42 protein-coding genes, 3 pseudogenes and 1 CRISPR repeat array (2 of these 46 running past the window's edge) are annotated in these 57,671 nt (G+C 72.7%); of the genes and pseudogenes, 13 read left to right on the plus strand and 32 right to left on the minus strand.

Annotated elements, in window-relative coordinates; genetic code table 11:
• From EF879_RS16130 to EF879_RS16175, 10 genes are all read right to left on the minus strand, one after another.
• Positions 1-902, minus strand: partial view of a hypothetical protein gene (locus EF879_RS16130; protein ID WP_148086460.1) — the 5' portion only. It extends 589 nt beyond the left edge of the window; only the first 902 of its 1,491 coding nucleotides appear in the window; the start codon lies at positions 900-902; the stop codon falls past the left edge of the window.
• Positions 903-1,067: 165 nt separating this feature from the next.
• A CRISPR array of direct repeats spans positions 1,068-1,646; the repeat unit is 29 nt; unit sequence GGGATCATCCCCGCGTGCGCGGGGAGCAC.
• Positions 1,647-1,690: 44 nt separating this feature from the next.
• Positions 1,691-2,086, minus strand: a complete 396-nt coding sequence (gene cas2e / locus EF879_RS16135; protein ID WP_123559447.1) for a type I-E CRISPR-associated endoribonuclease Cas2e — start codon at positions 2,084-2,086, stop codon at positions 1,691-1,693.
• 102 nt (positions 2,087-2,188) lie between these two features.
• Positions 2,189-3,052, minus strand: coding sequence for a type I-E CRISPR-associated endonuclease Cas1e (cas1e, locus tag EF879_RS16140; protein WP_233604513.1), 864 nt, complete (start codon positions 3,050-3,052; stop codon positions 2,189-2,191).
• Entirely contained in the window at positions 3,049-3,726 is a 678-nt protein-coding gene (gene cas6e, locus EF879_RS16145) for a type I-E CRISPR-associated protein Cas6/Cse3/CasE (RefSeq protein WP_123559449.1), read from the minus strand. The genes cas1e and cas6e overlap by 4 nt, the downstream gene beginning before the upstream one ends.
• 2 nt (positions 3,727-3,728) lie before the next feature.
• Positions 3,729-4,430, minus strand: coding sequence for a type I-E CRISPR-associated protein Cas5/CasD (gene cas5e, locus EF879_RS16150; RefSeq protein WP_123559451.1), 702 nt, complete (start codon positions 4,428-4,430; stop codon positions 3,729-3,731).
• On the minus strand, positions 4,427-5,551 hold the full coding sequence (gene cas7e, locus EF879_RS16155; RefSeq protein WP_123559453.1) for a type I-E CRISPR-associated protein Cas7/Cse4/CasC: 1,125 nt from the start codon (positions 5,549-5,551) through the stop codon (positions 4,427-4,429). The genes cas5e and cas7e overlap by 4 nt, the downstream gene beginning before the upstream one ends.
• Entirely contained in the window at positions 5,548-6,228 is a 681-nt protein-coding gene (casB, locus tag EF879_RS16160; protein WP_123559455.1) for a type I-E CRISPR-associated protein Cse2/CasB, read from the minus strand. The genes cas7e and casB overlap by 4 nt, the downstream gene beginning before the upstream one ends.
• Positions 6,225-7,844 carry a type I-E CRISPR-associated protein Cse1/CasA gene (gene casA, locus EF879_RS16165; RefSeq protein ID WP_233604514.1) on the minus strand — a complete coding sequence of 540 codons (1,620 nt, stop codon included), beginning with the start codon at positions 7,842-7,844 and terminating at the stop codon, positions 6,225-6,227. The genes casB and casA overlap by 4 nt, the downstream gene beginning before the upstream one ends.
• A 70-nt stretch (positions 7,845-7,914) precedes the next feature.
• On the minus strand, positions 7,915-10,758 hold the full coding sequence (gene cas3 / locus EF879_RS16170; RefSeq protein ID WP_123559457.1) for a CRISPR-associated helicase Cas3': 2,844 nt from the start codon (positions 10,756-10,758) through the stop codon (positions 7,915-7,917).
• The gene (locus tag EF879_RS16175) at positions 10,755-12,860 is read right to left on the minus strand and encodes a UvrD-helicase domain-containing protein (protein ID WP_123559459.1); all 2,106 of its coding nucleotides are present in this window, start codon (positions 12,858-12,860) and stop codon (positions 10,755-10,757) included. The genes cas3 and EF879_RS16175 overlap by 4 nt, the downstream gene beginning before the upstream one ends.
• A gap of 241 nt (positions 12,861-13,101) precedes the next feature.
• Here EF879_RS16175 and EF879_RS16180 point away from each other — a divergent pair, with 241 nt between their 5' ends.
• Positions 13,102-14,397 (plus strand): serine/threonine-protein kinase, encoded by a 1,296-nt coding sequence (locus EF879_RS16180; protein WP_233604515.1) that lies wholly within the window; start codon positions 13,102-13,104, stop codon positions 14,395-14,397.
• Here EF879_RS16180 and EF879_RS16185 read toward each other — a convergent pair.
• Positions 14,339-14,902, minus strand: a complete 564-nt coding sequence (locus tag EF879_RS16185) for a hypothetical protein (protein ID WP_233604516.1) — start codon at positions 14,900-14,902, stop codon at positions 14,339-14,341. The genes EF879_RS16180 and EF879_RS16185 overlap by 59 nt on opposite strands.
• Before the next feature lie 188 nt (positions 14,903-15,090).
• A complete protein-coding gene (locus tag EF879_RS27265) occupies positions 15,091-15,264 on the minus strand; it encodes a hypothetical protein (protein WP_158624188.1) in 174 nt (57 codons plus the stop codon).
• Between the two features lie 94 nt (positions 15,265-15,358).
• Here EF879_RS27265 and EF879_RS16195 point away from each other — a divergent pair, with 94 nt between their 5' ends.
• The gene (locus EF879_RS16195) at positions 15,359-17,455 is read left to right on the plus strand and encodes an N-6 DNA methylase (RefSeq protein ID WP_123559465.1); all 2,097 of its coding nucleotides are present in this window, start codon (positions 15,359-15,361) and stop codon (positions 17,453-17,455) included.
• A 481-nt stretch (positions 17,456-17,936) separates the two neighbouring features.
• Here the strand turns inward: EF879_RS16195 and EF879_RS27270 are convergent, their stop codons facing one another.
• The 3 genes from EF879_RS27270 to EF879_RS16215 form a co-directional block, all read right to left on the minus strand.
• Positions 17,937-18,839: a hypothetical protein gene (locus EF879_RS27270; protein WP_158624189.1), complete on the minus strand. Its 903-nt coding sequence runs from the start codon at positions 18,837-18,839 to the stop codon at positions 17,937-17,939.
• 1 nt (position 18,840) lies between these two features.
• Positions 18,841-21,378 (minus strand): FtsK/SpoIIIE domain-containing protein, encoded by a 2,538-nt coding sequence (locus EF879_RS16210; RefSeq protein WP_123559471.1) that lies wholly within the window; start codon positions 21,376-21,378, stop codon positions 18,841-18,843.
• A gap of 315 nt (positions 21,379-21,693) precedes the next feature.
• Entirely contained in the window at positions 21,694-22,107 is a 414-nt protein-coding gene (locus tag EF879_RS16215) for a hypothetical protein (protein ID WP_148086462.1), read from the minus strand.
• A 64-nt stretch (positions 22,108-22,171) separates the two neighbouring features.
• Here EF879_RS16215 and EF879_RS16220 point away from each other — a divergent pair, with 64 nt between their 5' ends.
• Both EF879_RS16220 and EF879_RS27685 read left to right on the plus strand, forming a co-directional pair.
• Positions 22,172-22,672 (plus strand): MarR family winged helix-turn-helix transcriptional regulator, encoded by a 501-nt coding sequence (locus EF879_RS16220; RefSeq protein WP_123559475.1) that lies wholly within the window; start codon positions 22,172-22,174, stop codon positions 22,670-22,672.
• 219 nt (positions 22,673-22,891) lie between these two features.
• On the plus strand, positions 22,892-24,427 hold the full coding sequence (locus EF879_RS27685) for a DUF418 domain-containing protein (RefSeq protein WP_199736464.1): 1,536 nt from the start codon (positions 22,892-22,894) through the stop codon (positions 24,425-24,427).
• Here the strand turns inward: EF879_RS27685 and EF879_RS16230 are convergent.
• Together EF879_RS16230 and gltB are read right to left on the minus strand one after the other, a co-directional pair.
• On the minus strand, positions 24,349-25,866 hold the full coding sequence (locus EF879_RS16230; RefSeq protein WP_123559477.1) for a glutamate synthase subunit beta: 1,518 nt from the start codon (positions 25,864-25,866) through the stop codon (positions 24,349-24,351). The two genes, EF879_RS27685 and EF879_RS16230, sit on opposite strands and share 79 nt — an antisense overlap.
• The gene (gene gltB, locus EF879_RS16235; protein WP_233604541.1) at positions 25,859-30,631 is read right to left on the minus strand and encodes a glutamate synthase large subunit; all 4,773 of its coding nucleotides are present in this window, start codon (positions 30,629-30,631) and stop codon (positions 25,859-25,861) included. The genes EF879_RS16230 and gltB overlap by 8 nt, the downstream gene beginning before the upstream one ends.
• A gap of 263 nt (positions 30,632-30,894) precedes the next feature.
• Here gltB and EF879_RS16240 point away from each other — a divergent pair, with 263 nt between their 5' ends.
• From EF879_RS16240 to EF879_RS16250, 3 genes are all read left to right on the plus strand, one after another.
• Positions 30,895-31,731, plus strand: coding sequence for a GNAT family N-acetyltransferase (locus EF879_RS16240; RefSeq protein ID WP_199736483.1), 837 nt, complete (start codon positions 30,895-30,897; stop codon positions 31,729-31,731).
• A 199-nt stretch (positions 31,732-31,930) separates the two neighbouring features.
• Positions 31,931-34,057 carry a M14 family zinc carboxypeptidase gene (locus tag EF879_RS16245; protein ID WP_123559483.1) on the plus strand — a complete coding sequence of 709 codons (2,127 nt, stop codon included), beginning with the start codon at positions 31,931-31,933 and terminating at the stop codon, positions 34,055-34,057.
• A gap of 89 nt (positions 34,058-34,146) precedes the next feature.
• Positions 34,147-34,893 carry a fasciclin domain-containing protein gene (locus tag EF879_RS16250; protein WP_148086463.1) on the plus strand — a complete coding sequence of 249 codons (747 nt, stop codon included), beginning with the start codon at positions 34,147-34,149 and terminating at the stop codon, positions 34,891-34,893.
• Positions 34,894-35,117: 224 nt separating this feature from the next.
• On the opposite strand, the gene EF879_RS16255 is transcribed toward EF879_RS16250, so the two are convergent.
• The 6 genes from EF879_RS16255 to trpC form a co-directional block, all read right to left on the minus strand.
• Positions 35,118-37,847 carry an XRE family transcriptional regulator gene (locus EF879_RS16255; RefSeq protein WP_123559487.1) on the minus strand — a complete coding sequence of 910 codons (2,730 nt, stop codon included), beginning with the start codon at positions 37,845-37,847 and terminating at the stop codon, positions 35,118-35,120.
• Positions 37,848-38,017: 170 nt separating this feature from the next.
• Positions 38,018-39,217 (minus strand): NAD(P)/FAD-dependent oxidoreductase, encoded by a 1,200-nt coding sequence (locus tag EF879_RS16260; RefSeq protein ID WP_123559489.1) that lies wholly within the window; start codon positions 39,215-39,217, stop codon positions 38,018-38,020.
• A 12-nt stretch (positions 39,218-39,229) separates the two neighbouring features.
• Positions 39,230-40,450: a prolipoprotein diacylglyceryl transferase gene (gene lgt / locus EF879_RS16265; protein WP_123559491.1), complete on the minus strand. Its 1,221-nt coding sequence runs from the start codon at positions 40,448-40,450 to the stop codon at positions 39,230-39,232.
• Between the two features lie 174 nt (positions 40,451-40,624).
• Positions 40,625-41,434, minus strand: a complete 810-nt coding sequence (gene trpA, locus EF879_RS16270) for a tryptophan synthase subunit alpha (protein WP_199736465.1) — start codon at positions 41,432-41,434, stop codon at positions 40,625-40,627.
• A gap of 5 nt (positions 41,435-41,439) precedes the next feature.
• The gene (gene trpB / locus EF879_RS16275) at positions 41,440-42,681 is read right to left on the minus strand and encodes a tryptophan synthase subunit beta (protein ID WP_123559493.1); all 1,242 of its coding nucleotides are present in this window, start codon (positions 42,679-42,681) and stop codon (positions 41,440-41,442) included.
• A 16-nt stretch (positions 42,682-42,697) separates the two neighbouring features.
• Positions 42,698-43,561: an indole-3-glycerol phosphate synthase TrpC gene (trpC, locus tag EF879_RS16280; protein WP_233604517.1), complete on the minus strand. Its 864-nt coding sequence runs from the start codon at positions 43,559-43,561 to the stop codon at positions 42,698-42,700.
• Positions 43,562-43,970: 409 nt separating this feature from the next.
• Between trpC and EF879_RS16285 the strand changes: the two are divergent.
• Positions 43,971-44,204, plus strand: a pseudogene (locus EF879_RS16285) (hypothetical protein); the annotation flags it as partial.
• A gap of 321 nt (positions 44,205-44,525) precedes the next feature.
• Here the strand turns inward: EF879_RS16285 and EF879_RS16290 are convergent.
• From EF879_RS16290 to EF879_RS16315, 6 genes and pseudogenes are all read right to left on the minus strand, one after another.
• Positions 44,526-45,059 (minus strand): Trp biosynthesis-associated membrane protein, encoded by a 534-nt coding sequence (locus tag EF879_RS16290; RefSeq protein WP_233604542.1) that lies wholly within the window; start codon positions 45,057-45,059, stop codon positions 44,526-44,528.
• Positions 45,060-45,202: 143 nt separating this feature from the next.
• Entirely contained in the window at positions 45,203-46,786 is a 1,584-nt protein-coding gene (locus tag EF879_RS16295; RefSeq protein ID WP_123559976.1) for an anthranilate synthase component I, read from the minus strand.
• 20 nt (positions 46,787-46,806) lie between these two features.
• The gene (hisI, locus tag EF879_RS16300; RefSeq protein ID WP_123559978.1) at positions 46,807-47,247 is read right to left on the minus strand and encodes a phosphoribosyl-AMP cyclohydrolase; all 441 of its coding nucleotides are present in this window, start codon (positions 47,245-47,247) and stop codon (positions 46,807-46,809) included.
• 393 nt (positions 47,248-47,640) lie between these two features.
• Positions 47,641-48,327, minus strand: a pseudogene (locus tag EF879_RS16305) (nucleotidyltransferase domain-containing protein); the annotation flags it as partial.
• A gap of 69 nt (positions 48,328-48,396) precedes the next feature.
• Positions 48,397-49,398: an aldo/keto reductase gene (locus EF879_RS16310; RefSeq protein ID WP_123559499.1), complete on the minus strand. Its 1,002-nt coding sequence runs from the start codon at positions 49,396-49,398 to the stop codon at positions 48,397-48,399.
• On the minus strand, positions 49,395-49,814 hold the full coding sequence (locus EF879_RS16315) for a MerR family transcriptional regulator (protein ID WP_123559980.1): 420 nt from the start codon (positions 49,812-49,814) through the stop codon (positions 49,395-49,397). Before EF879_RS16315 ends, EF879_RS16310 begins: the two co-directional genes overlap by 4 nt.
• Positions 49,815-49,939: 125 nt before the next feature.
• On the opposite strand from EF879_RS16315, the gene EF879_RS16320 reads away from it, so the two are divergent.
• The 3 genes and pseudogenes from EF879_RS16320 to EF879_RS16330 all read left to right on the plus strand — a co-directional run.
• Positions 49,940-50,683, plus strand: coding sequence for an ABC transporter ATP-binding protein (locus EF879_RS16320; RefSeq protein WP_123559501.1), 744 nt, complete (start codon positions 49,940-49,942; stop codon positions 50,681-50,683).
• Positions 50,680-51,435, plus strand: a complete 756-nt coding sequence (locus tag EF879_RS16325) for an ABC transporter permease (RefSeq protein WP_123559503.1) — start codon at positions 50,680-50,682, stop codon at positions 51,433-51,435. The genes EF879_RS16320 and EF879_RS16325 overlap by 4 nt, the downstream gene beginning before the upstream one ends.
• A gap of 38 nt (positions 51,436-51,473) precedes the next feature.
• Positions 51,474-52,061 (plus strand): annotated as a pseudogene (locus EF879_RS16330) (TetR family transcriptional regulator); the annotation flags it as partial.
• Between the two features lie 296 nt (positions 52,062-52,357).
• Here the strand turns inward: EF879_RS16330 and EF879_RS16335 are convergent.
• Positions 52,358-52,831: a MarR family winged helix-turn-helix transcriptional regulator gene (locus tag EF879_RS16335; protein ID WP_123559505.1), complete on the minus strand. Its 474-nt coding sequence runs from the start codon at positions 52,829-52,831 to the stop codon at positions 52,358-52,360.
• 155 nt (positions 52,832-52,986) lie between these two features.
• On the opposite strand from EF879_RS16335, the gene EF879_RS16340 reads away from it, so the two are divergent.
• Complete coding sequence (locus EF879_RS16340; RefSeq protein WP_199736467.1) at positions 52,987-53,523, plus strand: nuclear transport factor 2 family protein; 537 nt, start codon at positions 52,987-52,989, stop codon at positions 53,521-53,523.
• A 606-nt stretch (positions 53,524-54,129) separates the two neighbouring features.
• Here EF879_RS16340 and EF879_RS27275 read toward each other — a convergent pair.
• On the minus strand, positions 54,130-54,837 hold the full coding sequence (locus EF879_RS27275; protein WP_158624190.1) for a type 1 glutamine amidotransferase domain-containing protein: 708 nt from the start codon (positions 54,835-54,837) through the stop codon (positions 54,130-54,132).
• Between the two features lie 549 nt (positions 54,838-55,386).
• Here EF879_RS27275 and EF879_RS16355 point away from each other — a divergent pair.
• Complete coding sequence (locus EF879_RS16355; RefSeq protein WP_123559509.1) at positions 55,387-57,297, plus strand: heavy metal translocating P-type ATPase; 1,911 nt, start codon at positions 55,387-55,389, stop codon at positions 57,295-57,297.
• An 84-nt stretch (positions 57,298-57,381) separates the two neighbouring features.
• Here EF879_RS16355 and EF879_RS16360 read toward each other — a convergent pair whose 3' ends face one another.
• A protein-coding gene (locus EF879_RS16360) for a DUF2470 domain-containing protein (RefSeq protein ID WP_123559511.1) crosses the window boundary here: on the minus strand, positions 57,382-57,671 show its 3' end. 514 nt of this gene lie beyond the right edge of the window; 290 of the gene's 804 nt are visible here — the last part of the coding sequence; the start codon falls outside the window, past its right edge; it ends in the stop codon at positions 57,382-57,384.

Raw genomic sequence — 57,671 nt, forward strand, 5'->3', positions numbered from 1 at the left:
CGGGTCAGGACGGACGCCAGGACCCTCGGCTGACACGTCGGCGAGGCCAGCGCCCCCTCCAGCAGCGCCTCCGCCAGGCTGTCCATCGGACGGGCCTGGCTGCCCGACGTGAACGTGGTCCGCATGTTCAGCCGCGCGACGTAGTACGCCGTAAACGCCGCCGTCGCCGGGCAGGCCATGAACTCCTCTTCGGTCACCAGATGTGCCAGTCGCGTCTTGCCGAACGCCACGGCCGCCTCGCGGTCCCGCTCCGCCGCCAACACCCCGGTGCGCTGCTGGAGATGCAGCACCGCCCGCACGGCCCGCCGGTACGCCCGCACCGACACCCCCGGCAACCGCTCCCGACGAGTCGCCGCGTCCATCCGCTTACGTGCGTCGACGTGGCCGCCCCGGTCACCACGAGCCCCGGAGGGCTTCGGCAACCGATGATACGTACCGCCGTACCAGGTCACCGGAACCGGCCGACGCCGCACCGTCGGCCGCGCCGGTCGCGGTTCCTCGTCCGGAAGACCCAGCAGTCTCAATGCCCAGCCCAGCCAGGCCCGCAGCGAGGCCGGATCCGCCGGATCCGCCGCCGGGACCGACTCCCCGACCGCTGCCGCCACCACCGCCATCGCCGTCGTCGCGGCCGCGTACGCCCGTGCCAGCCCCGGATGCCGACGCCACGCCTGCGGCATCGACGACCCGATCGTGCCGTCAACGATCTCGCCCGCGTCCTGCGCCGTCCGCCAAGCCCGCGCCCGGTGCATCAGGCCGTACAGGTCCCGTACGCCGGCGGCGCTCAACCACCGGTCGGCCCGCAACTCCACCAGGTCCACCGCGACGTCCTGCGGCAACCGGCGCTCCCGCAGACCTCGATACAGACGCCGGAGAACCTCGTCCTCGGTGCGCTCGGACTCCACCGACCGATACCCCTTCCGCATGGCCCCACAGGTCGGCGCACATCGCCTTTCGCGCGCAGCTGCTCAGGCCATTCACTCAGTATCAGCCCCACCGACTCGCCGTCCACACGATTTGGGGCTGCCGTCCATCACCGGGGCCGTCACGGTCATCGACGGCGGGTACCCAGGATCATCCTCGCGTGCGCGGGGAGCGCAACGCCGACCCCGACCTGAAGTCGGCATACAAGGGATCATCCCCGCGTGCGCGGGGAGCACGGCCGCCTGCGGGACTATCTCAACGGGTTGGCGGGATCATCCCCGCGTGCGCGGGGAGCACGTCACACCATCACACGACGGCACCTATGTTCGGGGATCATCCCCGCGTGCGCGGGGAGCACCTGACCCGCCGGACCATGCTCTACGCGCTGGGGGGATCATCCCCGCGTGCGCGGGGAGCACGCGGTCTGCATCGCCGCCTCAGTGAACAGCTTGGGATCATCCCCGCGTGCGCGGGGAGCACCGACGGGGCGGCAACTTCGCGCCGGTCGCCGGGGGATCATCCCCGCGTGCGCGGGGAGCACCGCAGGATCGGCGTGGTCAGCAAGGCTATGTAGGGATCATCCCCGCGTGCGCGGGGAGCACTCGCGGGGGATCGTAGAGGAGTGGAATACACCAGGGATCATCCCCGCGTGCGCGGGGAGCACCGGAGGACAACTGCGACACAGAAATGAGAGCGAGGATCATCCCCGCGTGCGCGGGGAGCACACTTCCTGACCTGGGGCGTTAGAGATCAAGTACTCCGATTTCCTTCACTTTGCCTTGGCGCCTTCCCCATCACCGGCGGTCGGTGGATAGGTCCCCCGCCGGCCGAACCGGCGTCGTTTGGACGCCTTGCTCCAACCCCCCGACAGCGCCGGGTTCGGGATGAACCTCTCCGTCGGTCGGCGCATCAGCGTGACCCCGTCGAAGTCGACCGGTTCCCAGTGATGCTCGTGTACGAGGAACGACAGTCTCTGCTCCCCGGGCTGCTGATGGACGAGGATTGCCCGTCCGGGACCAGCCATCTCGATGACCTTGGCCCAGAGCCGTTGCCGGATCCGCGCGTTGATGTGACCGACGTACACCCCGGCGGAGATCTCGAGCAGCCACTGGGTGAGGTGCCCGCGTAGACCTTCCGGGCAGGCGGTGAGGATGATGACCGTCATCAGAAGTCCACGTCGCCGCCGTAGTTGTGGCCGCTGGCGAGTTCGTAGCCGCTCTCGTCCCAGAGCCGTACGACGTCACTCGCCGCCTCCTCGTCCAGCCAGTCATCGTCGATCGGACCGGATCCCTCCGGCGTGAGCAGCAGGGTCCGGATGTCGCGTACGCACCGGTCGAGGAGTGCACCGTCGTGGACCCGGTCTCGGATCGCCCGTCGGGTGGGCGCCGATGTCGGAGGACCCGCTGGCCGCGATGTCGAACGCGACCGGAATGCTGATCTCGGCCTTGTACAGGTCGGCGATGTCGTACACGAACGAACGCTCGTGGCCGGTGTGGATGAACCCGAGCCCCGGAGAAGCACCGACCGCGACAATGACGGCGTGCACGATCCCGTACAGGCAGGCGTGGGCGGCCGAAAGCGCCTGGTTGATGGGATCGCCGCCGGCAAAGTCGTCCGGGTTGTACTCGCGGTTGCTCCATGACACACCCGTCCGCCGGGCGTGCTCCCGGTAGCAGCGGCGTACCCGGGCTCCCTCCTTGCCCCGGAGCTGCTGCATCGTCAGGCCGCCGGTGTCCTCACCCGGAAAACGCATCCGATACATGGCGCGGGCGACGGCGATGCGGCGGTCCCGGTGTGAGACCGCCGCCGCCTGGGCCACGAGGAGGCGACTCGACCGGGCCAGGGATCGCCCGTGGGCGTAGTAGCGGACACCCTGCTCGCCGACCCAGACCGCTGTGGCGCCATTGTCCGCGAGCAGCATCATGGCCTGCTGGGTGATGGAGGTGCCCGGTCCGAGCATGAGGACGCCGAGCGTGGCGGCCGGAATGTGGACGACACCCTTGTCGCTGGTGGCGGTGATCGCGTTGCTGTCCCGGTGGATGACGCAGCGTTCGAGGTAGAGGAAGCTGAGCCGGTCCTGGGCGCGGGTGAAATCGGGCAACTCGGCCGGCGGGACGCCAGGGATGTTCACGGTCCGGCCTTCGGGGACGCGAGCGTCAGCAGCCCGCAGCCGTACGCCTTGGCGTGTCCGATGCCCCCGACCAACGCCCGGCGGAAGGCGTCCGCGTCGGTGATCTGAAGGATCCCGTCGTACGTCGCCGTGGTGAGGGTGACGGTACCCATGCCCCGTCTGAAGGACTGTGTCTGTCGTCGGTGCAGGCGCAGGTTGGGCCGGCCGTCGTCTTGGGTCGCCAGGGCGAAACCGTGCCGGGCAGCTCGACGCTCCAGCCACCCGACCTGCTCTTCTTCGCGCAGATAGCCGAAACGCTGGGTTTCCTTCGCGTCGGCGGTCTTGCGCCCGCTGTGGGTCGGGTTGGCGGTGAGCCGGAACGCCCACCTCTGCCCGGCGTGCAGCGAGTCGAGCAACCCGTCGTAGTCACGGGTCACCCAGGTCTCGTCGCTGGTCGGCCAGCCGGCCTGCTCGATCATGTGGGTGAGGTCGGGCCGCCCGGGGCTGACGATGTAGAGATGCACGGTCCCGGGGGCCGGGGTGTCGACGCGCCACAGGGTCCGGGCGTCGGCGCGCTCGTAGTCGGTGGCGAGCGGGAAGGCAGCGCGGACCGCCGCGTGCATGGCGTGCGGCGAGGAGAGCAGTCTCCGGGCGTGTCGACGGGCTGGGTTGATCCGGAATCGGGTGAGGAACATGCTCAGCCTCCCAGCAGGCTCAACGGGTCGTGCTCGTCGACACCGGCCCGCTCCGCCAGGTCGTTGGGGACATCGACGTACCGGCGGAGTACCGACCGCCAGGTGTGCTGCCGATGTGCGGGGTCGAAGCTGACCGGCTCGTCCGGCATGGTCTCGGTGACCTGATCACCCGGACGCGCGTCTCGGATGATTTCCAGCCGAACCGTGCGGGCCGCCTTTCTGCGGTGCCACTCGGCCGCCAGCCACGGCCATTCGGTCAGCGCATCGTCGAGGGTGCCGTCGTGTACGCCGAGGTTGATCGGACCGACCGGTGGGCAGGACCGGCGCCCGAGATAGAGGGGGAACCGTGGCCGGTCAAGCGCCTCCGCGAGACCATGCAGCAGGTCCCGTTCACCGCCGACGGCGGCGAGGAAGACCGCGTCGGAGAGGTAGAAGCGGTAGGTCAACGGCGCGCTTTCCCGGCCGTCGAGGGATCGGGCGGTTTGGAAGTCGCGTAGGATCTGCCCGGGCTGGTCGATCCGTACCCCGAACTCCAGGCCGAGCAGTTCGGTGAGCGGCTCCGTCCTTCGGATGCCCTTGGCGGCGGCGAGCAGACCGATCACTCCGCTCTTGGTCGGCGCGATCTCGGTGCCTCGGCGGGCGAAGCGGCTGGACGAGCCCCAGGACTGGAGCGGACCCGCCAGCCGGAGCAGCAGGACGCTCATGCCGGCTGCCCGAGCGCGACGGCAACCTGCTCCCCCACCCCGGTGACCAGCTCGGTGAAGCTGACCGCCTTGCCGAGGTCGGCCAGGACCGCGGTCTTCTCCCCGACCTGGGTGACCCAGCTGGCGACCGGGCGCTCGCCGTAGGCGCTCTCGACCGCGACGGTGTGGGTGGCCAGGGCTGCCGCTGCCTGCTCCACCCGCCCTGCGGCGTGCGTGGCGCGGACGGGTGTCTCGAACGCCCCGACCAGGTTGATCGGCTGGGTGTCCCGGAGCCGCACCAGCACGGCGTCGGGCAGCGTCCGGTGGGCAAAGGTGTTCTGCTTGCCGGTGGGCATGCTGCGGGCGAACGCGGTCAGGAACGCCTCCACGGCGGCCCGGGTCGCCGCCGCGTCACCGAGGGTACGGTGCAGCGCGTCGACGTCGACGGTCGCGTACCGGTAGAGCGTGGACGAGTTGAACTCGATGGTGCCGATCATCCCGGCGCCCGTCTCGTCGGCGTCCTCCTTGCGGTCGTCAACCGCGGTGAAGTAGTCGAACTCGTTGTCGACGGCGTGCACGCTGATGGCGTGGGCTACCTGGCACGCGGCGTCGACGTTGATGTCGGCCATGTCGGCCACCATCCGGCCGAACAGCGCGATGTCGACCGAGTGCTCGGTGTTGGCCAGCGCCTTGAACGTCGCCTTGTCGAGCGCCTCGCCGCTACGCGCGGCCTTCAGTGCGGCGGCGGCGAGGTTGTCCAGCTGCCGGTGGCTCAGGAACAGCAGGTAGCCGGACTCGACGTCCTTGATCTCGCCCTTCTTCTTGTCGGCCTTGGCCAGGCCGGCGGCGACGAAGACGTCGGTCGCCAGCCGGGAGGCGTCCTCCTCGGCGATGCCGGGGGCGAGGGCCCGGATCCGCGCCGCCAGCGACTCGCCCACCCGCTTGGTCCGCTCGCCGAGCTGGGAGTGGTCGAGCAGTTCCCGGAAGGCCAGCCGGATGGCCCGCTTCCAGGCCTGGCTGGAGACCCGCGCCCGCCGGACGCCACCGTAGACGGCGGTCTTCGGCGAGCCGGTGTCGTCGCGGTTGAGGTTGCTCGGCGGCACGGTCTGCAGCGCGTAGACGTCGATGATGGTGCGGCTCATGACAGGTCCTCCTCGGGGACGTCGGGGGTGGCGTCGTCGATGTCGGTACTGGGCTGGCTGCGGAAGAACTCACGACCCCAGATGGTCTGCACCCTGGACCGACCGTCTGGCCCACGCAGGGTCACCAGGTCGTCGGCGAGCAGGCCATAGTCGAGCGGGATCTGGTGCTCGCGCAGCATGGTGATGAGGCTGCGCAGGTGGTAAACGCTCTCCTGGTAGGTGCTGGCGGTGCCGAGGGCGGCGAACCGACGCCGTACGCCCTCCGGGCCGGCGGCCCGGAGGACGAGGTCGGCCATCGCCTGGCCCAGTCCGCGGCCGTCGACGTGCATCTGCTCGCGGCGCGACTGCTGGTGCAGCGCGTACAGCGTCACCGCGTCGTGCACGGCGTACTCGGCGTCCGTCGCCTCGGCGTCGTCGGGCGGGCGATAGCCGAGCAGGTGCTCCGGTACCCGCAGATACCGTTCCAGGGTGTAGTCGAATCCGGGGGTGCGACCGATACCACGCCGTAGCCGGGCCAGCGCGCTGACGGCCTCGGGCTGCGGCGGGGTGCCCAGCACCCGCGCCTGCAGCGCGGCGACCGTCCGGGCGACGTGGTCGCCGAGGTCCCGGCGTCGCCGGGAGCGGGGCTTCCGCGCCGGCCCGGCCGGCTGCTGGTCGACGTCGACCGTGGTGCTCATGCTGCTTCCTCCTGCCTGTGCTGCGGAGCGGGGGCCGCCATCGGCAGCGCCTTGGCCAGGCCGGCGCGGAACCACGCCTCGGCCTGGGAGCTGGAGTAGTGGACTTCGCGTCCGGTGCGGTCGCTGCCCGTTCGGCCCACCCAGGCCGTCGGGCCGGCCGCCTCGACCAGGTCGAAGCCGAGCCGTCCGACGGCTCGGAAGACCAGCCGCTGCCACCTCGCGCGTTCGGCCACCGGGTCGCTGGCCGGCCCGAGCCGGGCCAGCCAGTCGCGAAAGGCACGGTCCAACAGGGCGTACGCCCGTTCGGCCGCCCGGTCGGCCTCGGCGCTGTCGGTGTCCCGGCTACCGGCGGCGCGGGCAAGGTTCTCGGCGAGCCGACGCAGCACCGTCACCGCGGCCTCGGCGTCACCGGCGGCGTCGACGGCGGTCGCGCGCAACGCGGAGTTCTCGACCAGCAGCATCACGTTCATGGTCAGCGCGTCGCTGAAGATCTCGTCGACGACCGACTGCTTGGAGCCGTAGGTGACGCTGACGGCACGGGTCCTGGTCTGGAAGCTCGCGTCGACGACGCCCGTGACGGTCAACCGGGCCAGCCACTGCACCACCATGGGGGAGAGTCGCTGCGGTGGTTCTCCGCCGGGCGGCGACGGCAGCAGCGTCTGCAGTCCTCGCCACAGCGCTCGGGTATGGTCATGCGGCCGGGGTAGGTAGATCGGGACCCGCTTCTGCTCGCGCTCACGCGATCCGCTGCGCCCCCAGAGGCTCATCGGTTCGAGCAGGTGCCGGTCCTGCCAGTCGAGCCGGTCTCCGTTGGAGATCATCGCGCCGGTGATGCCGCCGGCATCACCGAAGAGCCGGATCCGACGGGACTGCCAGGTGTAGAGGCTGAGCAGTCCGTACGGGCCACGAGTGGCGGCGGGCTCCTCGGCGGCGGTCTGCGGCGCACGCTCCCACACCGGCAGGTCCCGCTCGTCGGCGACCTGCCAGCCCGGCGCGATCGGCACCAGATTGAGCAGCAGGGTCTCCCGCAGGTTCGCGCCCTCCAGGTAGACGCCGCCCAGCCAGCCGAGTGAACCGGCGCCGATCGGATAGCCCTTGCCGTTCTTGACCTGCGGGTCTCCAACCGCCCCGGTCTTGATGCCGGAGGTGTCATACGCCTGGCAGTGCACCAGCCAGCGTGCCGCCTCGGCCGGGGTGATCGACTCCATGCCGGGTCCGGCCCGGGTCGTCAGGAACGGCAGGCCGTTGGGCACGTCAGCGATGAGCCGCTGCAGCCCGTACGTGTTGTCCTTCGCCGCCCGCAGGTCGGCGACCTGGTAGAAGGGGTGCTTCGGGTGCAGCAGGTCGAACCGGTCGCGGAACTCGCCGAGATAGTCGGCGATGTCCGCGGTCGGCAGCGTCCGGTCCCGCCACAGCGTCCGCCAGGCCGCCTCTCCGCGCGGGCCGCCGGTGGTACGGTGCAGGATCGCCAGCGCCAGCCTCAGGATCGCGAAGGTCTGGGTGGGCAGTTCGCAGGCGATCATCCGTACGTCGCCGGCTTGCTCGAAGAGCCCGAGCAGCGATACGTCGCGGCGTTCGCCCGTGGCGTCCAGTACCGGGATCCAGGCTTCGTCCACGAGCGAGAACCCGGCTGAATGCGGTGGACTCGGCACCGGCATCACCTCCGTTCAGGGTGTGGGGATGGCCTCAGGCGGCGGCGCGGGTGACGCGCAGCCCCTCGGCGGGGTCGTAGTGCAGGTCGAATCCGGCCACCGTGGCGTTTCCGTCCTCGTCGATGTCGAGCACGAGCTCACCGGCGAGCCAGGGACTCTCCTGCCACGCGCTGAGGTCGACACGCTGCTCCAGCTCGGCGATCACGTCGTCGATCACCTCGGCGGCGGTCATCGCACGCGGCAGCGGCAGGGCACACCGCGCGATCAGGCGAGGTAGCGGACGGCGCGGAACGCTACCGGTCGGCACCAGGACCCCACCACCGTCGATCCACGGCGGGAGGATCAGTCCCTCCGAGGTCCGCACCAGCAGCAGGACCTCGAGCGACTCGGCGTCGGTGTCGCGGACGTGCCCCTGTGCCACGCGTTCGTCGGCGTCACCGACGCCACCGGTCAGCCAGTTGATCAGCGGTGTTCCGGGCTCGCCGACCTCCGCCAGGCGGAAACCGTCGGCCTTCTGCTCCTTCGCCGCGATGTCGTCGCGCTGCCTCGCCTCCGCCTCGGCCAGCGCGGTCTGCCAGGATGGCGGGCCGACCGGTGTGTCGCCGTAGGCGGCCTGGGTGAGCGGGGCGATGTCGGACGGCAGCCGTAGCGGTATGCCGCGTTCCAGGTATGGCTGCAGCACGGCGGCGCTGCGCAGCAGGCTGGCCGTCTGGTATACGCGGCGGGAGCCGGTGACCGGTTGGGGCGGCTCGGTCGTCCAGTCCGCACCGGTGATCCAGCACACCGGCGCCGCGAGCCGGGCGGGGCGGTCGCCGCGCGGATGGCGGTGCAGCCGGCCGATGCGTTGGAGCACGAGGTCGACCGGGGCCAGGTCGGTGACGAGCACATCGAAGTCGATGTCGAGGGACTGCTCGGCGACCTGGCTGGCGACCACCACGTACCGCTGGGGACGGCTGCCGGTGCCGGGCGGCCCAAACGTGTCGCGCAACCAGCGGTCCTTCGCGGCGCGGTCGATGGCCATGAACCGGGAGTGCGCGACCGCCACGGGGGTTTCCGGCCCGAGCGCCGCCCGCAGCGCCTCAGCGGTCTCCTGCACCCGGGCCACGGTGTTGCGGACCACCAACGCACAACCGCCGTCGGCCACCTGCTCGCGTAGCAACTCCGCCAGCGTGGGCAGGTCGTCGGCGAGCCGCCGCAGCGTGACCTCGAGGTGCCGTCCGGAGTCGGCGCAGCCGGTCGCGGCGGCGCCCCGCTGCGCAGCGGAGACCGTGACCAGGGGGTATCGCAGGTCGGTGCGGAGCGATGCGTACGGGTCGACCGTCGGCTTGCCGCGATCGCGCCAGGTGGGCTTGGGCGGTGGGCCCAGCCGGCCGTTGTCGTACGCCGCCATCAGCTCGGCCCGCCGACGTGCCGGCAACGTCGCGGAGAGCACGATCACCGGTACGCCGTACGCCCCAAGCCATTCCAGCGTCCGGTCGAGGAACCGACCCATGTAGACGTCGTAGGCGTGCGCCTCGTCGATGACGACGACCTTGCCGGCGAGGCCGAGGTGGCGCAGCACCAGATGCTTGCCACGCAGTGCCGCGAACAGCAGTTGATCGATGGTGCCCACGACGAAACTGGACAGGAGGGTCCGCTTGGGCCCGGCAAGCCAGCGGTGCACACCGATGTCTGTGCCGCCGGCGTCCTCGGCGATGCCGCTCGGCAGCGAGGTCACCCGCAGGTCGTCGTACTCGGAGTTGAGCGCGGCCTTGCCGTGGGCCAGTCGTACGTCGCGATCGCCCCGGCCCACCCGTGCGTCGGGGAGCCGACGCAGCCAGGACAGCATGCGGCCGAACATGGCGTCGCTGGTGGCACGGGTGGGCAGGGCCAGGTAGCAACCGGAGGCACCGGTACGGCGGGCCATGATCTCCACCGCCGCGAGCGCGGCCTCGGTCTTGCCCTCGCCCATCGCCGCCTCGACGATCATGATGCCGGGCAGCGGCATGGTCTCGGCGAGTTCGGCGACGGTGCGCTGCACCGGACGGGTCACCGCACCGTCGGGCAGCGTGAAGCGTGCCCCGAACAGCTCGTCCACGCTCGCCGGTGGCGCGACGGGCTGCCACGGGACGGGCAGGTCCAGCGACTCCCAGCCAGACCGCAGCCGGTCGGAGTCCGTGCCGGCCAGGACGTACGGAAAGTACTCCTCGTTGCTGGCGATCCAGTCGGCGACGATGACGAGGCCGGTGAGGATGGCCTGCGCGGGTTGCGACAGCGACACGGTGCTCCAGTCGATCAGCCGTTCGCCGGCGCCCGACCGCTCGGTCATCCAGGTCAGCAGCTCCTGCTGCACCTGCCGCCAGGCGCTGTCGCCGAGCAGATACGGACGCATCTGTACGTTACGGAGCCCCTCGTCGGTGGGCGGCACACCGTGGTGGCCACCGACGACGACCGCGAACGGATGCGGGTCGGCCCAGTCCTGCTCGTACAGCCAGTCCGCCAGGACGAGGTGCCCCGCGGTGGCGTGCGGGGCGTACCTGCGGTCGGCGCGGATCAGGTCTCGGTCGTAGCCGAGCCCGTGGTCACGCATCCGTTGCGCGAGGGCATGGGCCTGGTGGGCGAAGGCGGGCGTGGCCTTGCCGATGTCGTGCACCCCGGCGAGCCAGACAGCCAGGGTACGGCCGTCCGCGTCGCCGCCGGGCAGTTCGTCGGCGACACGGTGCCGGACCGCCCGACCGAGCCAGTGATCCCAGAGTTGCCCGGCCACGTCGGCGGTGTCGGCCAGATGCCGCCACAGCGGTAGCCAGCCCACGGGCGAGGTGCCGGTGCGATCGGTCTTCCCCCAGACAGAGCGTGCCGCGTCACCCAGCTTCGGGCCGCCGGCGCCGGACGCGTTCATCGGCTCACCGGCAGCAGCGGGCTGGGCACCCCGCTGTGTGACAGGTAGAGGACGTCACGGGCGCGGGTCATGGCGACGAAGAGCAGGCAGCGTTCACGCTGCAGGTCCTGCCGGTGGGCGTGCGGGTCCTCGGCCGCCGAGGTGAGGGCGTACGGCGCCGGCAGCACTCCCGCATCCAGTCCGACGACCGCGAGGCACTGGAACTCCAGGCCCTTCATGCGGTGCATCGTGGCCACGCGCACCCCGTCGACGGCCCGTTTGTCGTCGGCGACCGGGATGTGGGCCTCGCTCAGGACCCGGCTGATCGACGTGACGAGCTGTCCGGTGCGTACGGCCACCCCGATGGCGTGCGGTTCGACGCCCTGGTCCAGCCAGGTCCCGACCCGTTCGATCAGGGCCTCGTACTCGCCGTCACGGCTGTCGTGGCCGACAAGTTCGGGTACGCCGCCACGGGTGACCGAGCGATATCCCCGCAACGTGTCCTCCTGCCCGTCGAGGCCGATGGTGGGGTCGCCGCCGAGGACCTTGACCGACAGGTCCAGGATCTCATGCGTGGTCCGGTAGTTGAGCGTGAGCCTGCGGGTCCGGCCGCGGACCTCGATGCCGAGCTGGGCCAGGGACACGTGGCTGTCGTAGATGCGCTGGTAGGGATCGGCGAGCACGAACATGTCGTTGGGCCCGGGCTCGACGAGGGCGCGTAACAGTCGCCACTGCGCCGGGTGCAGGTCCTGCCCCTCGTCCACGACGACGTGCCGGTACGGGGCTGGTCCGCGGCGGACGATCTCGGCAGCGTCGTCGGCGAGCTGGGTGTGGGTACGCAGCCGCCGCCTCGCCAGTTCGCGTACCACGCCGTCGATCGCGGCCCACACCTGTGCACGCTGGGCCGCACGCAGGCCGGCACCGCGGCCGCGCCGGGACGCCTGCTGGTACGCCTCCAGAGTGGTCAGTTGCTGGGCCAGCACCACCTGCTCCCACTCGTGCCGCAGGAACGCGGCGCTGAAGGTGGTGACCTGGCCGGCACGGTTCAGGAACGTGGGGGCCTGCCTCGCGGCCGACTCCCAGAGCTGGTCGAGGACGTCGCTCTCCGCCACCGTGACCCGCCCGCGGTGGCGGACCACGATGTCGTAGGCGAGCTTGTCGATGCCGATCACGTCGATTCGGGCCCGCACCGCCGGGTCCGTGGCGAGCCGGTACAGCTGCGCGGTCAGGGCGTCGGCGAGGGCGCGGGTGAAGGTGGTCAGCAGGACCTTCTCCCCGTCCGCCAACCGCTCGGCGAGAAAGACCGCCCGGTGTAGGCCGGTCACCGTCTTGCCGGTGCCGGCGCTGCCGGTCACCAGCGCGGGGCCGCTGTAGGTGTCGCGGTAGGCGATGTCGCGCTGGGTCGGGTGCAGGAACGTGCGCCACACGTCGAACGGGTGGGCCAGGATGGCGGCGAGCTCGACCGGGCCGGAGACGAAGGCGATTCGCTCGGGCGTCCGACGCGCGGCGGTCAACAGGTCTTCGGTGTCCACCTTGCCCGACACGATCCGGTCGGCCAGCTCCGCCCACACCTCCTCCACGGAGAGCCCGCTGGCCAAGCCGTTCAGGACGTCGAACTGCACCTCGGGCAGGCGTCCGGCCAGGCTTTCCAGCTGCTCGTCGGTGGCGATGACCCGGAGCAGTGGCACCAGGTCCTCGTCCACGCCGAGCCGCACGAGGTCGGCGGTGCTGACGTGGTCGAAGAGCCCACCGTGGGTCGGCGCCGGCGGTGCCGTACGGGCGAACTCGTCGATGCCCGCCTGGTCGCGCATCTCCAGTACGCCGAGCGTCTGGTTGACGGTGAACCGGCGGCTGACCGCGAAGGCGATGGCGTCGTCGTGCGGCAGGACGTTGATCAGGGCGTACCGCTCCTGCCCGAGGGCGAGCACCACCCCGCGATAGAACTGGTCGATCCGGATGGTACGGATGTTCGGGTCACGCGCCCCGGCCAGCTTCTCCAGGTGCAGACCCGCGTGGGTGTGTTCGGCGAACTTCCTGATGGCGGCGTCGACGGCGCGCTGCACCCGGCGTTGCAGCCGGGCGTAGGCGGGAAGAAACTCCCGGCCAATCGCCAACTCAGCCATACCGTCCCCCCGGGGTGCCTGGGAGTAGCCAGGTCGTGTCGTCGGAAGTGTCGTGCGCCGGACAGGCGCCGACCGCCTCGGTCGCGCACCATGGACCAACATCGCGCAGCCGGCCGGACACATACTGGCAGAGTGTGAACGCGATTTGCAAGCTCTATTTCGTGGTCATTATTCACGATCTGACATGGTCGAGGTGAGCGGCAGGCCCGAGGTGTCCTCGACCGGGCACTATGCTGGGTGCGTGGTACCCGGCCTGAGCCTCAAGGACCGGTACACGCTGGGCCGATTCCCGTTGGCCCACAAGGGGATGGGTACGGTGTGGCGCGCCCGGGACGCCCTGCTCGACCGTCCCGTCATCGTGAAGTTCGTCAGCGCCACCACAATGGACACCGACCTGGTACGTCGGTTCCGCCGCGAGGCCCTGCTGACCGCCCGCCTCGACCACCCCGGCGTACCGGCCGTCTACGACCTGGGCGAGTACGCCGGGCAGCCCTACGTCGTCTTTCAGGAGGTCAACGGGATCACCCTGTCAGACCTGGTCGCGGAGCATGGCCCGCTCCCGATCGGATGGGTGGCCGCCATCGGGGCACAGATCAGCAGCGTTCTGCTCGCCGCGCGGCAGCTCGGTCTGGTCCACCGGGACATCAAGCCGAGCAACGCGATGCTGGAGCCCAGCGGCGCGGTGAAGGTACTCGACTTCGGACTGGCCGCCGTCCCGGACGACGACCGATACTCGCGGATCACCCAGACCGGACAGGTTCTCGGCACGGTAGGCTACATGGCCCCCGAACAGATCCGTGGCGAGCACGTTGACCACCGCACCGACCTGTATGGCCTCGGGGCCACCCTCTTCGACCTGCTCACCGGAGGCCCACCCTTCGACGGCATGACCACCATCAGCACGGTGCACCACCAGATCACGGCTCCCCCACCACGCCCCGCCGAACGGCGGCCGGGGATTCCGGCCGCGCTCGACGACCTGGTGCACGCGCTGTTGGCGCCGCGCCCGGAGGATCGGCCGGACACCGCCGCCGACATCTACGCCGTGCTGGCCCCGCTCGCGCAGGATCTGCCGCCGATTCCCGGCGTGCTCGACGCCACCGCCGGCGCGGTGCAGGCGTACGCCGCGATCGTCGGCCGGGTGCCGCAGCAGGTCCGCTCCGGGGCTACGCCCGTCGCCGGGCAGACTGAGCTCGACCCGGAGCGGACCGTGCGACAAGCGGAACAGTTGCAGGCCGCCGGGCAGTTCCGAGCCGCCGCCCGTCAGTGGCGGCGGCTGGCCGAGGACCGGATCCGGCAGCACGGCGACGACGATTCCCTGGCGTTCGAGTTCCGGAGGCGCGCCGCGCGCGCCCATCTGGCGCTCGGCGAGCACACCCGGGCCCTGCGGCAGCTCAAGGCCCTGCTCGACAACCGGATCCGGGCCGAGGGGCCGGATGCTCCCGCGGTGCGGGACCTCCGCGAGGAGATCGCGCGGATCAGCGGGGAGCAGGCGTCACCTCCGTCTGGACGAGGGACACCCGGCGCGGATCGCTGAACGATCGCGGCAGCAACACGGCCTTCTGCTCCGGGAAGCGGCGTCCTCCGTAACGGAAGATCTGGGCACAGTTCTGCCCACGCGTCTCCGTGGTCAGGGCACGCACGGCCAGCGGTGAGTACATGGTGCTGTGCTTCAGCCAGGCCGCCTCCTCGCCATGCCGGTCGAAGCCGCGACCGCTCGCCGCGTGCCCGAAGACGTCGTGGACCGCGCGGAACATGTCGTTCTCTCCGTCGCTCAGGTAGGGATGCGGGTTGCCGCTGGCCGCACTGGCCCAGACCTTGAGGCGACGTCGTCGCACGTCCTCGAGCATCGACTCGACGTCCGGGTACGGGTCCTCGTCAACGATCCGCACCGCGACGCCCAGGCCACCGAATTCGGGGCGACCCACCAGGAAGTGGTACTGCTGGACAGTCTCCCGGCAGAATGCGGCGTACGCGGGGTAGGCCCGCTCGTCCCGGACCGGCGCGGCCACGTACGCGTCCGCGATGGCCGCCCCGACCACAGGGTCAAGGCAGACTCGCGCGTACACCTGGGACGGCACGGTGGCGGTGGAGCCGGGGGCGTACCGCCGCGCACCGCGACACACGTACGCGACCGGCGGAAAGCACGGAGACGGAACGGTTGACGGCTCTGCTACGAGCAAGGTGGCTCATGGTCCTCCTTCGGTCGTCGGGGTGATTCGGGACTCGGTCAGCGCGAGGTCGGGTTCGCTCGCTCGCCCCCCGGACGCGACCGGTCGCCGTGGGCGGTGGCGGCCCGCTCGCGGCGGAGCAACTCGCCGAGCATCCTGATCTCGGAGGCGCGGCGGTCCTGGTAGAGCTTGGCGAACTTCCCGATGGTGCTGCTGCGCCCACGACGCGGCATCGGATCCTCCACGAGAGGCTGTGAACGGGAACAACCAGACCGTAGCGTCCGTTAAGCGTGTACACAAGTGTCGTCGTCATGATAGTGTTCACGTGTGAGCGATGAGCCGAGCCTGGCCCCGAGCGAAACCACCCTGACCGCCAGCGGCATCGCCCGACTGGCCAACGTCGGGCGCGCCGCGGTGAGCAACTGGCGGCGTCGGTACGCCGACTTCCCGACACCCGTGGGCGGCACCCCGACGAGCCCGACGTTCGACGCCCGGGAGGTCGAGCAGTGGCTACGCCGCCATGGCCGGCTGCACCAGATCGGCACCGAACAGTGGGCATGGCGCCACATCGAGAGCTACCAGCCCGCGAGTCAGATCTCCGACGTACTCGGCATCGCCGGCGCGTTCCTTCTCGTCCGCGCCGAGCAGCCCGAGGCCGCCGGCGCCGGCCTGCCGAGTCCGCGACAGCTCACCACCCGCCTGCACGCGCTCGACCCGGGCCTGGCCGCGATGGTCGATGCCCTGGTGCCGAAGCAGTGGACCACGCAGCTCGGCACCCTGCTGCGGACGCTCGACCAACTCCGATCGGAGCAGGACCCGGAGGACGCCTTCGAGTACCTGCACGGTCGGTACGTCTCCTCCGCCCAATCCCTGTCCGGCCTTGCCGGCACACCAGACCCGGTCGCCGAGGTGATGCTGGCCCTCGCCGGCACCGGGGCCCGTACCTTCGACTTCACCAGCGGCACCGGATCGATCCTGCGGATGGCCGCCGACCGGGCCGTACGGCGTGACAGCGTCACCCGCTGCTACGCCCAGGAGATCAACTCGCAGTACGCCCTGATCACCATGCTGCGGCTGTGGTTCGTGCACCTGCGGGCCCGACGCGCCGGCCTCGACGCAGAGCCGCCCGTCGTCCACGTCGGCGACAGCCTCCTCGCCGACGCCCTGCCCGACCTGCGCGCCGACGTCGTGGTAGCCAACTTCCCCTTCGGCATCCACGACTGGGGCCACGACCGCCTCGCCTACGACCCCCGCTGGGTCTACGGACTCCCCCCGCGCACCGAACCCGAACTCGCCTGGGTACAACACGCCCTGGCCCACCTCGCCCCCGGCGGCACCGCCGTCGTGCTCATGCCCCCGGCCGCCGCGTCCCGCCCCGCCGGCCGCCGCATCCGCGCCGAACTCATCCGACGCGGGGCGCTGCGCGCGGTCATCGCCCTGCCCGCCGGCCTGATGCCGCCCTCCGGCATCGGACTGCACGTCTGGGTGCTCACCCAGCACGATCCCCACCAGGAGCATGCCGGAGAGCTGCTCGTCGTCGACACCACCGCGGCCCCGCCCGACCGGCCGCTCGCGGAGATCGTCGGCACCACCTGGCGCGCCTACCTGTCGGGCCGGTACGCGGAACAGCCCGGCGTCCACCGTGCCGTACCGGCGATCGAGGTGCTCGACGACCAGGTCGATCTGACACCGCAGCGCCACCTGCCGCGAGCCCAGGGCCTCACCGTCGATCCGGCCCAGATCGTCACCCGGATCACCGACTTCGGTCAGCTCCTCGATCAGCTGCGACGTGCCCTCCCCGCGGTGCGACAGACCGAGAAGCCACCGTTGCGCGACGCCCCGCAGGCCGATGTCGCCGACCTCGTCCGGTCCGGCAGCATCTCGCTAGAGCGTGCCGTCTCGCGGAGCCGGTCGACGGGCGCCAGCGCCGACACCGCCGTGTTGACCGCCGCCGACATCGTGGCCGGCTCTGCGGCCACCGGCCGGGCGGCCCGCGCCGCCGACGATGAGCCCGGACCACGAGTACGCCCCAACGACATCCTCGTCTCCGTCATCGGCAACAGGATCAGCGCGCGGGTGGCCACTCCGGAACAGGTCGGTGCCGAACTCGGGCCCGGCGTGCAACTGATCCGCGTCGACGTGACCCGCTTCGACCCGTGGTTCGTCGCCGGGGTCATCTCCCGCACCGACAACGTGCGAATCGCCGGCCGGGCCTCCAGCACCGCCGGCGGTTCCCTCCGCATCGACATCAGGCGGCTCGCGCTTCCGGTGCTGCCGTTGGAGCAGCAGCAGGTGTACGGAGAAGTGTTCCGCCAGCTCGTCGAGTTTCGCACCCTCCTCGATCGCGTAGCGGCGACCGGGGCCACGCTGGCCGGGGACATCGGCGACGGCCTGACGGCAGGCAGCCTCGGACTCTCGCACTGACCAAGCCCACAAATCTGGTCACCAAGGCCCGTCGGAACGCGATCGCCGCAGCAAGTTCCCCGCGCCAGTCTTCACGACCCGTTGGCTCTGGCCACTGTCTGCGGGCGATCGCGCTCCTCGCCCGGCCCGAAGATTGGGTGCAGCCCCTCCGGGGCGCCGTTGGGGTTCCCGTCGGTCACGTCGTTGCGATCCTCACCCGCTCCGGAGACCGGGTGCAGCGGCAGGTGGCTCTGCCGGTATCACCGCTGCTGCTTGGCAGCGACCTCCTGAGCCTACCGTCGTGTCAGGATCTACCGCCAGCCGGCGCTACACCCTCAGTCACGATCGGGCACGAAGACGCCGAGGTCCACTTTGGTTTCGCGTGCACAGAGCGGCCTCTTGGCCAGCACCGCTATTTGATCACAACCCACCATGCCCGATGAGGAAGGACCAATCAGGCATTGATGTCAGCTGACTAGTAACCGGCGACGTGGCGGAACGCTCAGTCGGCGAAGCCGTAGTAGATCATGAACGCGAGCGGGGCGGCGAGGAAACAGATCAGGAAGCCGAGTCGGGCGAAGCGGCGTGGTCGTCGGCTGGCCAGCTTCGGTTTGCCCCAGATGCTCAGCACGAGGTAACCGGCGAAGAACGCTATGGTCGGCAGGCCGGCACAGCTCCAGGAGAAGACGCCGAAGGCGGCGGCGGCCTTGGAGAAGGTGCTGGTGGCGGCCCGGAACTCGACGACGCTGAGGATGGTCCAGATCACGACCGCGAGGACGCCGGCGCAGCTTCCGTAGACGGCGAGCGCGCGGCGCAGCGGTGACAGGTTCGGAAACAGCGGCGGCCGCTGGGCCATCGTCTCGGCCTGGACGATCATCACGTCGGCGCCGTCGGCGGCCTGGCGGGCCAGCTCCAACTCGCGGTGGGGGTCGATCCGCGGGGATGGGGGCGCCGGCTCGGCCGGGCCGCGCGGGCCGGGGACCGGCCCGGCCACGGCCGTGCCGGGTGCGCCGGCCGCCGTCGTGCTCGGGGTCGGCAGCAGCGCGCGCCGGGCCGCCCCGCCCGGCAGTTCCGGGTACGGCGTTCCGGCCACCGCCGGGCCGGTGGCGCCCGCCGTTCCGGGCCCGGTCGGCCCGGCCACCCCGGCGGGCTCGACCGGCGCGGATGGTGGTACGCCGACCGGCGGCGACGAGATCGGGGTAGCCGGCGGCGGCACCGTCTTGCCGATCGCCTGGCCGAGTTCGGCCAGGCGGTGGTGTTGTGCGGCGAGTCGCTGGTCGAGTCGGTCGGCGGTCGCCTCGGCGTCGCCCCGTTCGGCGGCGAGCCGGGCCGCGGTCCGCTCGGCGGAGCGGTGTAGGTCGTTCAGGTGCCGGGCCAGGGCGGCGTATTCGGCGAAGCTGGGCACCTCAGTCTCCCTCGTCGTCCGGTTCGTAGCCGGGGCGGACGAACGGCACGATCAGGCGTACCCGTTGGTCGTGGCGGTCGATGAGCAGGGCCCGGTTGGCTCTCGGGGCGTACGCGAGGTCGGGCTGACCCAGGTACATTCCCAGTTCGCTGCCGGTGACGTTCAGCGCCACCAGGCAGGCGACGTCGTCGCGGTTGCTTGATCCGCCGATGTCGTCGGCGAGTCGGCGCAGTCCGCGCCACCAGCCGAGCAGGTGGACGCCGTGCGCGGGTCCCTGGCGGAGCACCGCCTGGAGGTCGTCCAGTCCGGACTTGAAGTTCTCGTCGCGGGCGGCGAGGACGCCGCTGGCGCCGTCCATGCCGTATCCGACGAGGAAGGTGCGGCCGGGGCCGTCGGGTGACTGGCTGGCGAGCTTGCGTAGCTCCTCGCGGAGTCCGGCGGCGTCGAGCCGGGTGACCGGGTGGCCCGCTCGGGTCAGTTCGTCGGTGGTGGTGTCCGCGATCTCGTCGGCGACCGCGACGAGCGGGGCGATGAGGAAGCGGGCGCTGCCGGGTGGGTGCTGGCGGGCCAGGCTGACGGTGGCGGCGTGCAGCACGCTGGCCCCGACCGGCGAGGTGCCGATGATGCCCAGGTGTCGGCCCGGTGTCGCGTCGAGGGGGAAGTGCGCGGTGGTGAGGTCGACGTCGACGGTCCGGCCGACCAGGGCGAGTGGGCGGCGTCCGCCCGGGATGAGTCCCCGGTACGTCGGGTCGTTCTCGACGTGTGCCGACTCGTATCCCTTGAAGACGGCGGGTGGGCGGGAGCCGGGCCGGCGGGCCTGCCAGAGTTCGTGGCGCAGCGCGGCGACCTGGGTGGCGCTGGCGTGCGCGTCGGGGAACTGGACGATCGTGTTGGCGCCGGCGATGCCGGCCGACGGGTTGATGATCGCGGAGCCGATCGGGAGTGCTCCGGCGGTCTCGTTGAGCTTGTCGAGGACGCCGTTGCCGCCGGGGAGGGCGACCCGGAGGGGGAACTGGCCGAAGATGGAGTCGGTCTTGCCGTAGAGGGCTTCGATTCCGGCGACGCTCTGGCTGGCCAGGACGAGGTGGATGCCGTACGAGCGGCCCTTGCGGGCGAGTTCCTCCAGCAGGGTGACCGCTTCGCGGGCGACGGCGTCGTTACCGGCGAAGAGGACGTGGAACTCGTCGATGACGGCGACGATCCGCGGGGTTGGGGTGCCGTCGCGGGGTAGGTCGGCGAGTTTGGTGACACCGTGTCGTTTGAGCGCGGCGGCGCGCCGGTTGAGCTCGCGGCGCAGTTCGCGCAGGATGGCGACGCCGTACTCGCGGTCGGACTCGATGCCGACGGCGCGGGCGTGGGGGATCCAGGACGGGTCGTGGTCGGTGGGGACGAACTCGGTGAAGCTGACTCCCTCCTTGAAGTCGAGGAGGTAGAGGGTGAGTTCGTCGGGTGAGTAGCGGGCGGCGAGTCCGTAGAGGACGTTGAGCAGGAAGACGGTCTTGCCGGCGCCGGTTCGGCCGCCGACCAGCCAGTGTGGGGTCTGGTCGTCGAAGGCGCAGATGACCGGGTCGCGGCCGGCGCGGCCGACGACGGCGCGGAGGCCGTTGCTGGAGGACTCGGCCCAGGGGCGGGCCGGGAGGAGGTCGGGGAAGCCGAACTCGGCGTCGCGGCGGTGCAGTTCGCCGAGGCGGTCGGCGAGGGCGGCGACGGCGTGTGGGGGCGGGTCGCCGTCGAGGCGTACCGGGGCGGCGAGGCCGGTGCCGTCGGTGCTGAACGGGTGGCCGGGCGGGTCGCCGATCCAGGCGTACCCCTGGGGGTCGAGGCGGACGGCGGTGGCGACGCCCAGCGGTGGCGGGGTGAGTCCGGCGGACCGGGGCGGGTAGCCGGCGGCGAGGACGCAGATCGCGGCGCTGGGGCCGGCGTGGGTGAGGGCGGCGAGCCGGTGCAGGTCGCGGCCGTCGGGCAGGCAGGCGGCGACGAGGAGCAGCAGTTCGGGTGGGCCGCTGGCGTGCTGGGCGGCGCGGGCGTGTCGTTCGGCGTCGTCGAGTCGTTCGGTGATCTCTGCGTCGGTGGTGGCGGGTGGGTGCAGGACGCCGGCGTCGACGAGTGGCCGCAGCGGCAGGAAGGTGGCGCCGAGGGCGGCGCTGTCGAGGGCGGAGACGCGGACGGAGCCGGGTGGGGCGGCGGCGAGCAGCCGGACGACGAGGGTGCGTAGCAGGGCGGCGACCGCGGGGTGCCGGGCGTCGGTGTCGAGGGCGAGGTGGGTGCCGCCGGCCAGCGGTACGACGGCGGGGAAGTCGCCGTGGACGGTGGTGGCCCAGCCGAGCCGGACGGGGAGCGGGCCGGCGAAGAACCGGGCGGGTTCGGGTTCGGCGGTGACGGTCTCGCCGACTCGGCGCAGGCGGGCGACGGTGTCGGCGGTCTCACCGGTGTCGGGTGGGGGCTGGAGTTGGGCGAGGGCCTGGCGGGCGGCGTGGAGGTGGGCTCGGGCCTGCTGGTGGGCGGCGACCGCCCGCCCGAATGTGGCTGACAGTCCCACGCTGCCCCCAACGCGCCTCGGCCTGTGTGGTCACCCCTGTCCCGCCCGGGCGTGACGGCCCGGTCGGGTAGTCACCGGAACACTAACCGACACGGTCGCCCGCGGGCAGCCCGGCACGACGGCGGTGCGGACGCGCGGTCGGCGCCGCCGTCGCGTACGCCCTGGTCGCGGCGCGCCGTCGGAGCACCGTGCTGGTGTTCTTCCCGGTGTTGACGGTCGTTTCCGGCGGCCTGTCTGGCGTTGGACTGGCCCCGTTCCCCGTAGTGGGATCAGGCGGGCTGACCTGCCGGCCCATGCGTGCCGGTCGTGCTGGCCTCAACGCGGGTCGACGGCGTTGGGTGCTGGCTGGCGTCGCCAGAGCAGCGCCACGACCACGATGGTGATCACGGCGCCCGGGACGAGACTGATCCTGATCCGGGTGTCCGGGAACACCGCGAAGACGACGAACCGGCCGACGAACTGGATGCTGAGCAGCACGGTTAACAGGACGCGGTGCCAGCGGCGTGCGGCGGGCAGGCGGCGCGCCAGCCAGGCGTACGCCAGACCGAAGGTGAGGTGGAAGCCGTGCTCGATGCCCAGCTGGTACGGCGGGGTCACCAGGGCGTACAGGTGCTCGACCACCAGCGCCCAGAGCAGCACGGTCAGGGCGCGCCCGTTGGGCCGGTCGGATGTGTCGGGCAATGGTTCATCACGCGAGCGGCGCCGGGTGTTGGTCACGAGGTCGGACACGGTAATCCTCTCACTTGATATAGTCTCAAGTGAGAGTAATAGAACTCGGCTCTAGACTCCAGGAATGCGCAGCACCCGATCGCCGGCCGACTCGGCACCTCTGGACTTCCTTCCCCCGGACGTCGCCACCGGGATGCTGCTCAGCACGGTCCACCGGCGCAGCCAGAAGGTGTTCAACGAGGCACTGCGGCCGCTCGGCATCGAGGAACGGCACTTCGCCACGCTGGCGGTCCTGGACGGGACCGGACCGCTCACCCAGCGCCGCCTCGCGGACCTTCTCGATCTGGACAAGTCCTCACTGGGCCGCATCGTCGACGATCTCGAACGGCAGCGGCTGGCGGAACGACGTCCGCTGCCCGGCGACCGCCGGGCGCACGCGATCCACCTGACCGAGCAGGGCCGGCAGCACGTACGGGACGGCCACCGCATCGCCGCCCAGGTCGGCCGCCACCTGTTCGGCCATCTGTCGCCGCGCACCCGCGCCGCGCTCGACCACGCGCTGCGCGAGGTCCTGGCCGCGCCCGGGGCCGACCCGGCGACGCCGGGCGACGAGAGCCGGCCGTAGGCTGCGGCGATGCGGTCTGGGCCATGAGGAGACGGCAGATACCAACCGACCAACCGGGCTGAGCAGGACTCTGCCATCGCGCTCGGGACAGCTCCGAGTCTCACTGGCCACCTCGACAGCCAACAGGCGACCAGCGTCGATCCGTCAGCGACTTTGGTCGATGCCATCGTCGACCGTGGACCGCTGCCGGCCACCCGGCCGGCTCCCTAGCGTCGGAGCATGCACGACGTCCAGTCCGACCGCCCCCACCCGCGGGCCGCCCGAGGCTCGGTACGACCATCCGAACGGGCCCTCGCCCCGGACCTGGCGCGCGGCGCGATGCTGCTGATGATCGTCATGTCGAACACCGCCTTCCACCTGTGGGCGGCCCGGCACGGCCCGACCGGCTGGCATCCGGTCGACGGCTCCACCGCCGACCGGATCGTCCAGTTCGCCATGATCGTCGGACTCGACGGGCGCGCCTATCCGGTGTTCGCGTTCCTGTTCGGCTACGGCATGATGCAGCTCTTCCGGCGGCAGGTCGCGGCCGGGGCGACCCCTCGGGCGGCGACCGCGCTGCTGCGCCGGCGCAGCCTGTGGCTGCTGCTCATCGGGTTCGGGCACGCCGCCCTCCTGCTCGCCGGCGACATCATCGGTTTCTACGCGGTCGTCAGTCTGCTGCTCGGCTGGCTGTTCCTGCGCCGCAGCGGCCGGACCCTGCTGGTGGCGGCCGCGGTGTCGGTCCTGCTCCGGCTCCTGGTCGCGGCCCCGGCGCTGTCCGCACTGCTGAGTGGCGACCTGGCCGCCGCCGGAACCCCGGTCACCGAGCCGAGCGCCCTCGCGTTCGCGGCCGGGGAGGACAACCCGCTGGTCGCGGCGGGCACCCGGCTCACCACCTGGGCGATCATCACCGGATACGGCGCGGTGGGCTGGCTCCTCGCCACCGAGCTGCTGCTCGGGTTCTGGGCGGCCCGCCGGCGAGTGCTGGAGGACCCGGCGGCGCACCGCCGGCTGCTGCGCTGGACCGCGCTGCTCGGCGTACCCGTCGGCTGGCTCGGCGGACTCCCGCTCGCGCTGGCCCACGTGGGCTGGCTCGACGTACCGCCGGCGGCGCTCGGCACCGACGGTGCCCTCAGCTCGTTGGCCCAGCTCACCGGGGTGCCGGGTGGGCTCGGCTACGTCGCCCTGTTCGGTCTGCTCGCCGCCCGCGTTCCGGTCCGGCGGTCGCGCGCGGCCGTCGGCGGCGACGGCCGGCCGGACGGGGTGGCGGGCGACCCGCGGCAGCCGCACGCGGCGGCGGTCGACGACCTCGACCGGCGACCCGGAGCGGCGTCCGACGGCCCGAACCGGCAGTCCGGGACGGCAGGCGGCCCGGAACCGCGACGCGCGGCGGCGGCGCTCGCCGCGGTGGTGGCGGCAATCGCCGCCGTCGGCAAGCGTTCGCTCTCCTGCTACCTCGGGCACTCCCTGCTGTTCGCCCCGGTACTCGCCGCCTGGGGCCTGGGACTCGGCGGGCGGCTGGGTAGCGCGACGATGGCCGCGTTCGCGCTCGGCGTCTGGCTCCTGACCGTGGTCGGCGCCAACCTGCTGGAACGGTACGACCACCCCGGGCCGGCCGAGGCGCTGCTCCGCCGGCTCGTGTACGGGCCCCGGACGACCGCGGGTGCCCGCCACGCCGACGGGGCACCCGCACCGGCTCAGCGGACCGCCGGCACCGCCAGCGGCTGCGCCGACGGGGTGACCGGGGCCGGCAGCTCCTCCACCCCGCCCAGGTAGCGGTGGATCGCCGCCGCGGCGGCCCGCCCCTCGGCGATCGCCCAGACGATCAGCGAGGCGCCACGGTGCATGTCGCCGGCGACGAAGACCCCCGGCCCGGCCTGCCAGTCCGGGTCGATGTCGACGACGCCGCGCCGGTTACGGGTGATACCGAACTGCTCCAGCAGCGGCTGGTCCTCGGTCCCCTCGAAGCCGATGGCGAGCAGCACCAGGTCAGCGGGCAGCTCCCGCTCGGTGCCGGGAATCACCGTCACCAGCCGCTGGCCGTCCCGCTTCTCGACGGTCACCTCGGCGATCTTCACCGCGCGTACCTGTCCGGTGCCGTCGTCGACGAACTCCTGGACGGCGACCGCGAAGACCCGCTCGCCGCCCTCCTCGTGCGCCGGGTACTCGCGCAGGATCCACGGCCAGGTCGGCCACGGGTCGCGTGTCTCGTCCCGTTCGCGCGGCGGGCGCGGGTAGATGTCGAGCTGGTGGACGTCGAGCGCGCCCTGCCGGTGTGCGACCCCGAGGCAGTCGGCCGCGGTGTCACCGCCGCCGATGATCACCACGTGCTTGCCGGCGGCGTCGACGGCCGGGGTGCCGGAGTCCCGGCCGCTGCCGCCCGGACGGTCACCGGCCGCCGAGGCGACCGCGCGGTTGGCCGCCACCAGGTGCTCCATCGCCTGGTGGATGCCGCGCAGCGTACGGCCCGGGGTGGTCGGGGTGTCCCGGCCGGCGAGGGCACCGCAGGCGAGCAGCACGGCGTCGTACTCGGCGCGCAGCTGCGCGGCGGTGACGTCGACGCCGACGGTCACCCCGGTACGGAACTCGACACCCTCGGCGACGAGCTGGGCCAGCCGCCGGTCGATGTGCTTCTTCTCCAGCTTGAAGTCGGGGATGCCGTACCGGAGCAGGCCGCCGATCGCGTCGTCGCGCTCGTACACGGTGACCGCGTGCCCGACCCGGGCCAGTTGCTGCGCGGCGGCGAGCCCGGCCGGGCCGGAGCCGACCACCGCGACCCGCTTGCCGCTCGCCGCGGCGGCCGGCCGGGGCGCCACCAGGTCGCGGTCGAAGGCCCGGTTGATGATCTCGACCTCGACCTGCTTGATGGTGACCGGCGCCCGGTTACCGATGCCGAGGACGCAGGCGGCCTCGCACGGCGCCGGGCAGAGCCGGCCGGTGAACTCGGGGAAGTTGTTGGTGGCGTGCAGCGCCTCGATCGCCGCCGCCCAGTTGCCGGTCCGGACCAGGTCGTTCCAGTCCGGGATCCGGTTACCGAGCGGGCAGCCGTGGTGACAGAACGGGATGCCGCAGTCCATGCAGCGGGTCGCCTGCTCGCGGATCAGCCCGTCGTCGGCGGAGGGGTAGACCTCGCGCCAGTCGCTGATCCGGACGGGGACCGGGCGACGGGCCGGCAGCCGCCGCTCGTGCTTGAGGAATCCGTTCGGGTCAGGCACGAGCCACCTCCTGGGACGGGTGCGCCTCGTCGCCCCGCGTCGGGGCGGGCACGTCGGGTGCGGCGGACGCCGGGGCGGCACCGCCCGACGGCGCGGCGGCGGAGACCGCGTCGGTGGACGACGGCGGGGCGGTGGACGACGGCGGCGCGGCCAGGGCGCTCATCACCGCCTCGTCGACGTCGCGGCCCTCGGCCCGGGCGGTCCGCATGATCTCCATTACCCGCCGGTAGTCCCGGGGCACCACGGCGGTGAACTCCGCCACCGCCTCCGGCCAGCGCTTGAGCAGCCCCTCGGCCACCGACGAGTCGGTCTCGGCGAAGTGGCGCTGCACCAGGTCGTGCAGGGTGACCCGCTCCTCGTCGGACAGCGGCGCCAGGTCGACCAGTTCGGGGTTGACCCGGCGCCGGTCGAGCCGCCAGACGAAGGCCGTACCGCCGGACATCCCGGCGGCGAAGTTGCGGCCGACGTCGCCGAGCACCACGACGATGCCGCCGGTCATGTACTCGCAGCCGTGGTCACCGACACCCTCGACGACCGCCACCGCACCGGAGTTGCGGACCGCGAAGCGTTCCCCGACCCGGCCCCGCAGGAAGAGTTCCCCGCCGGTGGCGCCGTAGAGGATGGTGTTGCCGGCGATGATCTGGTCCTCGGCGCGGCCCATCGGTCCGGGTGGGGCGTCGAGCCCGCCGGCGAACGGGGCGCTCGGGTGCGGCCGGATGACGATCCGGCCGCCGGAGAGCCCCTTGCCGACGTAGTCGTTGGCGTCACCGGCCAGCCGCAGGGTCACCCCGCTGGGCAGGAACGCACCGAACGACTGCCCGGCGGTGCCGGTGAGGTCGAACTCGATGGTGTCGGTGGGCAGGCCGGCGCCGCCGTACCGGCGGGCGACCTCGCCGCCGAGCATCGCGCCGACGCTGCGGTGCTCGTTGCGGACCTCGAGCGCGGCCCGGACCCGGCTTCCGTCCCGCAGCGCCGGCTCCGCCAGCCGGATCAGCTCGTTGTCGAGCGAGCGGTCCAGCCCGTGGTCCTGGGCCCGTACGCCGCGACGGGCGGCCCCGGCCGGCAGCTCCGGTACGTGCAGCACCGGCCGCAGGTCGAGCCCGTGGGCCTTCCAGTGGTCCACCGCCGGGGCGAAGTCGAGCAGCTCGGTGGCGCCGATCGCCTCCTCGAGGCGGCGGAAGCCGAGCTCGGCGAGGTAGCCGCGGACCTCCTCGGCGAGGAAGAGGAAGAAGTTCTCCACGAACTCCGGCCGGCCGGTGTACCGCTCGCGCAGCACCGGGTTCTGGGTGGCGATGCCGACCGGGCAGGTGTCGAGGTGGCAGACCCGCATCATGACGCAGCCGGCGACGATCAGCGGCGCGGTCGCGAAGCCGAACTCCTCGGCGCCGAGCAGGGCGGCGACGATGATGTCCCGGCCGGTCTTGAGCTGGCCGTCGACCTGGACGGTGACCCGGTCACGGAGGTTGTTGAGCAGCAGCGTCTGCTGTGTCTCGGCCAGGCCCAGCTCCCAGGGGGTGCCGGCGTGCTTGAGCGAGTTCATCGGGGAGGCGCCGGTGCCGCCGTCGTGGCCGGAGATCAGGATCACGTCGGCCTTGAGCTTGGCGACCCCGGCGGCGACGGTGCCGACCCCGACCTCGCTGACCAGCTTGACGTGGATGCGGGCGGCCGGGTTGACGCTCTTGAGGTCGTGGACGAGCTGGGCCAGGTCCTCGATGGAGTAGATGTCGTGGTGCGGCGGTGGGGAGATCAGCCCGACCCCGGGGGTGGCGTGCCGGGTGCGGGCGATCCACGGCCACACCTTGTTGCCGGGGAGCTGGCCGCCCTCGCCGGGCTTGGCGCCCTGGGCCATCTTGATCTGGATGTCGTCGGCGTTGACCAGGTACTCGGTGGTGACCCCGAACCGGCCGCTGGCGACCTGCTTGACCGCGGAGCGTCGGGCCGGGTCGTAGAGCCGTTCGACGGTTTCGCCGCCCTCGCCGGTGTTGGACTTGCCGCCGAGCCGGTTCATCGCGATGGCGAGGGTCTCGTGCGCCTCGGCCGAGATCGAGCCGTAGGACATGGCGCCGGTGGCGAAGCGCTTGACGATCTCGGTGGCCGGCTCGACCTCCTCGAGCGGCACCGGCGGACGGACCCCGGTACGCAGCCGGAACAGTCCGCGCAGCGAGCCGGCCTGGGCGGCGAGCGCGTCGACCTTGGCGGTGTACTCGCGGAAGATCTCGTACTGGCGGCTGCGGGTGGCGTGCTGGAGCAGGAAGACCGTCTCCGGGTTGAACAGGTGCAGCTCGCCCTCGCGCCGCCACTGGTACTCGCCGCCGACCTCAAGCGGCCGGTGGGCGTACTGGTTGGCGTTGCCCGGGTACGCGCGGGCGTGCCGGGCCGCGATCTCGGCGTGGATCTCGGCCAGCCCGATCCCGCCGATCTTGGTGGGGGTGCCGGCGAAGTAGCGCTGCACCAGCCGGCTGTCCAGGCCGACCGCCTCGAAGACCTGGGCTCCGCAGTACGACGAGACCGTGGAGATCCCCATCTTCGACATGATCTTCAGGACGCCCTTGCCGAGCGCCTTGACGTAGTTGCGGATCGCGGTCACCGGCTCGACGCCGGAGAGCGCACCCGTGTTGATCAGGTCCTCGACGGACTCGAAGGCGAGGTACGGGTTGACCGCGGCGGCGCCGTACCCGATCAGCAGGGCGACGTGGTGGACCTCGCGGCAGTCGCCGGACTCGACGACCAGCGCGACCTGGGTGCGGGTCTGCTCCCGGACGAGGTGCTGGTGCACCGCGGCGGTGAGCAGCAGTGACGGGATCGGGGCGAGGTCGGCGGTGGAGTCGCGGTCGGAGAGGACGAGGATGCGCACCCCGTCCTCGATCGCCTCGGAGACGTGCCGGCAGATCTCGGTGAGCCGGGCCTTGATCCCGGCCGCCCCGTCCCGGATCCGGTAGAGCCCGGAGACCCGGACCGCCTTGAAGCCGGGAAGGTCGCCGTCCTCGTCGATGGAGAGGATCTTGGCGAGCTCGTCGTTGTCGATCACCGGGTACGGCAGCACGATCTGCCGGCAGCTCGCCGGGGTCGGCTCGAGCAGGTTCCCCTCCGGGCCGATGGTCGACTGGAGGCTGGTGACCAGCTCCTCCCGGATGGCGTCCAGCGGCGGGTTGGTGACCTGGGCGAAGAGCTGGTGGAAGTAGTCGTAGAGGAGTCGGGGCCGGGTCGACAGCGGTGAGATCGGGGTGTCGGTGCCCATCGAGCCGACCGGCTCGGCGCCGGTGCGGGCCATCGGTCCGAGCAGGATCTTCAGCTCCTCCTCGGTGTAGCCGAAGGTCTGCTGCCGGCGACGTACCGAGTCGTGGGTGTAGACGATGTGCTCCCGGGCCGGCAGGTCGGCCAGGTCGATCAGGCCGGCGTGCAGCCACTCGTCGTACGGGTGCTCGGCGGCCAGCTCGGACTTGATCTCCTCGTCCGTGACGATCCGCCCGGCGGCGGTGTCGACCAGGAACATCCGGCCCGGCTGCAGCCGTCCCTTGGCCACCACGGTCGCCGGGTCGAGGTCGAGCACCCCGGCCTCGCTGCCGAGCACGACCAGGCCGTCGGAGGTGAGCCACCACCGGCCGGGCCGCAGACCGTTGCGGTCGAGGACGGCGCCGACCAGGGTGCCGTCGGTGAAGGCGACCGAGGCCGGCCCGTCCCACGGCTCCATCAGGCTGGCGTGGAAGCGGTAGAAGGCCCGCTTCGCCGGCGCCATGTCGGGGTCGTTCTCCCACGCCTCGGGGATCATCATCAGCACCGCGTGCGGCAGGCTCCGCCCGGCCAGGTGCAGCAGTTCGAGGACCTCGTCGAAGTTGGCCGAGTCGGAGGCCGCCGGGGTGCAGATCGGGAAGAGCCGCCGGATGTTTCCCGGGATGTTCGGGCTGCGCAGCAGCGCCTCGCGGGCCTGCATCCAGTTCCGGTTGCCCCGGATCGTGTTGATCTCGCCGTTGTGGGCGATGAACCGGTACGGGTGGGCCAGCGGCCAGGACGGGAAGGTGTTGGTGGAGAAGCGGGAGTGGACCAGGGCGATCGCGCTGTCGAGGCGCGGATCGGTCAGGTCGGGGAAGAACGCCGGGAGCTGGTCGGGGGTGAGCATGCCCTTGTAGACCAGGGTCCGGCAGGACAGCGACGGGAAGTAGGCGGCGATGCCCCGCTCGGCGGTCTCCCGCTCGGCCTGCTTGCGGACGCAGAACGCCACCCGGTCGAGGTCGAGGCCGGTCAGCGGGGTGCCGGCGGGCCCGGCGGGGGAGTCGGTGAGCCGGCGTGCGGTGAGGAAGACCTGCCGGATCCGCGGCATGGCCGCCAGGGCGGTCGCGCCGAGCCCGTCCGGGCGGACCGGCACGTCCCGCCAGCCGAGAAGTTCGGCGCCCTCGACGAGCGCGTACTTCTCCAGCACGGTGCGGGCGCGCGCCTCGTCGTCGGGGTTGGTGGGGAGGAAGACCAGGCCGGTGGCGTACTGCCCGGCCGGCGGGAGCGGGAAGTCGACGACCTGGCGGAGGAACGCGTCCGGGACCTGGATCATGATCCCGGCGCCGTCCCCGGTGTTGGGCTCGGCGCCCCGGGCGCCCCGGTGGTCCAGCCGGCAGAGTGCGGCGAGGCCCTTGGCGACGACGTCGTGCGAGCGGCGACCGTGCATGTCCGCCACGAACGCCACCCCGCAGGAGTCTCGCTCGGTGGTGGGGTCGTAGAGCCCCTGCGCCGGGGGCGTCGGTCGCGCTGCCGCCGCCTGGGCCGGCCCGGGCACGGATGCGGCGCTCGACCGATCGGCGGCGGGGGCGAGGTCGGCGATCGCCGGCGAGGAGGGGTGCGGTTCCTGAGGGTACGGAAAGGCCACCTGGGCTCCTGTCGTCATTCACGTTCAATCATGCGGCGGGACGACGTCGGCCCTGCGGGTCTTCTGAGTTTACGTTAGGGGCCGGCGGGGTTCGCCAGGTCGGATGGCTCACACGGCGCGGAATCGATCACACATGGGGGGTCCGGTGCGGGTACGCTCCCCCGGTGGAGCCGATGCAAAAAGAGCTCTTTGACCGGTTAGAACGGTTCTACGACGCCGTACCGCGTGACGTCGCCCACACCGAGACGTTCGGTGCGCTGGTGCTCTTCGTGCGCGACAGCGCGGGTTGGTCATTCTACGCCCGGCCGCGTCTGGACGCCACGGAGCCGCCGTCGGCCGCCGACGTCAGGGCGGTCCGGCGGCGGCAGCGTGAACTCGGGCTGCCCGAGGCGTTCGAGTGGGTGCACGAGACCCAGCCGGAGTTGTTGGCGGTGGCCCGCTCGGCCGGGCTGTCGGTCCTGGAGGCGCCCCTGATGGTCCTCGACCCGGCCGCCCTGCCGCCCGTCGACGCCCGTCCCGGCCCACGGGTGCGGATCCTGGATCCGACGGCACCCTCCTTCGCCGCCGACGTCGCGCTGCGCCGGGCGGTCGCCGCCGTCGGCTTCGCGACGCCCGGCACCGCGGTCGGCGGGCCCGGTCCGGCCGCCCGCGACACCGCTCTCGTCGAGCTGTCCGGTGACGCGCTGGAGGAGGAGCGCTCCCGCACCATCGCGGGACGGCGCATCTCCGCCCTTGTCGAGACGCCCGAGGAGGGGGCGGTGGCCAGCGGTATGGCGCTGCGGGTCGACGACGTGGCGGAGATCGCCGGGATCGCCACCCTGCCCTCGGCCCGCCGCCGGGGCCTCGGCGCGGCGATCACGGCCGCGCTGGCCCGTCGGCTCCTCGACGACGGCACCGACCTGGTCTTCCTCTCCGCCGGCAGCGAGGAGATCGCCCGGGTCTACCTGCGGGTCGGCTTCCGCCGGATCGGCACCTCCTGCATCGCCGAGCCGGCCCCGGCCACCGTCTGAGCGACCGGCGGCGCCGGCTCGGCGTACGCCGGTGGGCCGGGCCGTTATCGCCGCGTCCGTCTACTTTGTCCCCGCGAACACGCCCGCCACCTGGGCGGTTGACCCTCAAATCCCGCTCAAGATCATTGCTTCGTCCGATCCGGACGATCATGATGGCCCGCATGCAGTCCCTGCTCAGTTCCCCTCCCCCGGAGCTCGCATGCGTGTAAGGCGACCCACCGTCATCGTGCTGTCCGCCCTCCTCGCCGCCACCCTCGGCACGGTGACCGCGCCGACGGCGGCGGCGGGCCAGCCGGGCTCGGCCACCACGGCGGCCGAACCGAACGAGGTCACCAACCTCACCGTCACCCAGGCCGACGGGTACGCCACGCTCGCCTGGACGCCCGTCGAGGGCGCCACCGACTACCAGATCGAACGGACGCCGGTCGACGCGAACGACGTACCGACCGGGCCGTCGGTCGTGGTCGGGGTGTGGCGGCCCAACCGGCAGATCAACAACGAGTCACCGACCTTCGCCGACGCCGGCTTCAACCCCGGCGACCGCTTCCAGTGGCGGGTACGCGCCCGCTTCGGCACCGTCGAGCAGCCGTACTCCGCCCCGGTCACCGGCACCACCCGCCAGCCGTGGGGCGACCCCGCCGTCCCTGGTCAGAACCTGCGGACCCGGTGGGAGACCACCAGGGCGGTCCAGTACACCAGCGACGTCGACGAGTACGCCTACACCGCCGAGATCGACCGGCTCAGCGACCGGGTCCGCGTGGTGGAGATCGGCCGCACCGTCCTCGGCCGGCCGATCAACATGTTCGTCTTCGGCTACCCGACCCCGCCGGCCACCCCCGAGGCCGTCGCGGCGACGTCCCCGGTGGCGATCAACTGCAACGTACACGGCAACGAGCCGGGTGACCGCGAGGCCTGCCTGATCATGGCCCGGCAGCTCGCGTTCAGCACCGACCCCCGGATCATCGACATCCTGTCGCACACCACCGTCCTGATTGTCCCGACCGTCAACGGCGACGGCCGCGCGGCCAACACCCGGGGCAACTCCACCGGGCAGGACCTCAACCGTGACTACTCGCTGATCCGCCAGCCGGAGACGGCGGCGTTCGTCCGGATGGTCCGCGACTACCGGCCGATCGCCAGCTACGACGGCCACGAGTACGGCAACTCGCGCGCCGGCGACCTGCCGATGCTCCCGCCCCGCCACCAGAACGTGGCACAGTCGGTCTTCGACCAGTCCCAGGACATGATCGAGGGCTACATGTACGCCAGGGCCGCCGAGGACGGCTGGTGGCCCTGCCCGTACGGCTGCGAGGGCGGCGGCAACGTGGGCCTGGGCGAGGAGACCATCCTGCGCAACACCCTCGGCCTGAAGAACGTCGTGAACTCGCTGCTGGAGCTGCGCAGCTCCGGCGGACAGACCCGGCCGGACGAGAGCAACACCGCGAACAACCGGCGCCGCAAGACGTACTCGGCACTGTGGACGTTCCACCACCTGCTCGACTACCACCGGGCCCGCTACGACGAGATCAGGCGGGCCCGGGCGGAGGCGATCACGTTCCAGGCCTCGAACAGCGGCCGGATCGTCTTCCGGGGATCCCGCCCCATCCCGGCCCACCCGGCCCCGCACCCCGCCGACGCGGTGCCGCCGCTGGACGCGCCGAGGCCGGAGATGATCCTCGACGACGCGCCGTGCGCGTACCGGCTCACCCCCGAGCAGTACCTCGGTGCGCGCACCGACGGGCCCGGCGGAGTCGGCGCCAGCCTGGCGGAGCGGATCGCCGCCCACGGCTGGAAGGTGGTCAAGGCCGCCGACGGCTACTACGTGCCGCTGGCCCAGCCGGAGCGGGGACTGATCCCGCTGCTGCTGGACGCGCAGGGCGCCGAGGAGTGGGTCGGCGGCGAGCGGGTCTACCCGACCCTGACCGGCCGCCACAACGGTCCACTGACCGTATCCGGATTCACCTGCATCGCGGACGGCACCATCAACGGCCCGGTCACGGTACGCCCGGGCGCGACGCTGATCGCGTACCGGACGACCGTCAACGGGCCGGTCACCGCCACCGGCGCCGCCGGTGTCGTCCTCGGCGACAGCACCGTCCGCGGGCCCCTCCAGGTCGCGAACGGTGCCGGCCCCCTCTCGCTGGTCGGCAACACCGTCTCCGGCCCGGTGAACCTGGTCGGCAACACCGGCACGGACGCCCCGCTGGTCGCCGGCAACACCGTCCACGGTCCGCTGCACTGCACCGGAAACCGGGTCACCCCGACCGCCATCGAGGTCCCGAACGCGGTCACCGGACCGAGGGCGGGACAGTGCGCGGCGCTGTGACGCCGTAGCGCCCGTCCCCCACGTCGGCGGGTCCGGGCCAGTCGCCCGGACCCGCCGACGCCGCACCCGCACCCCACGTGGAGGTCCGCGTGTTCGCACCGTCTCCCGCCTCCGCCGACCCCGCCGCCCCGCCCGGTCGCCGGACCCGCCCCGCCCCGACACCTCCACACCCCCGCCGGGTACGTCGCCCCGGCCGACTCGGTCTCCTCGCGGCCACCCTGGTGCTGGCGGGCGTGGCGGCCGGCTGCACCGGCGACGGATCCGCCGACCCCCACGAACCGGGCCGGACCGGCGGCCCAGCAGCCGCGGCGACCGGCGGGGTCAGCGGCCCCCTCTGCGCGGCCCTGCCGGCCGGCACCGATCCCGGCAACCCGGACTCCCTGGTCGACGAACCGGCCGACCAGGCGATGCGGTGGATTCCGGTGCTGACGACGTTCGAGGCGGCGGTCCGGGCGGCCGGTCTCTCCGCGCAGTTGCGCGACCCGCGGGGCGTCACGGTCCTGGCGCCCACCGACGACGCGTTCGCCCGGAAGTTCTCCGCGAGCAACCTCGACGAGCTGATGATCCACGACCGGGACACGCTGCGGACGCTGCTGCGGGCCCACCTCGTCGCGGGATCACACTCGCTGGCGGACCTGCTCGCGGCGGGCACCGTGACCACGATGGACGGTACCCGGCTGACGGTGACCCCGACCGAGTCGATGGCACGGCTCGGCGACACGGCCACGACCATCTGCGCCGACTACCGGGTCGCCGGCGGACGGATCCACCTCATCGACGCCGTCCTCGGCACCCTGCCGACCACCGCCGGCCTGGACGACGACCCCGCCCACTGACCCGCCGCACGGTCCCCGCGAACCCGCCGGCCGCACCGGGGGAATGCTCGCACGCTCCGTCGGCCGACCGGGCGCGGGACCGGCGGAACGCCGGTGCGGCCGGCCCCACCGCCGCCGATCCGAGCCGTCGGCTCGATCGCCCGCCGAGGGCGGACCGGGTGGGGCCGGTGGGCCTCCGGGCTGGGTGCCGCCCCGGGGAGGGCGCCGGGCACTCCCGGCGGAGCTCACCGCGCGGCCTGTCCGGCCGGGGCACGACCGGCACAGACAATGTCGCAGGTGGTCAGCAGGGTGTCGATCCCCAGCTCCCGACCCCGTCGGTGCGCCTCCGGATACCCGTCACCGAGCGCCGCGCGCAGTCCCCGCCGGGTCGCCGCCACACCCGGCCGCTCGCAGGCCGGCACCGGCGCCCCGATCTCGGCACGGATCCGCTCCGCCGCGCCGAGCAGCACCGCACCCCGGATCGGGTCGTCGTCCAGCCGGGCCACCTCGGCAAGCGCCTCCAGCACACTCGCGGTACGCCACCGGTCGCCGACCTGACGGTGCGCCGCGAGACTCGCCCGGAGGTGGGCCGCGGCCCGGCGAGGGCGTCCCCCGCGCAGCTCCACCAGGCCCCGCAGGTTGTGCGCCCATCCGACGCCCTCGGGAAAGCCGATCGCCGAGTGCCGGCGAAGCGCGACGTCGAGCAGCGCCGAGGCCCGGTCGATCTCGCCCCGGTAGAGCGCGACCGCGCCGAGATTCATCAGCGCACTCGCCGCCGAGAGCGGGTCACCCAGGGCCTCGTACCGGCGCAGGCTCACCCGTAGCCGGGACTCGGCACGGTCCAGGTCCCCGGAGAGCCAGGCGGTGAAGCCACGCAGCTCGGCGACCTGCGCCTCGCCCCACTCGTCGCCGCACTCGGCGAAGATCGCCCCGGCCGCGGCGAGGTGGCGGGCGGACTCGCCGTACCGGGCCCGCTCCCGAGCCACCGAGCCGAGGATCTGCTCCACCTGGGCCTCCCCCCGACGGTCGCCGGCGGCCCGGCAGGCCGACCGGGCCAGCTCCGCGTGGGCCGTCGCCGCCGGGTAGTCGCAGCCCAGCATCGCCAGCATCGCCGCGCCGGTGCCGGCGCGGGCCCGCAGCGCGGCCGGCGCCGTGGGATGCCGGGCCAGCGCGGCGGCCAACCAGTCGTGTCCCTCCCGGTAGTGGCCCTCCAGCCGCCAGTACCTCGTCAGCGCGGCCGCCAGCCGCAGGTCACCGTGCTCCGGACCACCCGCACCCGCCTCGGTCAGCCAGCTCATCGCCGCGCGGAGGTTGGCCGCCTCGGCGCGCATCCGACCCAGCCACCACTGCTGCGCGGCGCCGCGCAGCCGGGCGTCGGCCCGCTCGGCCAGCTCCAGGCAGTACGTCGCCAGCGCCCACCGGGCCGCGGCCTCGTCGCCGGAGTCGGCGAGCCGGGCCTGGGCGTGCCGCCGTACCGGCCCCAACATCCGGTAACGGACGTCGTCGGGCCCGGTCGGCCGCGTGTCGGCCGACGCCGACGGGGCCGGGACCGGCTCGACCAGCGACGCCTCGACCAGGGCAACCAACGCCGCCGGGGCGGCCGCACCGCCGAGCGCCCGCGCCGCCGCGAGGTCGAACCCGCCGACGCAGACCGACAGCCGGTCGAACAGCCGGCACGCGTCGGGGTCGAGGTGGGCGAGGCTGGACTCGACGGCGGCGGCGATGCTGCGGTGCCGGTCCGGCGCGGTCGGATCCGGACTGCGCAGCAGCCGGACGTCGGCGCGGAGCCGGGTGACGATCTCGGCGACGCTCAGCAGCGGCGTCCGCGCCGCGGCCAGCTCGATGGCGAGCGGCAGCCCGTCGAGTTCGGCGCAGAGCCGGACGACCGCCTCGGCGCTCTCCTCGGGAAGCGGACGGCCGCGGACCCGCTCCGCACGGTCGAGGAAGAGCCGGGTGGCCGGGTGCGCGGCGAGCGCCGCGATGCTGTGGCCGGCCGTCACGGGCGGTACGGCGAGGGCCGGCACCCGGATCCTCGCCTCCCCGGGCAGCCGCAGCTCCACCCGGCTGGTGGTCAGCACCCGCAGGCCGGGGCAGGCGGCGAGCAGCCGGTCGACGAGTTCCACGCAGCCGGCGACCAGGTGCTCGCAGTTGTCGAGCAGCAGCAGCGCCTCGACCGCACCGAGGTCGGCGACGAGCGACTCGACCGCGTCGGCGCCGACCTCCGGTACGCCGAGCGCGGCGGCGACGGCCCGTGGGACCCGGATCGGGCTCTCCACCGGGCTCAGGTCGACGAACCAGACCGGCCGATTGGTGATCCGGCCCGCCACCGCCACCGCCAGCCGCGTCTTGCCGACACCCCCGGCCCCGGTCAGGGTGACCACGCGGTGGTCGCGCAGCCGCGCGGCGACGGTGTCGATCAGGTCCTCCCGGCCGAGCAGCGGGGTGAGCGGGACGGGCAGCCCGGCCGCCGGGCGGGGCCGGGTAGCGGGTGGGTGGGCCTCGACCTGCGGGACCGGTTCGGGCGCGGGCTCCGCCGCCCAGTCCTCGGTCAGCCGGCCCAGCCGGACCGCCTCCGCCACCGCGGCGATCCGGCCGGCGGGCTCGGTGCCCAGCTGCTCCCGAAAGACCGCGCGGGCCCGCCGCTCCACCTCGGCCGCGGCCCGACGACCGACGCCGAGGAAGGTGGCCACCAGCAGCAGCTCCCACAACCGGGCCCGCAGCGGGTGGCGCAGCAGCGCCGCCTCCAGGTCGACGAGCGCGGTGCGGGCCAGTCGGGCGCCGGCCACCCCCGCGGTCACCACCGCGCGGTCGGCCACCGGTCCCCCGGCGGCGACGTGCGCCGCCACGGCCGCGCGCAGCCGGTTTTCCCAGTACTCCTCGACGGCGTCGATCCGGGGGTCTGCCGGGCGTGCCCCGTCCCGAGTGGTGGCCAGCCACCCCGCCCCGGCCTGCTGGTCAGACGCGCTGTGCCGCACCTGGGAGCCCTCACCTTCGCTCCCGGGTAGTGTCCGTCGCGGTCGGCGACGCGGTCATCCCCCCGATCGGTCGGTTGGGCGGCGAACCGGAGGTCCGACGGGACCCGCTCGGGCGACCGTCGACCCGATTCGGGCCCCGCGCCGCGGCCGGGACGGCGGGCTCCGGCCGATCAGGCCGGAGGACGCCACTGCGCGGCGACGCTCGCCGCGTTCCCCATCAACCGGGGCGTGATGGTGCCGAGCGCCACGTCCCGGGCCCGCAACGCCAGCCGGCCCCGGGCCTGGAGCACCGCCGCCATCCGACGGGTCTGCCGGACCATCGTCGCGGTCCGGGGGCGACGCAGCCGGCTGTACGACTCGACGGCATCCCGCAGCGGCGGGCCGGGAATCGCCTCCCGGACCAGCGCCGCCAGCGTGGCGGCGTCCTCCAGGGCCAGACAGGCGCCCTGCCCGAGGTGGTGCGGCATGGCGTGCGCGGAGTCGCCGAGCAGGACGATCCCGCCGGTGCCGATCGGGAAGCCGTACGACTTGGGCAGCGGTCGAAGCTCACGGACCTCCTGCTGGACCAGGTCCTCCGGCTCGGTGGCGGCGAGCAGGTCGACGATCGGCGCCGGCCAGTCGGCGAACCACCGGCGGAGCAGCGCGAGCTGGGTCGCCGGGGGCTCCGGGCGGGACGCGCCGGCCGCGGTCGCGACCCAGTAGATCCCGCCGCGGCTGGAGCCGCCGGCGGAGCCGCGCTCGCCGAGTGAGGCGGCGACGAAGCGGTAACCGGCGCCGAGGGTCTCCCCGCCGACCGGCTGGTCGGGTGGCAGCTCCGGGGCGCGGTACCAGGGGATGACCGCCCGCCACGCCGCGCAGCCGGAACTGACCACGGCGGCCTCGGGGGCGAGCCGACGCCGGAGCACGCTGTCGATGCCGTCGGCGGCGACCACCAGGTCGGCCTCGTAGGTGCTGCGCCCGTCCCCGACGGCCGGCCGCTCGCCGTCGGCGACCCGTACCGTCCGGACCTCCACGCCGGTCCGGATCTCGACCTTGTCGCCGAGCCCGGCCACCAGCGCGTCGTGCAGGTCCTCCCGGTGGACGACGACCGGCGCCCGGTCGCCGAGCACCGGTCGGGGCTGGACCAGCCACTGCCCGTCGGGACGGCGGACGCCCGCGTCGGGCAGCGGGGTCGCGATCGCGGCCAGCCCCGCGCCGAGGTCGAGCGCGCGCAGCGCCCGGACCCCGTTGGGCCAGAGGATCAACGCGGTGCGTTCGGCCCGAACCCGGTCACCGCGCTCGAGGAGAGTCACCTGCCAACCGGTGCGGGCCAGCGCGCCGGCAGTCGCCAGCCCGCCGATCCCGGCACCCACCACCACGGCGGTCCGCATCGTCGGCTCCGTTCAGCGGTCCCGGTCGGCGCCGGTGCCGGCGGTGGATCCGGACCCGGTCTCAGCCTCGGCGGTCGCGTCGGTCTCCGACGCCGGTGCGGCCTCACCCGGGCGACTCTCGGCCGAGGGCGTCTCGGTGGCCGCCTCGGTCTCCTCCGCCGCGCCGTCCTGCGGCGCGGCGCCCGCGTCGCCGGCGCCGGAGCCGCCGGCCTCCTCGGGCGGCAGCTCGCCTGTCTCCCGATAGCGGTCGAACTGCTCCTCGGTCACCACCCGGTAGCCGCTCGGCGCGGCCGTGCCGGCCTGGCGGGTCCGGGAGACGTCGACCTGGGAGACGTCGCCACCGGTCGGGGTGACCGGCGCCGCGGTGGTGCCCAGCGGAACGACGTACTCGCGGGGGCCACGGACCCGGACGAAATAGATCAGCGCGCCCAGGAAGACCAGCGCGGAGGTCCAGACGTTGAGCCGTACGCCGAGGATCTGGTTGGCCTCGTCGGTTCGCATCATCTCGATCCAGAACCGGCCGGCGGTGTAGCCCATCACGTAGAGGGCGAAGGCGCGTCCCCGACCGAACCGGAACCGCCGGTCGAGGAGGAAGACGAGACCGGCGACGGCGATGTTCCAGAGCGCCTCGTAGAGGAAGGTGGGGTGGTACAGACCCGGTTCGAGGATCGGGTTGCCGTTGTCGTCGCGCAGCGCGTGCCCGGGGTTGGCCGGATCCATCCGGTTGATCTCCAGCCCCCAGGGCAGGGTCGTCTGGCCGCCGAAGAGCTCGTTGTTGAACCAGTTGCCGAACCGCCCGACCGCCTGGGCCAGCGGCAGCCCCGGAGCCAGCGCGTCCGCCACCACGGTCAACGGGATGCCGAGCTGCCGGGCGGCCAGCCAGGCGCCCAGCGCCCCGCCGGCGACCGCGCCCCAGATCCCGAGCCCGCCCTCCCAGATGTAGAGGGCGCGGACCGGGTCGCCGCCCTCGCCGAAGTAGCTCTCGGGAGAGGTGATCACGTGGTAGATCCGGGCACCGACGATGCCGAACGGCACCGCCCAGACCGCGATGTCGAGCACCGCCCAGGGTGCGACGCCGCGGCGCCGCAGCCGCAGTTCCGTCACCACGGAGGCGACCACGATGCCGAGGACGATGCAGAGCGCGTACGCCCGGATCGGCACCGGGCCGAGCTGCCACACGGCGGTGGCTGGACTCGGCAGGGCCGCCTGAGGAGTCAGCGAGGCGAGGGTCACGGGTGCACAGGCTACCGTCGCGACCCCCACCGGCGGCACCCCGGTCCGGTTGGCGCGCCCTGGTGAGCCGAGTCCGGTTCGTGGACCGGCGCGAATTATCGGCCGTCGCGGACGGAGCCCCCCGCACCCGACGGCGTCGGCTCCGGCCGAGGGCCCGCCGCCCGGCAGGGCCGGTCAGGAGCGGACGGCCCGCACCCCCTCGGCGAGCTCGGTGCTGAGGGCACGCAGGGCGGCCAGCCCGGACGCCTCGTCCGGCGCGTCCAGCACCGTACGGACGAGCGCGCTGCCGACGATCACCCCGTCGGCGTACCGGCCGACCTCGGCGGCCTGGGCCCCGGTGCTGACCCCGAGACCGACCCCGACCGGCAGGTCGGTGACCTCGCGAACCCGGCCCACCAGGATCGGCGCCGCCTCGGAGGTGCGCTCCCGCGCGCCGGTGACCCCCATCAGGGCGGTGGCGTAGACGAAACCCCGGCAGTGCGCGACGGTCATCGCCAGCCGCTCGTCGGTGGAGGAGGGGGCGACCAGGAACGTCCGGTCCAGCCCGTACGCGTCGGAGGCGGCAAGCCACTCGGCCGCCTCCTCCGGAATCAGGTCCGGGGTGATCAGGCCGGTGCCGCCGGCGGCCGCCAGGTCGCGGGCGAAGGCGTCCACACCGTACTGCTCGATCGGGTTCCAGTAGGTCATGATGACGACCGGGGCGCCGGTGGCGGTGACCGCCTCGACGACGCGCAGCGCGTCGGCGACCCGGACCCCGCCGGCGAGCGCGATGTCGCTGGCCCGCTGGATGACCGGCCCGTCCATCACCGGATCGGAGTACGGAATCTCCAGCTCGATGACGTCGACCCCGGACTCGACCATCGCGGTCATCGCCGCGATGCTCCGCTCGACGGTCGGGAAACCGGCCGGCATGCAGCCGACCAACAGGGCCCGCTCCTCGGCACGGGCCTTCTCGAAGGCGACCGCGATGCTCCGCTCGGACACGCCCCTCACCCCTGCCGCTCGTCGAGGAGACCGAAATACCTACCGGCGGTGTGCATGTCCTTGTCGCCCCGACCGGAGAGGTTGACCACGATGGTGGGCTCGCGACCCAGCTCGGCGGTGAGCGCCGGGATGATCCGCAACGCGCCGGCCAGCGCGTGCGCGCTCTCGATCGCCGGGATGATCCCCTCGGTCCGGCAGAGCAGCTGGAAGGCCGACATCGCCTCGGCGTCGGTGACCGGCTCGTACCGGGCCCGGCCGATGTCGTTGAGCCAGGCGTGCTCGGGCCCGACCCCCGGGTAGTCCAGCCCGGCGGAGATCGAGTGCGACTCCTGGGTCTGCCCGTCGGCGTCCTGCAGCACGTACGTCCGCGTACCGTGCAGGACCCCGGCGGAGCCGCCGGTGATGCTGGAGGCGTGCCGCCCGGTCTCGATCCCCTCGCCGCCGGCCTCGAAGCCGTAGAGCCGGACGTCGGCGTCGTCGATGAAGGCGTGGAAGATGCCGAGGGCGTTGGAGCCGCCGCCGACGCAGGCGGCGACGGCGTCCGGGAGCGCCCCGGTCAGCTCCAGGCACTGCTGGCGGGCCTCGACGCCGATGCCCCGGACGAACTCGCGGACCATCGCCGGGAACGGGTGCGGCCCGGCGACGGTGCCGATCAGGTAGTGGGTCCGGTCGACGTTGGTGACCCAGTCCCGCATCGCCTCGTTCATCGCGTCCTTCAGCGTCCGCGACCCGGACGTCACCGGGATCACCGTGGCGCCGAGCATCCGCATCCGGGCGACGTTGAGCGCCTGGCGCTGGGTGTCCAGCTCACCCATGTAGACCACGCACTCCAGGTCGAGGTACGCGGCCGCGGTCGCGCTCGCCACGCCGTGCTGGCCCGCGCCGGTCTCGGCGATCACCCGCGGCTTGCCCATCCGCTTGGTGAGCAGCGCCTGCCCGAGGACGTTGCGGACCTTGTGCGCCCCGGTGTGGTTGAGGTCCTCCCGCTTGAGCAGGATCCGGGCGCCGGCCTCCGCGGAGAGCCGCTCGGCCCGGTAGAGCAGCGACGGGGTGCCGGCGTACTCGCGCAGCATCCGGTCGAACTCGGCCTGGAACGTCGGGTCGGCCAGCGCCGCCCGGTACTCCCGGTCGAGCTCGTCGAGCGCCGCGACCAGCGCCTCGGGGACGAAGCGTCCCCCGTACCGGCCGAAGTGGCCGGCGGCATCGGGCACGGCGGCGGTGCCGCTGGTCAGGGGTGGCGCAGTCATGCCGGCCTCCTCGGGTTCATCGGACCGGTCGGGGGGTCGCGGGGTGGTTGCCGGCGTTGACCAGCTCGGCCACCGCCTCCCGCGGACTCTTCTGGGTGACCAGGCCCTCGCCGACCAGCACCGCGTCGGCGCCGGCCGAGGCGTACCGGATCAGGTCGTGGGGGCCGCGCACCCCTGACTCGGCGACCTTGACGATGTTGTTCGGCAGCCCGGGTGCGATCCGTTCGAAGACCGACCGGTCGACCTCCAGGGTCCGCAGGTTGCGGGCGTTGACGCCGATGACCTGGGCACCGGCCTCCAGGGCCCGGTCGGCCTCCTCCTCGTCGTGCACCTCGACCAGCGGGGTCATGCCCAGCGACTCGATCCGTTCGAGAAGCCCGACCAGGACGTTCTGCTCCAGCGCGGCGACGATCAGCAGGACGAGGTCGGCGCCGTACGCCCGGGCCTCGTGCACCTGATAGCTGGTGACGATGAAGTCCTTGCGGAGGATCGGAACGTTCACCGCGGCCCGGACCGCCTTCAGGTCCTCCAGCGACCCGCCGAACCAGCGGCCCTCGGTCAGGACGCTGATGCAGCGGGCCCCGCCGGCCGCGTAGTCACTGGCCAGGTCGGCCGGATCGGCGATCTCGGCGAGCTGTCCCCTCGAGGGCGACGAGCGCTTGACCTCGGCGATCACCCCGACGCCCGGCTTGCGCAGCACCGCGTACGCGTCCAGCGGCGGTGGGGCGGCCGCCGCGAGCCGCTTGATCTCCTCCAGCGGAACCTGTTGTTGTCGGCGCTCGACGTCCTCCCGGACTCCCGCGAGGATCTCGTCAAGTACGTTGGCGGACGCGGCCGGCCCGGCGTCGTCCCCCTCCGCGTGCGGATGCTCACCAGTCACCAACGGACTCCCCTCTCCGGGTGTCATGGGCCGATGCTAGGCGTCGCCACGGGGCGGACACCGTCGGGGGTATGGCGTGATTCACGAGATGGGTTGGGGCATAATACCCAGCTTCGCGTAAGCGGGACATCACGCTCCGCCACCGCCCGGGGATCGCCGCCGAACCGTCTCCCGGAGAACGCGAGGGGCGGGCGCCGTGCGGCGGGAGCTGTGACCGACGTCAAGGCCGGCGACGGGTCGACCGACGGTGAACGGGGTGGAGCATGGATACGGACCCGGCCGGCCCCGGGAACGGAACCGTTGATCCAGGGGTCACCGGGCGGAAACAGCCTCCCGGCACCATGGGCCTCGGGCACACTGGTCGCGGGGAGCCGCCGGCCAGTCGGATCGATCGTCGTACGGGGAGACCATGAGCGCTGCGAAGCCTGGCTCGACCATCGACCTGAGCAGCATTCCGCGAGCCGTCCTCTCCGTCGCGGCCACCGTGGTCCACAACGTGGAACGGGCCGTCGTCGGCGACGCCCGGATGCGGACCGCCCGGGGCAACGCCTGGGAGGCGATCTGCGCCGACCGGGACCGCGCCCACCGCCGGGAGGAGGTCCGCGCCCTGGTGGCGGCGCTCGCCGCCACCCCGCCGACCCGGTCCCGCACCGCCCCACTCCCAGCGGAGGGGCAGCCCACCCCGCTGTCGTCCGCGGATCGCGCCGTAGCGCCGCCGTCCGGTGCCGACACCGCGAGACGGTCGCCGGCCAGCCCCACCGCCGAACCCCAGGCGAGGCGCCGCGCCGCGGCGGGAGCGCGGGCGAACGACCGCGCCGCGGCCGAACCGCAGACCCGGCGCCGTGCCGCGGCTGCGTCGTCGAGCCGGCGGGCCGCGGACCCGGCGTCGGACCGGCGCGCCGCGCGGCGGCAGCCGGTCAGCTGAGCGCCCTTTCGCGACGGACCATCTCCCCGCGGTGGGCGGTCAGCCGGCCGTCGGGTCCTCGCCTCGGTCGAGCGCGTCCCAGACCGCCGCTGTCCGCCCGGCGTCAACCCGGCCGCCGGCCCCGGCCGCCTCCGGCACCCGATCCGGTCGGCCGCGTTCGTAGCGGGCTCCCATGACCGGCCATGTCCCGCCCCGGACGGCGGTGACCACCCCGGCCGAGGCGGCCAGCACCCCGCCGAGCATGCAGAGCAGCGGCCAGCCGACCGACACCTCGCCCCGGGCGACCGCGAACCCGCCGTACGCCCCGCCGGCCGCCACCCCGAGTCCGACCAGGGCCAGCAGCGCGCCGACGCACCGGCGTACCACCCCCCGGGTGGCGAGTACCGCGCCGGCGGCGGCGAGCCCGACCAGGGCGAGCGCCGGCAGCCAGGGCAGCAGGTCGCCGCCGCTGCTCACCACCTGCCGGGCGGGCAGCGGGGCCGGCCGGGGAATCAGCTCGACCGCCCACGTCCGGGTCGCGGCGAAGACCGCCAGCCCGGCACCGAGCACGCAGAGCAGGACGGCGTACGTCAACGCGCGCCGGCCGGTCGACGCCGGTCCCCCGCCACCCGCCGGAACGGTCTCGGCGTCCCGGCCGACGGGCGGGGCGGATCCGGTGTCCGGGGCGGTCGGTGGGGCGGCCCCGGCATCCGGCGCGGCGGGTCGGTCCGGGGTGCTCACCGGGCCGGCCGCAGGGTCTCGGCCGCCGCGATCGCGGCGAGTACGGCAGCGGCCTTGCTACGCGTCTCCCGGTCCTCGGCCGCCGGGTCGGAGTCGGCGACGATCCCGGCGCCGGCCTGCACGTACGCCCGCCCGCCGCGCAGCAGCGCGGTCCGGATGGCGATCGCCATGTCCAGGTCCCCGCCGAAGCCGAAGTATCCGACCGTGCCTCCGTACAGGCCACGCCGGGTCGGCTCCAGCTCCTCGATGATCTCCATCGCCCGTACCTTCGGAGCCCCGGAGAGGGTGCCGGCCGGGAAGGTGGCGGCCAACGCGTCGAAGGCGGTCTGGTCGTCGCGCAGCGTCCCGACGACGGTCGAGACGATGTGCATGACGTGGCTGTACCGCTCGATGGTGGCGAACTCCGGCACCTCGACCGTCCCCGGCCGGCACACCCGGCCGAGGTCGTTGCGGCCAAGGTCGACGAGCATGACGTGCTCGGCACGCTCCTTCGGGTCGCTGATCAGCTCGGCGGCCAGCCGGGCGTCGTCGGCCGGGCTCGCACCCCGGGGCCGGGTGCCCGCGATCGGGTGCAGCATCGCCCGCCGCTGCCCGTCCTCGCCGATGGTGACCTTCAGATGCGCCTCCGGCGAGGAGCCCACGATGTCGAAGTCGTCGAAGCGCAGCAGGTACATGTACGGGCTCGGGTTGGTGGCCCGCAGCACCCGGTAGACGTCCAGCGGGTCGGCGTCGGTCTGCCGTTCGAAGCGCTGGGCGAGCACGATCTGGAAGCACTCCCCGGCCCGGATCGCCTCCTTGGCCGCCTCGACCGCCTTCGGGTACGCCCCCTCCGGCGTACGGCTGACGACGTCCCGCACCGCCGGCCGGTCGACCGTGGAGATCATCGGCGGGATCGGCCGGGAGAGCGCGGTCGTCATCGCGTCCAGCCGGCCGATCGCCTGGTGGTAGGCGGCGCTGACCTCGGCGTCCCGGTCCGGCGACGGCGCGGACCCCGGCCCGGCCGGATCGGCGGCGGGTAGCGGCAGGACGGCGTTCGCGACCAGGATCGCCGACCCGTCGAAGTGGTCCAGCACCACCAGGTCGGTGGCGAGCATCATGCCCAGCTCGGGCAGGCCGAGATCGTCCTCGGTCAACGCCGGCAACCGCTCGATGCGCCGTACCACGTCGTACCCGAGGTAGCCGACCATCCCGCCGGTCAACGGCGGCAGCTGACCCCGGTCGGGCCCGGCCGGCCCGGTGAGCGCCGCCACGGTTGCCCGCAGCACCGCCAGCGGATCACCGTCGGTCGGCACCCCCTCGGGCGGGGTGCCGAGCCAGTGCGCCCGGCCGTCCCGCTCGACGAGGGTGGCGCTGCTGCGGACGCCGACGAAGGAGTAGCGGGACCAGGGGATGCCCGTCGCCCCGGCGCCCTGCTCGGCGGACTCCAGCAGGAAGGTGCCGGGGCCGCCGGCGAGCTTGCGGTAGACGCCGACCGGCGTCTCGCCGTCGGCCAGCAGCCGCCGGGTCACGGGCACCACCCGCCGGGTCCGGGCCAGCTCGTGGAAGGTCGCCTCGTCCGGGCTCACCACACCGGTGGTCATCGGGTCACCACCCAGGATCGTCATCGTGCCGGCCCGGAGGACACGGCCCCGGTCACCGGCAGTTCGTCGGAGAAGCACGTCCGGCTGCCGGTGTGGCAGGCCGCCCCCACCTGCTCGACGCTGACCAGCACGGCGTCTCCGTCACAGTCGAGGGCGACGCCGCGCACGTACTGGTGGTGGCCGGAGGTCTCGCCCTTGACCCAGTACTCGCGTCGGCTGCGCGACCAGTACGTGGCCCGGCCCGTGGTGAGGGTGCGGTGCAGCGCCTCGTCGTCCATCCAGGCGACCATCAGCACCTCGCCCGTGTCGTGGGCTCGGACCACCGCGGTGACCAGGCCGTCGGGATTGCGGCGCAGCCGGGCGGCGATCGCCGGATCGAGGGCCGAGGGCCGAGCCGGGCCGGGCGACGCCGGCCGGTCCGGGCTGACCGGGACCGCGGCGGGAAGATCGGGTACGGGCATAGCTACCGATTCTCCCGTACGGGGCGCGGGCGGCGTCCACCCGGCCCGCCCCGGCTCCGCGGCGACCTGCGTCACGGCACCGCCATCCGACCCGGAGGGCAGCACGGTGCCGTCCCGACGCGGCGTCGGCTCGGCCGGGACCGGCCGGGACACGGCATCGGCGCGGGCCGGCTCGGGCACCGGATCAGCCCGGGTCAGCTCGGACACCGCCTCGCCGCCGGCCGACCGGGGCGCGGCCCCACCGCCGGCCGGCCCGGACAGGGCTTCACCGCCGGCCGCTCCGGGCACTCCGGCGAGCTGGGCGACGTACCGGTGCAGGCGGCCGTCCCGCAGCGCGGCGGCGAGGTCCGGGCCGACCACCGCGCGCAGTTCGTCGGCGTACGGGCGGGCCAGCGTGACCGCCCCGGCGACCAGCCGGTACGCGGCGGCGCGCAACCTGAGCAGGTCGCTGGGGCGCAGCCCGAGGCAGGTCAGCATGTCGTCCCGGTACCCCTCGGGCGCCACCGGCAGGTTGAGCGCGGCGGACAGGGCGGCGCGCCGGCTGGCCACCGTGACGTCCCGGTTGGCCAGCCGGAGCACCGATGGGCAGCGCCGGGCCAGTTCAGCCGCTGCGAACCGGGCCCCGACCTCGTCGCCGGCCACGCAGGCCGCGGAGAGCTTGCCCAGCTCGGCGATCAGGTGCTCAAGATCCGGGTCGGCGGCCCGTTGCCGGATCTCGGCGACGTCAATTGACGATCGCCACTCTTCGCTTGCCCAGAGTAACCGCGCGGGCGCCACCACCGGCAGCCCGAAGGACCACTCGGCGGGTTCGTCCAACCGGGCGAGCCAGGACCGGACGTCCCGGACGGCGACGGCGACGTGGGTCAGCCGGTCGCCCGTCTCGGCGAGAAAAACCGGGTACGCGACGTACGGCTCGCCGCTGACCAGCACATCGATGTCGACGTCGCTGTACGGTGTGGCCGCGCCGCGGGCGTGGCTACCCCGCAGCAGGACGCCGACGACGGGAGGCCCGGGCAATCGGCGCAGCCGGTCCGTCCAGTCGTCGAGAAACCCGCGCTGCAGTAACGGACCGTGACCCACGGCGCCATCGTGCCCCAGGTCTGATCATGACGCAACGTCCCTTCGCGCGCCGGCTGGGCGTTTCATCGCTCAGTGTCCGATAAGTCGCATTGCCTGCTCGGGGTACCGTTCACCAGCAATCTTCTCCGGCGGGATCGCTTCGGTGATCCGCGCCACCTGCTCGGGACTCAGCTCGAGGTCGGCGGCGGCCACGTTCTCCTCCAGATAGCGGACCCGCTTGGTGCCGGGGATGGGCAGGATGTCGTCACCCTGGGCGAGCAGCCAGGCCAGCGCGGCCTGCGCCGGCGTGACGCCGATCTCGGCGGCGACCTCGCGGACCCGGTCGGCCAGCGCGAGGTTGCTCGGGAGGTTCTGCGCGTTGAACCGGGGCGCCCAGGCGCGAAAATCGTTGGGACCGAGCTGGTTCGCCCAGTCGGCCGTGCCGGTGAGCAGCCCTCGACCGACCGGCGAGTACGCCACCAGCGCCACACCCAGCTCCCGGCAGGTGGCCAGCATCTCCTCCTCGACGAACCGGGTGAACAGCGAGTACTCCATCTGCACCGCGGCGATCGGGTGCACCGCGTGTGCCGCCCGCAGGGTGGCCGGGCTCACCTCGGAGAGCCCGATGAACCGCACCTTGCCGGCGGCGACCAGCTCGGCCATCGCCCCGACGGTCTCCTCGATCGGTGTCGCCGGATCGCGCCGGTGCAGGTAGTAGAGGTCGATGGTGTCGATGCCGAGCCGGGTCAGCGAGGCGTCGCAGGCCCGCCGGGCCCAGTCCGCGCTGCTGTCCACGTAGACGTTGACCGGGGTGACGGTGGTGCCGTCGCCGGCGGACCGGATGCCGAACTTGGTGGCCAGGAACACCTCGTCCCGGCGCTGGCGCACCACGGGACCGAGCAGCTCCTCGTTGTGTCCCCACCCGTAGTAGTCGGAGGTGTCCAGGTGGTTGACGCCCAGGTCCAGCGCCCGGTGCAGGGTACGGGTCGACTCGGCGTCGTCCCGGGTGCCGTACGCCATGCTCATGCCCATGCAGCCCAGGCCGAGCGCCGACACCTCGGGGCCAGCCGCTCCCAGCTTCCGGGTCTTCACGCCGGCACCTCCGCCGAGTCCTGGCGGGCCTGGAGTTCGCGTTCAGCCCGGCGATACAGATCGATCTTGTAGTCGAGCATCCTGAGATCTTCCTCCAGTTCCGCTATCCGGGCGAGCACCCGCTCCCGGTGCGCCTCGAACAGTTCGCGCCGGGCGCCCAGCGTCTGGTCACCGAGCCGGGCGAGTTCGGCGTATCGCCGCATGTCGCGTACCGGCATGCCGGTACGGCGCAGCCGGGTGAGCAGCTCCAGCCAGCAGACGTCATCGCGGGTGTAGCGTCGGCGCCCCGCCGAGTCACGGCCGATCGGCGAGACCAGCCCCTCCTGCTCGTACCAGCGGAGGGTGTACGCGCTGAGGCCCACCTCCTCGGCGGCCTCGCTGACCGTAAGGGTCGTCTCGTCAGCGGAGGTTGTCACCCGGTCAGCGTCGCAGTTCGAGCGCACTCGAAGTCAAGCCCGATCCGTCGCACCCGGCCGAATTGCCAGGCACCAAGATCTCATCTACCGTTGATTTCAACGACCGATGAATTTGTGGAGGGTCGATGACATCCGCGATCGAGATCCGTGACCTCGTGGTCAACCGAGGTAAACGCCGGGTCCTGCACGGGATCAGCTGCACGATCCCGGCCGGCAGCGTCACCGGCCTGCTCGGTCCGAGCGGCAGCGGCAAGACCACGCTGCTGCGGGCCGTGGTCGGGGTCCAGGTGGTGGCCGGCGGCTCGGTGACCGTGCTGGGCGAGCCGGCGGGATCGCCCCGGCTGCGGCGCCGGGTCGGCTACCTGACCCAGGCACCCAGCGTCTACGCCGACCTGACGGTGCGGGAGAACGCCCGCTACTTCGCCCGGCTCTACGGCCTCGGTGCGGCCGAGGCGGACCGGGTCATCCGCGCCGTCGGACTCGCCGACGCGGCCGGACAGCTGGTCGGCACCCTCTCCGGCGGCCAGCGCAGCCGGGCCTCACTGGCCTGCGCCCTGGTCGGCCGACCGGAGCTGGTGATCCTCGACGAGCCCACGGTCGGGCAGGACCCGGTGCTGCGCGCCGAGCTGTGGGAGACGTTCCGCGAGATGGCTGCCGACGGCAGCACCGTGGTCGTCTCCAGCCACGTCATGGACGAGGCGGCCCGGTGCGACCGACTGCTCCTGATCCGGGAGGGCCGCCTGATCGCCGACGACACGCTGGCGGGAGTCCGCGCCGCCGCCGGCACCGACGACCTCGAGGCGGCGTTTCTCCACCTCGTCAGGACGCGGGCGACGGCGCCGGTCCCGGCCGAGGGGGGTACGCGATGAGCCTGGCCATCCTCGCCGCCACCACCGGCCGGATCCTCCGGCAGCTCCGACACGACCGGCGGACGATCGCCCTGCTGCTGGTGGTCCCGACGGCGCTGCTCACACTGCTCTACTACATGCTCGCCGACCAGCCCACCGTGCCGGGGCAGCCCCCGATCTTCGACCGGATCGCCCTGGTCATGCTCGGCGTCTTCCCGTTCGTGGTGATGTTCCTGGTCACCAGCATCGCGATGCTGCGGGAGCGCACCACCGGTACGCTCGAACGGCTGCTCACCACCCCGCTCGGCAAGCTGGACCTGCTCTTCGGGTACGGCATCGCGTTCGGGCTGGCCGCCACGGTGCAGGCGAGCCTGGCGGCCGGCGCCGCCTACTGGCTGTTCGGCCTGGACACCGCCGGCAGCGCCGGGCTGGTGGTGTTGATCTCGGTGGTCGACGCCGTCCTGGGCGTCGCGCTCGGCCTCCTGTGCAGTGCCTTCGCGCGGACCGAGTTCCAGGCCGTACAGTTCATGCCGGTCGTGGTGGTGCCGCAGCTCCTGCTCTGCGGCCTGTTCGTCCGCCGCGACCAGATGGCTGGTTGGCTGGAGGCGGTCAGCGACGTGCTGCCGCTGTCGTACGCGGTCGAGGCCCTGCAGGAGGTCGGCCGACACGCCGAGCCGACCGGCACGATGTGGCGTGACCTGGCCGTGGTCGGCGGGGCGATCGTCGTCGCCCTGGTCCTCGGCGCGGCCACGCTGCGACGCCGCACCGGGTGAGCCACCGGCGCGGGAGGAACCTGAGCACGAGGACGGCGATGGCACGACGGAGCGGACGGCGACCCGGCAACCCCGGCACCCGGGAGGCGATTCTCGCCGCCGCCCGAGACATCTTCGCCGAACGCGGGTTCGACGGTGCCTCGATCCGCGCCATCGCGACCAGCGCCGGGGTCGACCCGGCGCTGGTCCACCACTACTTCGGCACCAAGGAACAGCTCTTCCGGGCCACCATCGACATCCCGTTCAACCCTCAGGAGCTGCTGCCGCAGATCGCCGCCGGGGGCGCCGAGGGCGCCGGGGAACGGTTGATCGCGCTCTTCCTGCGGGTCTGGGACTCTCCCGCCGGCACCGCCGGGGCCGCGCTGATGCGCTCGGCGGTGAACAACGAGTGGACCGCCCGGCTCCTGCGCGAGTTCGTGGTCACCCAGATCCTCCGCCGGGCGGCCGGTCTGCTCGACCTCGACCCGGCGCAGGCGCCGCTGCGGACCTCACTGGTCGCCTCCCAGATGGTCGGCGTGGCGATGGTCCGCTACATCCTCCGGCTGGAGCCGCTCGCCTCGGCGCCACCCGAGCTCGTGGTCGCGCTGGTCGGCCCCACCATCCAGCGTTACCTGACCGGCGACATCCCCGGAACCGATCACGCCACGGCCGGACACGATCCCGCAACCGCCGGCACGGGCGGCCACGGCTCCGGGCCCGACGGCCCCGCCGCCGGACACGACCGGGCCCCGGCGGAGCGGCCGGACAGCACCACGCCACCGCGCAGCAGCTGAGGCGCCGGCAGCCGGCCCCAGACGCCCTCTGAGCAGGCCAGGGATGAGTCACGTAGGTTCCAATGGAGAAGCGCGCGTACCAGGCTCAGCCCGATGGGCCGACGATGATGGGCGCAGCACACACCATCCAGGACGCCGCCCGGTCAGCGCTACGGCGCTTCGGGGGTGCCGGTTCGCCGGTCGTGATGGTCCAACAGCCGGGACAGCAGCTCGGTCAACCGCGCCCGCTCCTCGGGTGACAGCGGAGCCAGCAGCTCGTCCTGGCATTCGGCCAGTTGCTTCTCCAGTCGCCGCAGCTGCCGCTTGCCCTCTGCGGTCAGCGAGACGATGTTGCGCCGCCGATCGGAGGGGTCAGGGGCGCGCTCGACCAGGTTGCGATCGGCGAGCTCGTTGATGGTCGCGACCATGTCGCTGAGATGGATGCCACTACGGCGGCCCAGCGCGGCCTGGCTGGCCGGGCCGAACTCCTCCAACGTCGCCAGCAGGCGATAGTGGTAGCCGCGGGCACCGACAGACGAGAACCCATCGGCCACCAGGCGGTGCGCGTGGTTGGCGGTCTGGGTCAGCAGCCAGCTGGGCAGGTTCTTCCACCTGGCGGGCAGCTCTTCTGACGGGTTCTCCATGTGACAAGCCTAACGAACCGTTCGGAGCACGAACGATCGTGATATCGTTTGTACATCAAACGTTAGTCAGCCAAACGTTCTTCGCCAGAGAGCTCCTGTTGAAGTCGAGACACCATGATCAAACCATTCCGTATCGCGGTGGCCACGTCGCCGTGATGGAGGTACCAGACCTCCTCGCCGAAGACATCCGGGACTTCTTCCTCACCCACACCAAGCGACAAGTGTGTTGGCTCGCCCAACTCCTCGAGGAGACCATCATGACCAACACCGAAACCCTGATCCGCGCACTCGCCGACCGCGCCGAACTTTCCGACCTGGTCGCCCGCCACAGCTTGTGGATCGACGAGGGCCGCTACGACGAGACCGACCAGCTCTTCACCGAGGATGTCGTCGTCACATCCCCGCGCGGCGAGGCCCGCGGCATCGGAGCGCTCATCGAACTCGTGCGCTCGGGCCACGACATATACGTCCGCACCCTCCACAGCAAGTCAAACCTCCTCGTCGAGATCGACGGCGAGACCGCCACGGTGCGGGCCCACGACATCGCCGTGTTCGTCATCGACGACAAGACTGAGGCCCTCGCGGCCGGGTTCCACCAGTACAGGGCGCGCCGCACCGAGGACGGCTGGCGCTTTGACCGCCTCGTCATCACCCCGGTCGCACTGACCGAGGCCCTCAACCGGGCTCTTTAGAGAGGGCGGTCTGATTCATATAGTGCGTGTGTAAACGAGTTTAGGTGTCTCGCCAGGTTTGAGTGGTTTCGTTGGTAAGGCGTTTCGTGAGATTGTCGATCATAGCGATCGTGATCACGACGAGGAAGTGGTGAGGCCAGGCTCCGTAGTCGCGGACCAGGCGTCGGCGGTTGCGTGAGCCACTCCGGTCGTGCGCTCAACGATCCACCGCCGTTTGACCATCGAGAAGCCCTTGACCTGGGATCCTTGGTCACGACCTCGACGTCGACACCGAGGCGGCGCCGTGTTCCACAGCCCTGTTGGTGGAACCGGCGTCGACCCCGGGTCGAGGCCAGGGTGGGATTGCCTTCGCGTGGTCGAGCAGGGTGATGCCGATGGTGTTGTCGCTGACGCCGACGGGCGGTGATGGACACGGCGAGCAGGAGTCCGAGGAGGTCGGTGACGATGCCACCGCCTCGACCCACGATCTTCCTGCCGGCGTCGGTTCCCAGAGTGGGCAGCGGGACGTTCGTGCAGGATTTCCACATTTTCTCTGTCCATGATGGACGTAGTGGGTTCCGGCAGTATCCCGATGGTCGGCGCGACCGTGTCGGTGCCCAGCCACGGTCACCCGCCGTGCCCGTTACACATCGTGAGGATGGCATTCGCCACCGCACCGGCCGAGGCCGGGTTCTGACCAGTGATCAACCGGTCGTCGGCCACCACGTACGGCAGCCACGGCGGACCGTGTTCGAACCGCGCGCCCAGCTCGACGAGCCGCGACTCCAGGAGGAACGGGGCCTTCTCGATCGTGCCGTACAGCTTCTCCTCCTCGTTGTCGAGAGCCGTGACCCGGCGGCCGGCGAACAGCCAATTGCCGTCTGGGTCGGTCGCGCTGAGCAAAGCGGCGGGGCCATGACAGACCGCGGCGATGACCGTCCCGGACTCCGCCGCGTCAGAGAGCAGACGGCCCATCGCCGCATCCTGGTGCAGGTCCTCCATCGGCGCGTGCCCACCGGGGATCATGATCGCGTCGTAGTCGGCAGCATTCACCGCGTCCAGCTTCTGCGGCGACTGCCACTCCTGCGCGATGGAATCGCAGTACTGGCCGTAGTATTGGCCATTCGGGCTCGCCGGGCTCGACTCCCGGCCGACGGGATCCAGGTTTGGTCGCCGACCCTCGGGGGACGCGAAGCTGATGTTCGCCCCGCTTCGCGCGAACACCTCGTGGGGGGCTCCCAACTCCTCGGGAATGAACCCCGCCACCCTGGTGCTGCCGTCGCTCTGGGTCCAGTGATCCGCCCCAGAGAGCACGAACAGGATATTGGTCGCCATGACCTCCGCCTTCCCACTCCGGGCTACCGCGCCACGCCCCCGCGGCTCACTCAAGGTCCGTCGACGACTTCCCACCGTGGTTGCGACCATGCATCGCCACGCGCCCGGCTCGGACCTGCCGACATCCGGCAAGCTGGGACCGCGTCGATTTCCGTGCTTGACCCGGGTGTGGGCCCGTTGGGTGGGCCGCCGGTCCTGTCCGGGAAATACCGCGTCCCGACAGATCAGGCTCCCGGTGCCGGACAGTGCCGACGTGGGTACGACGGGGCCTAACGAAAGGTCAGAGCCGGCTTTCAATCGCCTGATCGACGCCGACAACAAACCTGCGTACGCCACTAGCGACGACACGGCTCGCCACCCCTGACGCTGCCTTGCGTACGAATGATCGTGATGTTTCGACCACATCGGCCTCGCGTGGTTGAGACCCTGGTGACGTCGCCATCGTCGTCCGGTGGCGGACGGACTCTGCCTCGGTCCGGAACCGAGCCCCGCCGGTCGCCATCGTGCCGGCGGTCAGGGTGAGGGGTTGCACCGTCCGGGGGTGGGAACGTGGGCGGCGGGTCTACGGCGGGACGCTGGCGTAGGTGGCGCGACTTCGCGCCGCTAGCCGCGCTGACGGTGCCGGTACTGGCCGGTGCGGGGTTGTGGTTCGCCGACCGGCGCGGGGCCGCCTCCGGGTGCTGGGCGGCGACGGCCTCGGTCACGCTGCTGGTGACGCTGCGCTGGTTGGTCCAGTCGCTGCGGCGGCGTCGGATCGGCGTGGACGTGATCGCGACCCTGGCCCTGATCACCTCTCTGCTGGTGGGTGAGTACCTGGCCGGGGCGGTCGTGGCCTTGATGCTGGCCACCGGACACACGTTGGAGAGCTATGCCCAGGGGCGGGCGACGCGGGACCTGCACGAACTGCTGACGCGAGCACCCCGCCGGGCACGGCGCCGCTGTCCGGACGGCGAGGTCCAGGACGTTGACGTGAACGACATCCGTGAAGGCGACCGGCTGCTGGTCGGTCCGGGTGAGGTCGTGCCGGTCGACGGCTTCGCCGAGGACGCGGCGACGCTGGACGAGTCCGCGGTGACCGGTGAGTCCCAGGCGGTCGAGCGCCGGGCCGGGGACCGGTTGGCCAGCGGAGTCGTCAACGCGGGGGCGGCGTTCGGTTTGCGGGCCGCAGCCGTGGCGGCCGAGAGCACCTACGCGGGAATCGTCCGGCTGGCGGAGGAGGCGAACGCGGAAAAGGCACCGATGGTGCGGCTGGCTGACCGGTACTCGGCGGCGTTCGTGCCGTTCACCCTGGCCCTGGCCGGTATCGCGTGGGCGGTGTCTGGGCAGTTCGTGCGGGCGGTGGCGGTGCTGGTGGTGGCGACTCCGTGCCCGTTGCTGCTGGCCACCCCGATCGCGATCGTGGCCGGGTTGTCCCGGGCGGCACGGCGCGGCGTGCTGATCCGCAACGGCGGCTCGCTGGAACTGCTGGGCCGGGCGCGGACCCTGCTGCTGGACAAGACCGGGACGCTGACAACCGGGCGCCCGGAGACCGCCGGGGTGGTGACCGCCCCCGGCGGTGACGGCGACGAGCTGCTGCGGGTGGCTGCCTCGGTCGAACAACTGTCCTCCCACGTGCTGGCCGCGGCGGTCGTGCGGGAGGCGAAGGATCGGGACATGCGGCTGGTGGTGCCCGCCGAGGTGACGGAGGAGCCGGGCCAGGGGGTGTGCGGCCGGGTCGACGGACGACTGGTACGGGTCGGCCAGCACGGCGGCGAGTTACCGGACTGGGCCGTACGCGCACGGCGGCAGGCGGAGGCGGACGGCTTGTCGACGGTGTGGGTGAGCCTGGACGATGTGCTTGCCGGGGCGGTGCTCCTCCGCGACCCGGTACGACCCGACGCGGCTGACACGGTTCGGCGGTTGCGGCAGGCCGGCTTTTACCGGTTGATCATGGTGACCGGAGACCGGCCGGAGGTCGCCGAGCGGGTGGCACGGGCGGTGGGCGTGGACGACGTGGTGCCCCGCTGCTCCCCGCAGGAGAAGGTAGCCCGGGTGCGGACCGAGTCCGAGCAGGCGGCGACGGTGATGGTCGGCGACGGGATCAACGACGCACCCGCGCTGGCAACCGCCGGAGTGGGCGTGGCGCTGGGGGCGACGGGGGCGACCGCCTCGGCGGACGTGGCGGATGCCGTGTTGTCGGTGGACCGGCTGGACCGGTTGGCCGACGCGGTGGAGATCGCGCGCCGGTCGCGGGCGATCGCGGTACAGAGCGCGGGCGCGGGCATGGGGATGGCGGTGGCGGCGATGGTCGCCGCCGCGTTCGGGCTGCTTCCCCCGGTGGCCGGCGCGTTCCTGCAGGAGGGAATCGACGTCGCCGTGATCCTCAACGCGCTACGCGCCCTCGGGGGCGGCACGCCGGGCCGCGCGAGCTCCGCCGACGGAGCGGAACCCGCGGGTGGCGGGACCTCGTGCGGCACCTGATCCGCCCGCTGGTCCCCCGGCGCTGTGGCTGGCCGCCGTCCTGGCCTGGGTCGCCGTCACCCCCGTCCGTCCGAAGGCCCGCCGTCAGCCCCGGCCGAAGGCGCGGCGGGATCCCCGGGCCGGCGCCACCGCGGCGGAACACGCCGGGCCTCGGCAGAGCACGGGGTGCAGGAGCCGGGCCAGCTCGGCCGGGCTGGAGACGGGTCGGGGGAAGGCGAGCCGGGCCCGGAGCCCGTGCCCGCGTGGGCCGAAGGCGACCGTCATGCCGTACCGGTCGAGGCGTACCACCCGAGGTTTCGGCTCGTCCGGGCTCGCGGGTGGCGGTACGACGTCCCCGAGCTGGCGCCGCAGGAACGCGGCGATCTCCGGTCCGT

Source organism: Micromonospora sp. HM5-17 (assembly GCF_003762835.1).
GTDB lineage: Bacteria > Actinomycetota > Actinomycetes > Mycobacteriales > Micromonosporaceae > Plantactinospora.

Coding starts and splice junctions, on each gene's coding strand:
- EF879_RS27265 (WP_158624188.1), bottom strand. CDS start 15,264: ATGCCGCGTCGTGGGCGCAGCAGCACCATCGGGAAGTTCGCCAAGCTC.
- EF879_RS16240 (WP_199736483.1), top strand. CDS start 30,895: ATGCAAAAAGAGCTCTTTGACCGGTTAGAACGGTTCTACGACGCCGTA.
- EF879_RS16325 (WP_123559503.1), top strand. CDS start 50,680: ATGAGCCTGGCCATCCTCGCCGCCACCACCGGCCGGATCCTCCGGCAG.
- EF879_RS16335 (WP_123559505.1), bottom strand. CDS start 52,831: ATGGAGAACCCGTCAGAAGAGCTGCCCGCCAGGTGGAAGAACCTGCCC.
- cas3 (WP_123559457.1), bottom strand. CDS start 10,758: ATGAACGCGTCCGGCGCCGGCGGCCCGAAGCTGGGTGACGCGGCACGC.
- cas2e (WP_123559447.1), bottom strand. CDS start 2,086: ATGACGGTCATCATCCTCACCGCCTGCCCGGAAGGTCTACGCGGGCAC.
- EF879_RS16340 (WP_199736467.1), top strand. CDS start 52,987: ATGGAGGTACCAGACCTCCTCGCCGAAGACATCCGGGACTTCTTCCTC.
- cas7e (WP_123559453.1), bottom strand. CDS start 5,551: ATGAGCCGCACCATCATCGACGTCTACGCGCTGCAGACCGTGCCGCCG.
- EF879_RS16245 (WP_123559483.1), top strand. CDS start 31,931: ATGCGTGTAAGGCGACCCACCGTCATCGTGCTGTCCGCCCTCCTCGCC.
- EF879_RS16295 (WP_123559976.1), bottom strand. CDS start 46,786: ATGACCACCGGTGTGGTGAGCCCGGACGAGGCGACCTTCCACGAGCTG.
- trpB (WP_123559493.1), bottom strand. CDS start 42,681: ATGACTGCGCCACCCCTGACCAGCGGCACCGCCGCCGTGCCCGATGCC.
- EF879_RS16175 (WP_123559459.1), bottom strand. CDS start 12,860: ATGGCTGAGTTGGCGATTGGCCGGGAGTTTCTTCCCGCCTACGCCCGG.
- hisI (WP_123559978.1), bottom strand. CDS start 47,247: ATGCCCGTACCCGATCTTCCCGCCGCGGTCCCGGTCAGCCCGGACCGG.
- EF879_RS16220 (WP_123559475.1), top strand. CDS start 22,172: ATGCGCAGCACCCGATCGCCGGCCGACTCGGCACCTCTGGACTTCCTT.
- EF879_RS27685 (WP_199736464.1), top strand. CDS start 22,892: ATGCACGACGTCCAGTCCGACCGCCCCCACCCGCGGGCCGCCCGAGGC.
- cas6e (WP_123559449.1), bottom strand. CDS start 3,726: ATGTTCCTCACCCGATTCCGGATCAACCCAGCCCGTCGACACGCCCGG.
- casB (WP_123559455.1), bottom strand. CDS start 6,228: ATGAGCACCACGGTCGACGTCGACCAGCAGCCGGCCGGGCCGGCGCGG.
- EF879_RS16260 (WP_123559489.1), bottom strand. CDS start 39,217: ATGCGGACCGCCGTGGTGGTGGGTGCCGGGATCGGCGGGCTGGCGACT.
- EF879_RS27275 (WP_158624190.1), bottom strand. CDS start 54,837: ATGGCGACCAATATCCTGTTCGTGCTCTCTGGGGCGGATCACTGGACC.
- EF879_RS16320 (WP_123559501.1), top strand. CDS start 49,940: ATGACATCCGCGATCGAGATCCGTGACCTCGTGGTCAACCGAGGTAAA.
- cas5e (WP_123559451.1), bottom strand. CDS start 4,430: ATGAGCGTCCTGCTGCTCCGGCTGGCGGGTCCGCTCCAGTCCTGGGGC.